Raw genomic sequence first — 57671 nt, forward strand, 5'->3', positions numbered from 1 at the left:
CTAGGCAAAATAGAACCGTAACTTCGGGAGAAGGTTCGCTCTTGATGGTGAAGTCCCTTGCGGATGGAGCTGTCGGGAGTCGCAGTGACCAGATGGCTGGGACTGTTTATCAAAAACACAGCACTCTGCAAACACGAAAGTGGACGTATAGGGTGTGACACCTGCCCGGTGCCGGAAGGTTAATTGATGGGGTTAGCGCAAGCGAAGCTCTTGATCGAAGCCCCGGTAAACGGCGGCCGTAACTATAACGGTCCTAAGGTAGCGAAATTCCTTGTCGGGTAAGTTCCGACCTGCACGAATGGTGTAACCATGGCCATGCTGTCTCCACCCGAGACTCAGTGAAATCGAATTCGCCGTGAAGATGCGGTGTACCCGCGGCTAGACGGAAAGACCCCGTGAACCTTTACTACAGCTTGGCACTGAACATTGAACCTACATGTGTAGGATAGGTGGGAGGCTTTGAAGCGATGACGCCAGTTGTCGTGGAGCCGTCCTTGAAATACCACCCTTGTATGTTTGATGTTCTAACGCAGGGCCCTGAATCGGGCTCGCGGACAGTGCCTGGTGGGTAGTTTGACTGGGGCGGTCTCCTCCCAAAGAGTAACGGAGGAGCACGAAGGTTGGCTAATCCTGGTCGGACATCAGGAGGTTAGTGCAATGGCATAAGCCAGCTTAACTGCGAGACGGACAGGTCGAGCAGGTACGAAAGTAGGTCATAGTGATCCGGTGGTTCTGAATGGAAGGGCCATCGCTCAACGGATAAAAGGTACTCCGGGGATAACAGGCTGATACCGCCCAAGAGTTCATATCGACGGCGGTGTTTGGCACCTCGATGTCGGCTCATCACATCCTGGGGCTGAAGTCGGTCCCAAGGGTATGGCTGTTCGCCATTTAAAGTGGTACGCGAGCTGGGTTCAGAACGTCGTGAGACAGTTCGGTCCCTATCTGCCGTGGGCGTTGGATGATTGAAGGGAGTTGCTCCTAGTACGAGAGGACCGGAGTGAACGAACCTCTGGTGTTCGGGTTGTCACGCCAGTGGCACTGCCCGGTAGCTAAGTTCGGAATCGATAACCGCTGAAAGCATCTAAGCGGGAAGCGAGCCCTGAGATGAGTCATCCCTGACCCCTTGAGGGTCCTAAAGGGCCGTTGGAGACCACAACGTTGATAGGTGGGGTGTGTAAGCGCGGCGACGTGTTGAGCTAACCCATACTAATTACCCGTGAGGCTTAACCATACAACACCCAAGAAGTGTTTCTGGCCTTGTAGCAAGTGCATGAACTACTCAAATTCAGTGATAGCGACGAGCCAAGAGCGACATCGTTATTCACGTCAGCTTTCTAGATTAAGAATTTGCCTGGCGGCCATAGCGCCGTGGAACCACCTGATCCCATGCCGAACTCAGAAGTGAAACGCGGTAGCGCCGATGGTAGTGTGGCATTCGCCATGCGAGAGTAGGACACTGCCAGGCACCCAATTTGAAGAAGCCCGCTCATCTGAGCGGGCTTTTTTATTGGCTGACATTTGGGGATTGGCAGATGTTTTGTCCAATCATGGCCTGTTTATCAGGCAACTACATCGTAAAACCATATCAGCTTAGTCAAACAAACTGCCTTCTACGCCTCCAATTACCTATCTCCTGCCTCTTTTCAGCGCCACACTACCGGGATACCGGGATACCGGGATACCGGGATACCGGACTACTGGACTACTGGACTACCGGGCTGTCGTATCTGCTCACATGCAGGACGGCCATACCCCCTATTGATCATCACAATTGTTCAAAATGGGCGCTGCCAATCAGGTCAGCAACGCTCTCTGACACAGACGTGGTGAGGAAGGCCATCACCATGGCCTGACGCGGGTACGTACAGATAGATACAAGCAAGTCCCTATGTATTGGTTCCCTCTCTTTACCGCAGCATTTCGCCGCTGGTCATCTCTTCGTTCCCCCTTGTTTTGCATATAAAAAGTACAGAATGTGATACCCCTACCTTTCTGGTCGAGCCAGCTCTGCTTTAATGCCTCTGCCCACATTCGATTGGGCCAAGGAATCACAATAATCTGAGGAATGGACACATGTTCAAGAGAACAGTAACGATGATGCTGGCGGCGGGAACCCTGGTATTAGGCGGTTGCGCATCTAACGGTGGCGCCGAGCAGGCTGGGGCGGGCAACAGCGATTTCGGCGGCAAGTCCATCTACCTGCGTGGGGAGATGAACGACTGGATGGCCAACGATGAGACCAAGGTGGTCAAGGTGGCCGACAAGCTCTACATGGCCAAGGGGACCCTCAAGAAGGAGTGGGCACCCTATAAATTCAAGTTCGGTGACTCTGGCTGGAGCTGCGGCACCAACTTCGGCTACAAGAGCCCGAGCGACGGCGTCGCCGTGCTGGGCGGGGAGCCGGTGCCGGTCAACCCCTGCTCCAAGTATGAGGACATGAAGTTCTCCCCCGAGGTGGACGGGGTGTATGAGTTCTACCTGAACCTGGCCGGCGAGACTCCGACGGTTTACGTCAAGAAACCCTGATCCCGCCATGAGAGGTAAATCTCTCGGGAAATGAGACAGTTAAATGCCCTGGCCCGGAAACCCGCTGGCCGGGGCGTTTTTTTAGGATTAGAATCGCGTCCTCATGATGTGATGACTACTATATATAGTGTTTATGTTTGAGTGGTTATCTATTGGTTGTGTTTTTGACATGCATCCTGACCTGAATGCATTCACATAAGGCGGCTTGAAAATGGCTAAATCCAACCCCGTGCTGGACAGTGAAACCGGCACCGGCCTCATCCCCCTGCAGGAAACCTCCCTCGAGATCTGGGACAGCAAGTATCGTCTCAAGCGCAAGGATGGGACCCCCATCGACGGCTCCATCGACGAGACCTACCAACGGGTGGCCCGCGCCCTGGCGGCACAGGAGCGTGAACCGGACACCTGGTATGCGCCCTTCCTGTGGGCGCTGCGCAACGGCGCCATCCCGGCGGGACGCATCACCTCCAACGCGGGGGCCTTCGAGCACAAGCCCGCGACGTCCACCATCAACTGTACCGTCTCCGGCACCATCGAAGACTCCATGGACGATATCCTCGGCAAGGTGCACGAGGCGGGGCTGACCCTGAAGGCGGGTTGTGGAATCGGCTACGACTTCTCGACCCTGCGCCCGCGCGGCGCCTTCGTCTCCGGCGCCGGGGCCTATACCTCCGGGCCCCTCTCCTTCATGGATATCTACGACAAGATGTGTTTCACCGTCTCGTCCGCCGGCGGTCGCCGCGGCGCCCAGATGGGCACCATGGATATCCGCCACCCCGACGTCGTCGAGTTCATCCAGGCCAAGCGCGAAGATGGTCGCCTGCGCCAGTTCAACCTCTCCCTGCTCATCACCGAGGAGTTCGTCGAGGCGGTGAAACAGGATGCCCCCTGGCAGCTCATCTTCCCTTACACGGCGAAAGAGGTGGAGGAGGACGGCATCGCGCTGGACGACCCCGAGCAGGTGCGCTGGGCCGACTGGCCGAACAAGGAGGGGGTGGTCATCAACGAGCAGGGGCTGGTCGCCTGCAAGGTCTACAAGACCCTGCCTGCCCGGAAACTGTGGAACGTCATCATGAGCTCCACCTACGACTATGCGGAGCCCGGCTTCATCCTGATCGACAAGGTGAACCAGATGAACAACAACTGGTTCTGCGAGGAGATCCGCGCCACCAACCCTTGCGGTGAGCAGCCGCTGCCGCCCTACGGTGCCTGCCTGCTGGGCTCGGTCAACCTGACCCGCTTCGTGAACAACCCCTTCACCGAACAGGCGAGCTTCGACTGGTCCGCGTTTCGCAAGGTGGTGGCCATCTTCACCCGTATGCTGGACAACGTGGTGGAGATCAACCAGTTGCCGCTCGCCAAACAGCGGGAAGAGATCATCAACAAGCGCCGCCACGGCATGGGCTTCCTCGGCCTCGGCTCGACCCTCACCATGCTGCGGATAAAATATGGCTCCGCCACCTCGGTCGCCTTCACCGAGCAGGTCTCCCAGGAGCTGGCCATGACCGGCTGGCGCGAGTCACTGGCCCTGGCGAAGGAGAAGGGCCCAGCCCCCATCATGGAGCAGGAGTTCGAGGTAACCGGCAAGATGCTGCGCCTGCGCCCGGAGATGGCCGCCGATGGCATCAAGATCGGTGACAAGGTGAAGGGTCGGGTGCTGCACGCCCGTTATAGCCGCTACATGCAGCAGGTGGCCGACGTGGATCCCGCCCTGGTGGCCGAGCTGACGGAGGTGGGGGGACGCTTCACTCACCACAGCAGCATAGCGCCGACCGGCACCATCTCGCTGTCGCTGGCCAACAACGCCAGCAACGGCATCGAGCCGAGCTTCGCCCATCACTACAGCCGCAACGTCATCAAGCCCGGCAAGAAGAGCAAGGAGAGCGTGGACGTCTACTCCTTCGAGCTGCTGGCCTACCGTGGGCTGGTCAACCCGGCCGCCATGCCTTACGGAGAGGATGAAGGCAGCCGGTTGCCGGACTACTTCATCACCGCCGACGACATCAGCCCGACCGAGCACGTGGACATCCAGGCCGCCGCCCAGCGCTGGATAGACTCCTCCATCTCCAAGACGGCGAACATCCCCACCGACTTCCCGTTCGAGCGGTTCAAGGATATCTACCTCTATGCCTCGGATTCCGGCCTCAAGGGGTGCACCACCTTCCGTTTCAACCCGGAGGCTTTCCAGGGGGTGCTGGTGAAGGAGAAGGATCTGGAGAATACCAGCTACGAATTCACCCTGGAGGATGGCTCCGTCATCACGGCGAAGGGGAATGAAGAGATCGAATACGATGGGGAGCTGCACACCGCCGCCAACCTCTACGACGCCTTGAAAGAAGGCTATTACGGCAAATTCTGAGAACGACACATATGGTCAAGAAGATCGACAGGAAAATCGTCGCCTACAAGGTAAGCACCAAGGATGAGCCGCAAGACGTCGCGGCGTCCCAGGAGGACGTGGTGCACATGCACGAGACGGTGCTGCGGCCGGAGCGGCTGATGGGCACCACCTACAAGCTGAAGACGCCGGAGCATGTCTCCGAGCACTCGCTGTTCATCACCATCAACGACATCATTCTCAACGAGGGCACGGTGCACGAGACCCGCCGCCCGTTCGAGATCTTCATCAACTCCAAGAGCCTGGAACACTACCAGTGGATAGTGGCGCTGACCCGCATCATCTCGGCGGTGTTTCGCAAGGGTGGGGATGTCACCTTCCTGGTGGAGGAGCTGCGCTCCGTGTTCGATCCCAAGGGGGGCTACTGGAACAAGGGCAAGTATGTGCCGTCCCTGATCGCCGAGATTGGCAACGTGATCGAGACCCATCTCACCGAGATCGGCATGCTCAAGGCCACCGGGCTGGATGAGCACCAGCAGGCCTTCCTGGCCGAGAAGAAGGCCGAGCTGCAGGCGGAAAAAACGGCTGCAGAGCCATCCGCTGGCAACGGCTTCCCCGCCAATGCGGCGCTCTGCTACAAGTGCCACACCAAGGCGCTGGTGCTGAAAGATGGCTGCATGACCTGCCTGAACTGCGGCGATTCCAAGTGCGGCTGACGTGGCCGAGCAGGGAATAACCCCGTGAAAAAGACCGGCCACTGGCCGGTCTTTTTTATTGATGGCTTTATATACAATCAGTTGCGGTGACCAAGGGAAATGTTGCGCGTCCGTAAAATCGGGCGTAGCGTTGGGAGGTAATAAAACTGTCACGGCCGTGTGGTTTCAATGACATCTGAGATTCACACACGTGGCACCCCCAGTGCCAAGGAGGATGCTTATGGACAATACGGACCGAAAGCTGTTTATCCTGGATACCAACGTTCTGCTTCACGAACCCCTCGCCATCTACTCCTTCAAAGAGCACGACGTGCTCATCCCCATGACGGTGCTGGAAGAGCTCGACAACATCAAGGATCGCCAGAAAGACGTCAGCCGGGATGCGCGTATCGCCATCCGGGCGCTGGAAGACGTGTTTCGTGACGCGACCCCCGAGCAGATCGTGCAGGGAGTCGCGCTGGCAGGCGAGGCGAGCGGTCATATCTCCATCTTCAGCGATCACCATCTGCCCCAGGATGCCGAGGTGTTCACCGACAAGGAGGCGGACAACCGCATCATCAACGCCGCCCTCTACCTGCAAAAGCACGAATTGAAACGCCAGGTGGTGCTGGTGACCAAGGACATCAACATGCGCCTCAAGGCCAAGGGGGCCGGTCTCGCGCACGTTGAGGACTACCGTAGCGACCAGCTGATCGACGACATCCGCCTCTTGGCCAAGGGCTTCCAGGTGGTGCCCGGCAGCTTCTGGGAGCGGGTCGGCGAGTGCGACAGCGAGACCCATGGCCGGGATACCGTCCATGTGATCGATGCCGAGCTGCTGGAAGGGGTCCACGTCAACCAGTACCTGCTGGACGAGGAGAACTTCTTCGCGGCCAGAGTGCTGAGCCACGATGGCCACAAGATCCGCCTCAAGGATCTGGGCCGTGAGCGGCTGATGTCCCGCAAGGCCTGGGGCGTGCATCCCAAGAACGTCTATCAGGGCATGGCGCTGGATGCCCTGCTGGATCCGCACATCGATCTGGTTATCCTGACCGGCCCGGCCGGTTGCGGCAAGACCCTGCTGGCCATGGCGGCGGCGCTGGAGCTGGTGATCGAGAAGGGGATCTACGAGAAGGTGATCGTCACCCGCAATACCCCGGAGATTGCCGAGAGCATCGGCTTCCTGCCCGGCACCGAAGAAGAGAAGATGATGCCCTGGCTGGCGGCGGTCACCGACACCCTGGAGGTGCTGCACAAGCAGGACGAGAACATGAGCGGGTCGCTGAGCTACATCATGGAGAAGGCCAACATCCAGTTCAAATCGGTCAACTTCATGCGCGGGCGCAGCATCCAGAACACCTTCGTGCTGCTGGACGAGTGCCAGAACCTGACCGCGTCCCAGATCAAGACCATCATCACCCGTTGCGGCGAGGGGACCAAGATCGTCTGCTCCGGCAACCTGGCCCAGATTGACTCCAACTACCTGAGCCCGGTCACCTCGGGCCTGACCTACATCGTCGAGCGCTTCAAGGATTTCGATGGCAGTGCCAACATCTTCCTGAACGGGGTGGTGCGCAGCAAGCTCGCCTCCTTCGCCGAGGAAAACCTCTGATTTCACTCACTATCTTCATATGAAAGAGGGAGGCCACTGGCCTCCCTCTTTTGATCCCGGGATCCCGTTTCAGGAGATGTGGGAGTGGCCCAGATAGCGCTGCAGGCCAGGATGATCGCTGTTTTGCAGAATGTCCGGCGTGCCCTGCAGGGCGATGCGCCCCTCGTCCACGAACAGCACCCGATCGGCGATGAGCTGGGCGTCTTCCGGGTTGTGGGACACCATCAGCACGGTAATGCCCTGCTCGCAGGCGAGCCGGGCGACTTCCGCCAGCATCTCCCGGCGCAGGGCGGGATCGAGCGCCGAGAAGGGCTCGTCCAGCAGCAGCAGCGGCTTGCCGCGCACCAGGGCGCGGGCCAGCCCGACCCGCTGCTGCTGACCGCCGGAGAGCTGCTCCGGCAGCCTCTCCTGCATGTCACCCAAGCCGACCCGGGTCGCCGCCTCCTTCACCTGGGCGCGCTGGGCCGGGGTCAGGCGCAGGCCCGGATGCAGGCCGATGGCGATGTTGTCGAACACCGACAGGTGCAGGAACAGATTGTGATCCTGGAACAGGGTGGTCACCGGGCGCTCGGCGGGGCCGAGCGGCAGCAGATCGATGCCATCGAAGCGCAAGGCGCCTGATTCTACCGGCACGAAGCCCGCTATCATGCCGAGCAGGGTGGATTTGCCGGCGCCGCTTGGACCGATCAGCGCCGTGATCTCCCCCTTGGGCAGGGAGGCGTTGAAGCTGACGCGCCAATCAGGGTAACTGGTTGCCAAATCATCAATTAACAGCATCTTTGACTCCTGTGATATGGCTGGTAGCGCAGACAGCATGTGCGGCCGCAGCCAGGCAGCGAACTCGACTGTCACGCATCCAGGTTTTTCCCCCCCAGACCCCGCTCCACCAGCCAGAACAGGGAGAAGCAGAGGGTCAGCAGCAGCAGGGCGGTGGCCGCCGCCTCGGTCAGCCGGTAGCTGCCGAGCTGCTGATAGAGCAGCCAGGGCAGGGTGGTGAGGGTCTGGCTGCCGAACATGGCGATGGCGCCGAGATCCCCCAAAGACAGGATCATGGAGAGCGCCATGGCCAGCGCCAGGGGGCGGCGCAGCAGGGGCCACTCCACCAGCCGCAGGCGCTGCAGGCCGCGCACCCCCAGGCTGTCCGCCAGCCGGTCGTACTGGCGCACCACCAGCTGCATGGGGGCGGAAAGGGTACGCAGCACATAGGGCAGCGCCATCAGGGCGTTGACCAGCACCACCAGCCAGGGGCCGAGGGCGAAGACGTCGGCGAAGGGCATGAACAGGATGAAGAGGCCGGTGGAGAGCACCACCGCCGGGATCATCAGGATCATGGAGCCGCTGGCCTCCCACAGGGCGGCGGCTCGCCGCTTGCGATCCCGCACTCTCAGGTGGCGGCTGGTGAGCAGCAGACCGGTGCCGAGCAGGGTGGCCAGGCTCCCCGCCGCCAGCGCGATGCCGAGGGATTGCCCCCCCGCCTGCCACAGCTGGGATGATCCCAATGCCGCCAGCAGGCCGGGGTTGAAACCGGCGATGACGATGGCCAGCAGGGGCGGCAGGAAGATGGCGAGACCGAGGCCGAGGGCGAGGCCGTCGACCAGCCGGGTGCCCGGCTGGTGCCTGTCCGGTCGCAGGCAGGGACGGCGGCCGCTGATCCGGTTGGGGGTTGAGCCTTGCAGCTTGTGTTGCAGCAGCAGGAGGCCTGCGGTCAGCAGCAGTTGCACCAGGGCCAGGCCACCGGCGGTGGCGAGATCGAAGTCAAAGCGCAGGGCCTGGTAGACCGCCACCTCCAGGGTGGTGGACTTGGGGCCGCCGCCGAGTGCCAGCACTGTGGTGAAGCTGGTGAAGCAGAGCATGAAGATGAGGATCGCCAATCCCGGCAGCAAGCCACGGATGATGGGCCACTCCAGCAGCCGGAAGATGTGGGAGGAGCGCATGCCGAGCTGGCTGGCGAGGCGCCAGGAGGACTCGGGGATGCTCTCTATGCCTTGCAGGATGAGGCGCGCCGCCAGCGGCATGTTGAAGAAGACGTGGGCCAGCAGGATGCCGAACAGGCCGTAGAGGTAGTTGCCGGGATCCAGTCCGGCACTGCGCAATGCCTGGGGCAGCCAGCCCTGGGTGCCGTGCACCGCGACGATGCCGAAGATGGCGATGATGACCGGCAGCACCAGGGAGAGGCCGAACAGCTTGAGCAGCCACTTCCGGCCGCGAAAACGGCGCCGCGCCAGGGCCCTGGCCACCGGAATGGCCAGCCCCAGGCTCAGCAGGGTGGAGAGCAGGGCCTGCCAGAGGCTGAAGCCCAGCACGTGGCGCAGATAAGGATCCGTGAGCAGGCTGCCCGGGAGGGAGCCCGCCTGCCACAGCAGGGCCGCGAGGGGCCCAAGGGAGAGCAGCAGGATGACGGCGGTGGCTGCACAGCCCGGCAGCCACCAGAGGGGACGAGACTGGGGTTTCACAAAGTGATGGCTCACTGGGTGACGGCTTGCAGCCATTCCCGGATCCAGCCCTTGCGGTTGGCGGCCACCTCGTCAGAGCTGAAGCTCAGCGGTTTGGCGACGGTGATCATCTGCTCGAAGCCCTTGGGCAGCGGGGTGTCGATCACCGGATACATCCAGTTGCCGCCCGGAATTTCTTGCTGGAAGGCGGGGCTGACCATGAACTGCAGGAACTGGTCGGCCAGCTTGTCTTGCTTGGCGCTCGCCAGCTTGGCGGCTACTTCCACCTGGCGATAGTGGCCCTCTTCGAAGGCGGCGGCCTGGTACTGGGCCTTGTTCTCGGCGATCAGGTGATAGGCCGGGGAGGTGGTGTAGGAGAGCACCATGTCCGCCTCGCCATCGAGGAACATGCCATAGGCCTCGGACCAGCCCTTGGTGACGGTGACCGTCTTCTTGGCAAGCTGGGCCCAGGCGGCGGGGGCCTGGTCGCCATAGACGGACTTCATCCACAGCATCAGCCCCTGACCCGGGGTGGAGGTGCGGGGATCCTGGTAGATCACCTTGAGATCGGGGCGCTCTACCAGCTCTTTCAGGCTCTTGGGCGGGGTCTTGAGTGTGTCCTTGTTGTAGACGAAGGCGAAGTAGCCGTAGTCATAGGGGACGAAGGTATCGTCCTGCCAGCCACCCGGCACCTTGAGGGCGGCCAGATCCGTGTGATGGGGGGCGAACAGACCGCTCTGCTTGGCCTCGCTCACCAGGGCATCGTCCAGCCCCAGCACCATGTCGGCCTTGCTGTGTTTCCCTTCCAGTCGCAGCCGGTTGAGGATGGCGACCCCGTCTTCCAGCGCCACCAGATTGAGGGTGCAGTTGCACTCCTTCTCGAAGGCCTGCTTGATCTTGGGGCCCGGACCCCATTCGCTGGCGAAGGAGCCGTAGGTGTAGACGGTGAGGGTGTCGGCGGCGAAGGCCTGGGCACTGAGCAGGCTGGTGGCGACCAGCAGAAGGGTTTTCATCGATGGCACTCCCTGTGGGTTGCGAGCTGCCAGCGGATGAGGGCGCAAAAAACGAGCGCCATGCCTCAAATTCCTCCGCCAGCATTATCTGGATCAGGTTCACGGGTATAATCTCAGCGGTAAACCGCACCCCGTTTGAGAAACGAATCGCATTGTATTGACGTTCTGGAAGGGAGGCCAGCACTATGTGTCGCGCATCCCGTCCTGCCTATCCAATCCATGGAGGAAGCCTCGAGTGATCACCAGCACCAAGGAAAGACGCGCCTTTCAACGCATGGTCATCAATGCCCCCGTCACCCTCTATCAACAGCCCAGGGTGCTGGAAGGGGTCTGCCGGGATCTCAGCGCCAACGGCATGGGGGTGGAGATAAACCAGCATGACTTCGACGTCACCCAGCCCCTCAGGGTCAGCCTGGCCACCAGCAGCAACCTGCTGCCCCCCTTCGAGGCCCAGGCCCGCATCGTGCGGGTGCTGGAGGAGGACAAGGGGCTCTTGCTGGCGCTGGAGTTCCTGCCCCAGACCTGATTTTTCGATATATTTCACGGCTTTTTATCGGCCCGCACTCGCGGGCCGATGTTTTTATATTACTGGCGGGATTAATCGCTGCCTTTTGTTCATCTTCACCCATGGCTCGCCCATGTCCGCATCGATTTACGGGCTGGCCCTGACCGCTTGCACACTGAGCTGCCTGCTGTCGACCAGGGTCTTGCTGGTGGGGGCCAGCTGGCCCATGGGGAGCTGGGCCGGGCCGGTCGGCTCCATCAGCAGATAGGTCTGCCCCTCCCAGCTGAGCACGGCTTCACCGGCCTTGGCGGGCAGGGCGACCCCCAGCAGGGCGTGACCGGGGACGAACACCATGATCTGGGGGAGCTCGGGGAAGAGCTGGGCCAGCATGGCCGCCATCAGGGTCACCTTGCTGTCGCAATCCCCCGCATTCTGCTCCAGCACCTGGCGCGGGGTCAGGAACCCTTTGCCGGCGCGGCCGGACTGGCTGTCCAGCAGGCGATAAGGGATGACCTGAATGAAGTCGAGCATGAAGGCCACCGTCTGCTGGCGGGCGGCCAGCTCGGTCTCGCCAGACTGTTTGAGTTGCTCGGCCAGCGGGGCCAGCTCGGCCCGGTTTTCCAGGGCAATGCGCACGTGATCCTGCTTGATGGCGGGGGCGCCATCGGGCGGCGTGAAAGGCTGGAAGTAGTGCTGCTTGAGCCACTCGGCCTCCAACTTGGCCTGTTGTGGCTTGACCCAGGCCTCGGCCTCCCTCGCCTGATCGGCGTTGCGGCTCCTGATGCTGAGGGCGAGGCTGGGACGAGCCAGGGAGAACTGCACCTCGGGGAAGTCGATGACGGCCTGCTGCAACAGGCGCTGCAACACCTCCTCCTGCATGCGGGCGGGGCGATAGGCGATGAGGGGGGGCAAGCTTCCCGCCTCCAGCCGGTAGTCAAGCTGCTGTGCCTTGCCCTCCCTGTCCTGCCAGCCGACCTTGATTTGGCCGCCGCCGTTGCGAAAAGAGGTCTGCTCGGCCGCCACCGGCAGGGCAAGCAGCAGGGCGCAGAGCAGGGGCAGGGGGCAGGCTTTGGCCATCATCGTCTCCTCAAGGTGGCAGGGACCGGACAATAAAACGGGGAGCCCAGGCTCCCCATTGAGGTTACTCAGTTTATTGGCACAGGGCCGTTAGAGCCAGCTGGGCTGCTTCGCCTCGAAGGCATCGATGGCGGCCTCGTGCTGCAGGGTCAGGCCGATGGCATCCAGCCCGTTGAGCAGGCAGTAACGGCGGAACTCGTCGATCTCGAAAGGGAAGGCGAGCTCACCGGCCCGTACCTGGTTGGCTTCCAGATCCACCTCGATCTCGATGCCCGGATTGGCGGCGACCAGCTGGAACAGGGCATCCACCTCCTCTTCCTTCAGGCGGACCGGCACCAGACCGTTGTTGATGGCGTTGCCGTAGAAGATGTCGGCGAAGCTCGGGGCGATCAGGGTCTTGAAGCCGTAATCCGCCAGCGCCCAGGGGGCGTGCTCACGGCTGGAACCACAACCGAAGTTCTCCCGCGCCAACAGGATGCTGGCTCCCGCGTAGCGGGGCTGGTTCAGTACGAACGCCGGGTTCGGCTGCTGGCCTGCATCGTCCAGGAAGCGCCAGTCGTGGAACAGGTGCTTGCCAAAGCCGATGCGGTTCACCTTCTGCAGAAACTGCTTGGGAATGATGGCGTCGGTGTCGACGTTGGCGCTGTCCAGCGGCACCACTATGCCTTTGTGTTGTTTGAATCCTGTCATGTTCATTCCCTCTTACAACCCACGAATGGAGGTGATGCCGGTGGCGACAAAGGCTCGTCTGTGTTGTTTGAATGCTTTCATCCTAACCCCCTTTACAGCGCGCGAATGTCGGCGAAACGACCGGTGACGGCGGCGGCGGCAGCCATGGCCGGGCTCACCAGGTGGGTACGACCGGCACGGCCCTGACGACCCTCGAAGTTGCGGTTGCTGGTGGAGGCGCAGCGCTCCCCCGGTTGCAGCCGATCGTTGTTCATGGCCAGACACATGGAACAGCCGGGCAGACGCCACTCGAAGCCCGCCTCGATGAAGATCTTGTCCAGCCCCTCGGCCTCGGCCTGGGCCTTCACCTGTTCGGAGCCCGGTACCACCAGGGCCTGGACCCCGGCGGCCACCTTGCGGCCACGGGCGATGGCGGCAGCGGCGCGCAAGTCTTCGATGCGGCTGTTGGTGCAAGAGCCGATGAACACCTTGTCGATGGTGACATCGGAGAGCTTCTGACCGGGTTGCAGATCCATGTAGGCCAGGGCCTTGCGAGCGGATTGCTGCTCCATCAGATCGGCGAAGGAGTCCGGATCCGGGATGGGCTCGCCCACGGCGATCACCTGGCCCGGGTTGGTGCCCCAGGTCACCTGAGGAGCGATGTCGGCGGCATCGAGCACCACCTCGGCGTCGAAGATGGCACCTTCGTCACTCTTGAGCGTTCGCCAGTAGGCGATGGCTTGCTTGAGTGCCTCACCCTCGGGGGCGAAGACCTTGCCGCGGATGTAGTCGATGGTGGTCTGATCCGGTGCGACCATGCCGGCCTTGGCGCCGAGTTCGATGGCCATGTTGCACACCGTCATGCGCCCTTCCATGGAGAGGCTCTCGATGGCATCCCCCGCAAACTCCACCACGTAACCGGTGCCGCCGGCATGACCGACCTTGCCGATGATGGCGAGCACCACGTCTTTGGCGCTGATGCCATCGCTCAGCTTGCCGTTGACGCTGATGCGCATGGTCTTGGCCCGGCCCTGTTTCAGGGTCTGGGTGGCCATCACGTGTTCCACTTCGGAGGTGCCGATGCCAAACGCCAGGGAGCCGAAGGCGCCGTGGGTCGCGGTGTGGGAGTCGCCGCAGACGATGGTGGTGCCGGGCAAGGTGATGCCAAGCTCGGGGCCCATCACGTGGACTATGCCCTGATACTGGTGGTTCAGGTCGTAGAGACGAACCCCGAACTCCTTGCAGTTGGCGGCGAGCGTCTCCATCTGGATGCGGGCCATCTCGCCGGAGGCGGCGATGTCCTTGGTGGTGGTGGAGACGTTGTGATCCATGGTGGCCCAGGTGAGATCCGGGCGACGCAACTGGCGGTTCATGGCACGCAGGCCGTCGAATGCCTGCGGGCTGGTCACTTCGTGCACCAGGTGGCGGTCGATGTAAATGAGGGGAGTCTCCCCTTCCACTTCCCGCACCACGTGGGCGTCGAACACTTTCTGATAGAGGGTTTTTGACATTGCTTTCTTCCTTGTTATCCGCGGCGGGATCAGATGCGCGCGGCTATCTGATCGCCCATGGCGGCGGTGCTCTGTACCGGGTGCTGGGCACTCGACTGATGCAGATCGGCGGTGAAGTAACCCTCGGCCAGGGCCTGGGCCACGGCCTGCTCGATGGCCCTGGCGGCCTCCTCCTGCCCCAGGCTGTAGCGCAGCATCAGGGCGGCGGAGAGGATCTGGGCGATGGGGTTGGCGATGCCCTTGCCGGCGATGTCCGGCGCCGAGCCACCGGCTGGCTCGAACAGGCCGAAACCGGATTCGTTCAGGCTGGCAGAAGGCAGCAGCCCCATGGAGCCGGTGATCATGGCGCACTCGTCGGAGAGGATGTCGCCAAACAGGTTGGAGCAGAGCAGCACGTCGAACTGGGACGGATCCTTGATGAGCTGCATGGTGGCGTTGTCGATGTACATGTGATTGAGGGTCACGTCCGGGTAGGACTTGGCGACCTCAGCCACCACCTCGCGCCACAGGATGGAGGAGGCGAGCACGTTGGCCTTGTCGATGGAGGTGACTTTGCTCTTGCGCACCCTGGCCGATTCGAACGCTATCTTGGCGATGCGCTCGATCTCATAGCGGTGATAGACCTCGGTGTCGAATGCCTTCTCGGTGGCGCCGCTGCCTTCGCGTCCCTTGGGCTGGCCGAAGTAGATGCCGCCGGTCAGCTCGCGCACGCAGGCGATGTCAAAGCCCCGATCCGAGATGTCGGCACGCAGAGGGGAGAACTGCTCCAGACCGGTGTAGATACGGGCCGGGCGCAGGTTGCAGAACAGTTTGAAGTGGGCGCGCAGGGGCAAGAGGGCACCGCGTTCCGGCTGATCGTTCGGGGGCAGGTGCTCCCACTTGGGGCCGCCGACCGAACCGAACAGCACGGCATCTGCGGCTTCGCAGCCGGCTATGGTGCTCTGGGGCAGGGGGGTGCCGTGGTTGTCGATGGCGATGCCACCCACGTCGTGGTGGTCATAGTCGAGGGAGAAACCAAACTTGGCCTGCACCTTTTCCAGCACCTTGACGGCCTCGGCCATCACTTCCGGGCCAATGCCGTCACCCGGCAATACTGCGATCCGATAACTGCTCATACTGTCTCCGTCCTGATGTTGTTCTTGGGATCCATCTGCTCAGCGGCACGATACGATGGGCCGATTGCTGTTCAGACTGTTTCTGTCTTGGTGTTGTCGTTGTTTCTCATCTGCCCAGTGGCCCTGCCACCGCTCAGACGGTTTCCGTCTTGATACTGTTCTTCTGGCCCATCTGCTCGGCGACCATGTCGGCGCGCCAGATGCTGTTGATCACGTGGACCAGGGCCTGGGCCGAGGATTCGATGATGTCGGTGGCCAGCCCCATGCCGTGGAACTTGCGCCCCTTGTATTCGGCGACGATGTCCACCTGGCCGAGGGCGTTCTTGCCTTCCCCCTTGCCCTTGAGTTCGTATTTGTCGATGCGGATCTCGTAGCCGGTGATGCGGTTGATGCACTGGTAGACCGCATCGACAGGCCCGTTGCCGGTGGCGGCTTCGCTGATGGTTTCCTGGCCGACGTTCAGCTTCACCGAGGCGGTGGCGAGCACCGAGCTGCCGCTCTGCACCCCGAGGTACTCCAGCTTGAAGTGCTCGGGCTCTTCGTGGATTTGGCTGAAGAAGGCGAGGGCTTCGAGGTCGTAGTCGAATACCTGTCCCTTCTTGTCCGCCAGGGTCAGGAATTTCTCGTAGAGGCTGTCCAGGTCATAGCTGCTCTCGGCGTAGCCCATGGATTCCATGCGGTGCTTGATGACGTGGCGGCCAGAGCGGGAGGTCATGTTCAGGTTGTTCTGGGGCAGCCCTATGCTCTCGGGGGTGATGATCTCGTAGGTATTCTTGGCCTTGAGCACGCCATCCTGATGGATGCCGGAGCTGTGGGAGAAGGCGTTGGCGCCGACGATGGCCTTGTTGGGCTGTACCGGCATGTTGCAGATCTGGCTGACCAGCGTGCTGGTACGGTGGATCTCGTTGTGGCGAATGTTGGTGTGGACCCCGAGCAGATCGGCGCGGGTTTTGAGGATCATCGCCACCTCTTCCAGGGAGCAGTTGCCCGCCCGCTCGCCGATGCCGTTGATGGTGCACTCGATCTGGCGGGCGCCCATCTGCACGGCGCCGATGGAGTTCGCCACCGAGAGGCCGAGATCGTCGTGGCAGTGTACCGAGATGATGGCCTGGTCGATGTTCGGCACCCGGTTGAACAGGGTCTGGATGATGCCGGAGAACTCGGTCGGTACCGTGTAACCCACGGTGTCGGGGATGTTGATGGTGCGGGCGCCTGCCTTGATGGCGGCTTCTACCATGCGGCAGAGGTTGTCGATGGGGGTGCGACCCGCATCCTCGCAGGAGAACTCCACGTCGTCGGTATAGCGGCGGGCATGTTTGACCGCGCTGACGCCCATCTCCAGCACGTCCTCGAAGCGCTTCTTCAGCTTGCTCTCGACGTGGATGGAGGAGGTGGAGATAAAGGTGTGGATGCGAAATGCCTCGGCCACTCTCAGTGCCTCGCCGGCGGCGTCTATGTCCTTGGGCAGGGCGCGAGCCAGGGCGCAGACCCGGCTGTTCTTGATGTGGCGGGCGATGGTCTGCACCGAGAGGAAGTCACCGGGGGAGGAGACGGGAAAGCCCACTTCCATGACGTCGACGCCGAGTCGCTCCAGCGCTTGGGCGATCTGCAGCTTCTCCTTGACCGTCAAACTGGCCGACAGTGCCTGCTCACCATCACGCAAGGTGGTATCGAATATGATGACGCGATCTGACATGTGACTTCCCTCTTCCTAAGTTCGCAACGTGCATCCCGCGTGGCATAAAAAAACCCGTGCGGGGTGCACGGGTTTTTGTAAATTCCGGCTATGCCTGAGCCCGGCTACAAGGATCCCGCGCGACGAGTCGCGATTAGGGAAAGCAGTAGTAGCGGAGCGGCAAAATGCATGATGACTCAATCCATCCAGTCGATAACGCTTCTACCAATATCGAGATTTTTATGCTGTGTCAACTCGAACTCACAGGTTCAATTCACTGGATTATTTAATCGGATTGTAAAGGAGTGCAAATTTCCTTGTCCCATATTCGGTCCATGCCTGATTATCTGGTCATTCCTGCTGTACTCGATCATCCACACGATTCAGATCGACTTATCAGCTCTTGCTGAATTATCTGAGGTATCCCATGGAAAAACGCAGACCTGGCCGTCCGGTTGGACGCTCCGACATTCGTGACAAGCTGCTTGCCGCTGCCCGTGAACGTTTTCTCAACACGCCCTACAGCAAGGTGACGACCCGTGAGATCGCCGAACTGGCCGGCTCCAATCTGGCGATGATCCACTACTACTTCGGCAGCAAGGAGGGTCTCTACAAGGCCGTGCTGGGGGATGTGGCAGAGCCGCTGGATCAGGCCTGGCACGACGAAACCAGCAGCCGCAGCCTCAACGATCTGCTCAATACCTACTATCAGGTGATGGCGCCGAACAGCGAGCTGACCTCTGCCATCTCCAGTGCGTTGTCCACCGAAAAGAGCCCGGGACGGGATTTTGTGCTGAGCCGCCTGCTGGAGCGTCAATTGCCCCAATTCGATGCCCTGCTGGAATCCATGAAGTCCAATGGTCAGCTCGGTGACAATCTGGATCCCGAGATGCTGAAGATCTCCTTCCTCAGCATGATGTGGCAGCCGTTCGTGATGAAGGATCTCTACGAGCAGGTGTTCGGCCTGACCGTGGACGAGCGCTTCATGAGTCGCCTGGCCGCCCACAACTGCCAGCTGATGGAAAACGGGCTGCGCGGCGCCCTGAACTGATCGCGTTGCATCTCACATGAATGACTAAAAAAGGGCCGCTCGGCCCTTTTTTGTCGTCTTGTTCACCAATCTGTTATCTGTCCTTCAACGAACTGTCATTGCGCCGCCCTAGCCTGTCTTGAAGATCCAAGGGAAAGGGGGCGTGATGAACAAGATCCAGCAATGGGACCTGCAGGTGTGCCGTGTCTGCCTGCTCCATCCCTACAACCACTCGCAAGCCCGGGTCAGCCGGTTCATCTCCCGCACCGGTGACGGCCCGCTCTACGCCGTGCTGGCGACCCTGCTCTGGTGGCAAGGGGGAGCACAACGAGAGACGGTGCTCATCGCCCTGCTGGCGTTTTCCCTCGAACTGCCGCTCTATCTGTTGCTCAAGAATGCCCTGAAGCGCCAGCGCCCGGCAGGGCTGCCGGTCTTCATCACGCCCTCCGACCGCTACAGTCTGCCTTCCGGCCATACCGCGGCCGCTTTCCTGATGGCGACCGTGCTGGCTGCAAGCTTCCCGCTCTGGGCCCCCTTGTTGTTCACCTGGGCCATTCTGGTAGGGGCCTCCCGCCTGCTGCTCGGGGTGCACTATCTCAGCGATCTGGTGGCCGGCGCCCTGCTCGGCAGTGGTTGCGCCCTCTGGGCCTTGGGTTGGAGTCAGGGATGAAAATACTGTTTGGCGTACAGGGGACCGGCAACGGTCACATCAGTCGCAGCCGCACTCTGGCCCGCGCCTTGAAAGCTCGCGGCATCGAGGTCGATTACCTGTTCAGCGGCCGGCCCGCCGATGGTTACTTCGAGATGGCCGAATTCGGGGAGTATCGGACCTTCCCCGGCATCACCTTCATCAGCCACGGGGGACGAGTCTCGGGCTGGCGTACCCTCAAGGGGCTCTCGCCCCTGCGCTTCTGGCAGGACATGCGGGCCCTCGACTGCCGGGATTACGATCTGGTGATCAGCGACTTCGAGCCCATCAGCGCCCATGCGGCCCGCCGCTGGGGTAAACCCAGCCTCACCATCAGCCATCAGGCCAGCTTTGACTGGGACATTCCGCGTTGGGGGGAGAGCGGCTTCAATCGCCAGTTGATGCACCACTTCGCCCCCGTCCGCCAGTCGGTGGGGCTGCACTGGTTTCACTTCGGCCAACCCTTGCTGCCCCCCATCATCGATCCCATCCCGCTGTCCCAAGACAATCAGCAGATACTGGTCTACCTCCCCTTCGAGTTGACGGAGCAGATAGCCGCCTTGCTGTCGCGCTTCAATCAGCAACGCTTCGTCTGCTTCCACCCGGCCATTCGCTCCCCCAGCCAGTGGCGCAACATCCACTTCGAGCCCCAGGCGCGGGAGGGCTTCAAACAGGCGCTGGCAGGTTGCCGCGGAGTCATCACCAACGCGGGTTTCGAGCTCGCGTCCGAGGCGCTCTCCCTTGGCAAGAAGCTCCTGGTCAAACCGCTGGTGGGCCAGTTCGAGCAACTGACCAATGGCAAGACCCTGGAACTTATGGGGCTGGCCCAGTTGATGGAGACGCTCGATGCCAATGAGGTGCGCAACTGGCTCGATAGCGCGGCCTGCGGGGCCATCCGCTATCCGGACGTGGCGGGGGAGCTGGCAGACTGGCTGGCGGCGGGGGCCGGGGAGGGGATAGAGTCGCTCTCTCGCAGGCTCTGGGCTCGTACCCTCTTCCCGGAGGAGGTGTGCGATCGGCTGAGCGAGTTGACCCTGAGCCCGGCATTGCCCCGCCCCTGGTTATCGCAACTCAGTGCCTTTGACTAGACTGAGACGATCCCAACAAGGAGAGGGTGGACAACATGCGTTTTACCAATGAGAACGGCGATACCATGAATCTGGCGGACAATCTCACACTGCACGAACTGCTCGACATGGGGGTCAGTATCTCGGTGTGCGAGGAGACGGATCCGGATCAGCAGATCTGGCTGGTGGAGCCCGAGCAAGACCAGTGAATCCCCGCCCGGTTGACAGGCCCACCCCCTGCGGTGGGCCATTTATTTCTGCATACTGCCTTGTTTTCAGCATGATCCACTGCCTATCCCTCTGTCATCCCCCCTTTCTTTCCGTCGCCATGGGCAAGTAACTGAATGTTAATAGCTGTTTGAAATTTATGACTGTTATGGCCAGACAAAGCCGTGGACAAGCGTTCACGGGCGGGTTAAGTTGTTTTTTCACCCTATTTTCGGGTGGATGATGGAAAAAACCGATTTTTCTACTATCGACGACTCCGTACTCGCCTGATCCGTACTCAGACAACCATAAACACACGGGTAGGCGTTGCCGGGAAGCAGCGGACTGTCGATAGCTTTCGCTTAACGGAGCAAAGCCTGGAGGGCTTTATCATGGAGATGTTATCAGGCGCCCAGATGGTGGTTAGAGCGCTGGAAGATCAGGGGGTTGAGCACGTATTTGGCTACCCTGGCGGCTCAGTGCTCGACATCTACGACGCTCTCTTTGAAAACGGCAAGATGGAGCATGTCCTAGTGCGGCACGAGCAAGCCGCCGTGCACATGGCTGACGGTTACGCCCGTTCCACCGGCAAGGTGGGGACTGTGCTGGTGACCTCGGGGCCCGGTGCCACCAACTGCATCACCGGTATCGCGACCGCCTACATGGACTCGATCCCCCTGGTGATCCTGTCCGGTCAGGTGCCGACCAGCATGATCGGGGAAGATGCCTTCCAGGAGACCGACATGATCGGTATCTCCCGCCCGGTGGTGAAGCACAGCTTCCTGTGCAAGAAGGCCAGCGAGATCCCGGAGGCCATCAAGAAGGCCTATTACATTGCCGCCAGTGGCCGCCCGGGGCCCGTGGTGGTGGACTTGCCCAAAGACGTGCAGAACCCGAAAGAGAAGTTCCCCTACCAGTATCCGGAGTCCGTCTCTCTGCGTTCCTACAATCCGACCAAGGCCGGACACAAGGGCCAGATCAAGCGGGCTGCCAAGCTGCTGGTGGAAGCCAAACGTCCCGTCATGTACGTGGGGGGCGGCGCCATCAATGCCAACGCGGATCACCTGGTGACCAAGCTGGCGGAGCTGTTGAACCTGCCGGTAACCACCACGCTCATGGGACTGGGGGCCTTCTCCGGCATCCATCCGCAGTTTATCGGCATGCTCGGCATGCACGGCACCTTCGAAGCGAACAAGACCATGCACAACGCGGATCTCATCTTCGCCGTGGGTGCCCGCTTCGACGATCGCGTCACCAACAACGTGGCCAAGTTCTGCCCCAACGCGACCGTGGTACACATCGACATCGATCCCACCTCCATCTCCAAGACGGTCCAGGCCCATGTGCCCATCGTCGGCTCGGTGGAAACCGTGCTGGAGCAGATACTGGAGGTGATCCGCGAGTGTGGTTTTGACAACGACAAGCAGGAGCTGGCCGAATGGTGGGAGCAGATCGGTCAGTGGCGCTCGCGCAACTGCCTGGCCTACGAGACTTCTCCCAACCTGATCAAGCCCCAGCAGGTCATCGAGGCACTCTACAAGGTGACCAAGGGGGAGGCCTTCGTCGCCTCGGACGTGGGTCAGCACCAGATGTTTGCCGCCCTCTACTACCCCTTTGCCAAGCCGCGCCAGTGGATCAACTCGGGGGGCCTTGGCACCATGGGCTTCGGCATTCCGGCCGCCATGGGCGCCCAGTTCGCCAACCCGGAGGCGGTGGTCTGCTGCGTGACCGGTGACGGCTCGGTGCAGATGAACATCCAGGAGCTTTCCACCTGCATGCAGTACGGCGTGCCCATCAAGATCATCTCCATCAACAACCGTGCCCTCGGCATGGTCAAGCAGTGGCAGAAGATGTTCTACGGCGGCCGTCACAGCCACTCCTACATGGAATCCTTGCCGGACTTCGTCAAACTGGCGGAAGCCTATGGCCACGTCGGCATCGCGGTGAGTGATCCCGCCGAGCTGGAGAGCGCCATGGAGAAGGCCTTCGCCATGAAGGACAGGCTGGTGTTCATGGATATCTCGGTCGACCCGGATGAGCACGTCTATCCCATGCAGATAAAGTTCGGTGCCATGGACGAGATGTGGCTGAGCAAGACGGAGAGGACCTGACGATGAGACACATCATTTCAGTACTGCTGGAGAACGAATCCGGCGCCCTGAGCCGTGTGGTGGGTCTCTTCTCCCAGCGCGGCTACAACATCGAGACCCTGACGGTGGCCCCCACCGAGGATCCCACCCTGTCCCGCATGACCATCGTCACCATGGGGGACGAGCGGGTGCTGGAGCAGATCCAGAAGCAGTTGCACAAGCTGGTGGATGTGCTCAAGGTGTGCGATCTCAGCGAAGGGGAGCACATCGAGCGGGAGATCGCCCTGGTCAAGGCCCGCGCCGCCGGCGGTGGTCGGGACGAGCTGAAACGGCTGGCGGACATCTTCCGTGGCCAGATCGTCGACGTCACCCCCGAGCTCTACACGGTGCAGCTCGTCGGCACCAGCGAGAAGCTGGACGCCTTCATCAAGACGGCGGCCCAGACCAACGAGATCGTCGAAGTGGTGCGCTCCGGCGTCTGCGGCATCTCCCGGGCGGACAAGTCCCTGCGTCCCTGATGATGCTGTGATGTCGATATCGAACCAAAAGGGCTCTTCGGAGCCCTTTTTTCATGGTCGGCCGGCAAGGGTGGGGTTTGGTTGGAACTGTCATTTTCTTTCAAATGATCGGTAAACTATCCACAAAAGCTGTGGAAAACTCTGTAGATTAGCGGTGTGTCTGGCGTTAGTTCGCTGATCTTAAAGAGATATTTCAATCTGATCCCGGCTGGATCGCATTTGCACAATCCCCCCGGGAGAGTGTGAGCGTTTGCTTATCGCCAGCCCCTTGTCCGCTGAGCCCTGCGGGGAAATGGCAGGATCCCGGCGGGATCCTGATTTGATCTTGCGGATCAACATGGCTCTCGTTGCCCATGAGGAATGGTGCCGACCATCCATAAAAAAACCCGCCAACTGGCGGGTTTTTGAGATCTCAGGGCTGAGGTCGATTACTCGGCCTGGGCAGCCTGGATACCGGTCAGGGCGATGGTGTAGACGATGTCGTCCACCAGGGCGCCACGGGACAGGTCGTTGACCGGCTTGCGCATGCCTTGCAGCATGGGGCCGATGGAGACCAGGTCTGCGGAACGCTGTACCGCCTTGTAGGTGGTGTTGCCGGTGTTCAGGTCCGGGAACACGAACACGGTGGCCTTGCCGGCTACCGGCGAGTTCGGAGCCTTGGACTTGGCCACGTTCTCCATGATGGCCGCATCGTACTGCAGCGGGCCGTCGATGATGAGGTCGGGACGCTTGGCCTTGGCCAGCTCGGTCGCCTCGCGCACCTTCTCCACGTCCGCACCGGCGCCAGAGGTCCCGGTGGAGTAGGAGATCATGGCCACGCGCGGCTCGATGCCGAAGGCGGCAGCGGAGTCGGCGGACTGGATGGCGATCTCGGCCAGCTGTTCGGCGCTCGGGTCCGGGTTGATGGCGCAGTCGCCATACACCAGTACCTGATCCGGCAGCAGCATGAAGAAGATGGAGGAGATGAGGGACGAACCCGGGGCAGTCTTGATGATCTGCATCGGCGGACGAATGGTGTTGGCGGTGGTGTGCACGGCACCGGACACCAGACCGTCGACCTCGTTGCGCTCCAGCATCATGGTGCCCAGCACCACGTTGTCTTCCAGCTGCTCGCGGGCGACCACTTCGGTCATGCCCTTGTTCTTGCGCAGCTCGACCAGACGGGCAACGTAACGCTCGCGTACTTCAACCGGATCGATGATCTCGACGCGATCAGTCAGCACCACGCCCTGTTGTTCGGCGACGCGACGGATCTCTTCCGGGTTGCCCAGCAGCACCGGACGGGCGATGCCACGCTCGGCACAGATGGCGGCAGCCTTGATGGTCCGCGGCTCTTCCCCTTCCGGTAGCACGACGCGCTTGTTGGCCTGACGGGCCAGCTCGGTCAGCTGATAACGGAAGGCGGGCGGGCTCAGACGACGGGAACGGGTGGACTTGGCAGTCAGGGACTCGATCCAGTGCTTGTCGATGTGGCCGGCCACGTAATCCTGCACCAGCTCGATACGCTCGCGGTCATCTTCCGGAATATCGACGTTGAAGTTCTGCAGGCTGACGGCAGTCTGCCAGGTGTTGGTGCCGGTGATCATGATCGGCAGGCCGGTGGCCATGGCCTGTTGGCACAGGGCGATGACCTGCGGCTCCGGGTGGTAGTTGCCGGTCAGCAGCAAGGCACCCAGCTTGACGCCGTTCATGGCGGACAGGCAGGCGGAGACGATGACGTCGGAGCGATCGCCGGAGGTGACCAGCAGGCTGCCCGGACGGAAGTGCTCGATCATGTTGTGGATGGAGCGGGCACAGAAGGTCACGGTCTGCAGGCGGCGGCTGTCCAGCTCACCCTTGTGCAGGATCTTGGCGGCCAGGTGCTTGGCGAGATCCTTGGCACGGGGGGCGATCAGCTGGGTGTTCCAGGGGATGCAGCCCAGGATGCGCAGGGGGCTTTTGCCAAAGACTTGCAGCACTTCCAGGTTGTGGCCGGTATCGGCGCCGTGGTGATGGGCTTCGAACATCTCGGTCAGGTCGGGGCGGGTCACGCCATGTTCGTCAACCGGTGCACCCACCTTGTTGATGACACAGCCCACGATACGGGGGTTGCTGACGCCACCGAAGTTGGAGCAGGCCAGCTCAATGCGCTCTTTGAGCTTCTGGCTGGAATCGTTGCCCGGGTGGGTCACGAACACCATGTCCGCGTCCAGCGCCTTGGCGACGTCGTAGTTCAGCTTGTTGGCGAACGGCTGCTTGTCGGTCGGCACCAGGCCTTCGATCACCACCACTTCGGCACCGCTACTCTTCACGTGCTCTTCGAAGCGCGCGACGATCTCTTCCAGCAGGATGTCGGTGTTGCTGGAGGTGATCATGTTCTCGGCGTAGGAGAGGGTGAACGGCTCGGGCGGGTTGATGTTGGCAGCGGCGCGGATCACGGCTGTGGAGCGCTCGGCACCGGTTTCACCCGGACGAGGCTGGGCCACCGGTTTGAAGAAGCTGACATTGACACCGTGACGTTCCATGGCGCGAACGACGCCAAGGCTCACGGAAGTTACGCCGACACCAGTGCCGACCGGGATGAGCATAATAGTGCGTGCCACTTATTACCCCTTGTTCATTTTTGGGATCAGGAAAAGGCCGCCCTGGGGCGGCCTTGCTCTACAGCTAAATTATGCGCCGACCAGTTCCAGCGCATCGTGGGCGATGACCCACTCTTCGTTGGTCGGGATGACCAGGGCCTTGGTGGAACCAGCCTTGGTGATCTCGCCACCCTTGCCGAAACGAGCCTTCAGGTTGGCGTCGTGGTCGACGTCAAAGCCCAGCAGGCCCAGCTTGTTCAGGGTGATCTCACGGATCGGGGCGGAGTTCTCGCCGATGCCGCCGGTGAAGACGACGGCGTCCAGACGACCGTCCATGGCAGCGGCGTAAGCGCCGATGTACTTGGCCAGGCGGTAGCAGTAAACGTCCATGGCGCGCTTGGCTTCTTCCTTGCTGTCGTAGTTGTCTTCAACGAAGCGGCAGTCGGAAGTGACTTCGGTCAGACCCTGCAGGCCGGATTCCTTGGTCAGCATGGTGTTGATCTCGGCCACGCTCATGCCCAGCTTGTCGTGCAGGAAGAAGATGATGGCCGGATCCAGATCACCGGAACGGGTACCCATCACCAGGCCTTCCAGCGGGGTCAGACCCATGGAGGTGTCGACGGACTGGCCGTTCTTGATGGCGCAGACGGAACCGCCGTTGCCCAGGTGGCAGTTGATGATGTTCAGCTCGGAGACCGGCTTGTTCAGCTGCTTGGCGGCTTCCAGGCTGATGTAGTAGTGGCTGGTGCCGTGGGCGCCGTAGCGACGGATGCCGTTCTCTTTGTAGAGCTTGTACGGCAGGGCATACAGGAAGGCTTCTTCCGGCATGGTCTGGTGGAAGGCGGTGTCGAATACGGCAACGTTCTTCTCGGCCAGTTCCGGGAACACCTTCAGCGCGGCGCGGATGCCAATCAGGTGAGCCGGGTTGTGCAGCGGCGCGTAGGGAATGGCGGCTTCGATGCCGGCGATCACGTCGTCGGTGATGCGAACGGAAGAGGTGAATTGCTCACCGCCGTGAACCACGCGGTGGCCGATGGCGATCAGGTTCTTGGACAGTTCCGGATTGAGCGGCAGGATCTTGTGAACGATGTAGTCCAGCGCTTCCTGGTGAGCGGCACCGGCACCCAGATCGGCATTGCCTTTCTCGCCGTTCAGCTTCCATTTGATGCGGGCGTCGTCGAGGTTGAAGCACTCGGCCAGGCCGGACAGCAGGTCATCACCGGTGGTTGCGTCAATGACAGCAAACTTCAGGGACGAGCTGCCACAGTTAAGAACAAGAACCAGCTTACTCATGAATAAATCCTATCGCAGATTGGGTTGGGTTGGAGGATGCGCCGGACGCGGTGCGTCCAAAAACTTTCAACTTATCCTTATGAGGGTTGGCAATCTGTTGCTTGCCCCTTGTATAGTGATACAAGACCCGAGATCCAGACGTCCCTGACAGGCCAGTAAATCGTATACTGGCGTAAAAATTGGGCGTACAAAGGATAACCTGATTGTTGAAAAATAACAAAGTATCCTCAACCTTTGTTATTGGCCCTCAAAAAATGTCGAGGTTTTGCCGTTAATGCGTTCAAAAAGAGCTCGGAGGTAGCATGAGCATGAACATTTTTGGAACTAAATTACAGCAAGGCCGTCATTATATGACTCTTTGGCCGCGCCGTCCCGAGCTTAATTCCCTATTTCCGGAGAACAGGGTGATCAAGGCGACCGAGTTCGCCCTCAAGATCATTCCGGCTCTCGCCGTGCTCAGCGTCATGGTGCAATTCCAGTTCGGCGAGCAGCACTACTGGCCCTCTGTCATGGCGTCCGTGTTCTTCCTGCTGAGTTTGCCCCTGCAGGGGTATTACTGGCTTGGCCAGCGTGCCGACACCCGGCTGCCTCCTTCCCTCGCCAGCTGGTATCGGGAAATCAACGGCAAGATGAACGAACAGGGTGGGCGGCGTCAGCTGGTGGCGCAGCCGCGCTACGAGGAGCTGGCCGACACATTGAGCGCCGCCTTCAAGCAGTTGGACAAGTCTTTCCTCTATGAGTGAGGAAACCAGCCTGCTTCATTAACATCGATGCACAGTCAAAAGGCGCTATGGGCGCCTTTTTCATGGCCGTTTTCAGGCCGCCAGCACCTTGCTGATCTCCTGAATGGAGAGCTTGTACTGACGGGGACATTGGCGCCAGGCCGCCAGCATGCGTTGATATTTGTTGCGCATGGCGATGTTGCTGGAGAGCTCGTCGCAGGGGCAGGGCAGTTCGGGGAAGCGTTTGTCCACTTCCAGCAGGAAGCAGACATAGTCCGCCAGCTCCCGCTCCTGGCTGCGGCTATAACCGTTGAAGGTCAACCGACTGACCTTGATCTCGCTCTGGGTCACCGGATCCAGATTGCCCCAGGAGATGGCCAGGGCGTGATGCATCTCCAGGGTGTCGAGTACCTCCTGGCAGGTGGCCAGATCCAGATGGCTGAAGTCTTTCTCCAGTTCGAGGATCTGCAGGCAGTAACCCCGCTCAATGATGGTGCTGGCCCGCAGATAAAACGCGGCCTTTTCCGGATTGAGTTTGGCCAGGATCTCGTACTGATTGCTCAGGATCAGGCGTTCGGTATGGCTCATGTTCATGGGCTGTCTCGCTGGAAAATGAATCTGACACCACGTTAACCCATATTCAGGATGAATTTTTTGATCTGGCAGGGGAGGTCGGCGAGAAAAACGGGGTTGAAGGAGGCGGCGACCTGACGGGGTTGGTTAATTAATTGTCGCCACCACGGCTTGCATTTTGGACCGGCTCGGCAAGAATGGAAGCGTCATTTGGCCCATGCCAGATGATCCACCACCAAGGCACCTCACTTGGGTGCAGACTCTCAAAAAGATCCCTCCGCGGCCCTGGGCTTGCAGGCGGGACGGGGCAGCCAGCTGCTCGCCCTCGTCTCTCAGACAGACGAGCCTTGAAAGATAAAGTGCATCGATAAAAGAGGGCCTGCATATGCAGGCCCTCTTTCTATCATTTTGTCCGATATGGGGTCACGCTTTCGACTAGCTTTTCACCCGTTCGAGCACCACCTGATGGTGATCGCTGGTCTTGAACTTGTCGAAGCGATGGCTGACCTTGCCCTCTTCATCGATGAGGAAGCTCAGGCGGTGGATGCCGTCATACTCCCTGCCCATGAATTTCTTCGGGCCCCAGACGCCAAAGGCGTCGGCGACGGCGTGATCCTCATCCGCCAGCAGGCGGAAGTTCAGGTTGTCGCGCTCCTCGAACTTCTTGAGACGCTTGGCCGGATCCGGGCTGATGCCGAGCACGACCACATTGAGGGCGGCCAGCTCGGCGTTGACGTCTCGCAGGCCGCAGGCCTGGGTGGTGCAACCCGGGGTCATCGCCTTGGGGTAGAAATAGATGAGGACTTTCTTGCCGCGCAGGGAAGAGAGGGTAACCGGGTTGCCGTCCTGATCGGGCAGGGAAAAATCGGGGGCCAGGGTGCCAGCTTGCAAGGGTTGCATGGGATCTCCTAAGTGCCGTCAGGCGTATTTGTGGTTGACGAGAAATTCGAAGGACTCGGCGCCCAGCTCACGACAGAAGTCGGCGAAGGCCGTCTTGGAGCCGGCCTCTTCTCCCAGCTTGGCCAGATTCAGCTGAAAGCTCGCCTTGAGCAGGTTGAACGGCTGCTGTTCCAGGGTAACAGTCTGCATGGCCTGGATGTCCCAGCCGTGGTCGCTGAAGAACTGGGTGCACTGGCTGACGATGCCGGGCTGATCCCGGATCAGGACATCGGCGCTGGCGCTGATGTCGTATTGCAGTGAGTGGTGGCGCTCGGTGCGCTTCATCATGGTGATGAGATCCCACTCCTGGCTGCGCAGTGGCAGGCTGATTTCGAGTTGCATCAGGCTGTTCCAGTCACCGGACAGCAGCATGATGAAGGTAAATTCGTTACCGAAAATGCCAAGACGGCTGTCGACAATGTTGCAACCGCAGCCACTGACGTGGCGGGTCACTTCATTGACGATGCCAGGCCTGTCCGTGCCGATGGCCGTTACGACCAGGTAATGAGTCATAAATCGTCTCTCGTCCATTATTGCGAATGCGATGACAGGGAGCCCTGTGAATGGGTATGGTCGTCAAATCCCTCGCCATGCCCGACTCTTCTGCATCATTTTTAGGCCGGATGGTAACACGGCTTGTCCCTTGCCTCCCTTGTTTTTAAAAAGGGGCAGCTTTACCATAACGCCCCTGAAAATCGGGAGAAAAATCCATGTTACGCGGTAGTATTGTTGCGCTCGTTACCCCCATGCAGGCCTCGGGTGAGATCGACTGGTCCAGTCTGGCGGCGCTGGTCGATTATCATGTGAGCGCCGGTACCACGGCCATTGTCGCGGTGGGCACCACGGGGGAGTCGGTTACCCTGAGCGAAGCGGAACATATCGCAGTGGTGGAGAGAACCGTCGAGTTCGCGGCGGGCCGCATCCCCGTCATCGCTGGTTGCGGCTCCAACAACACGGCCCACGCCATCGCCCTCTCCCGACGCTTCGCCAACAGTGGCGTGGTAGCGGGTCTCTCGGTAACCCCCTATTACAACAAACCCACCCAGGAAGGTCTCTATCGTCACTATTGTGCGATCGCGGAGGCTAGTGGTCTGCCCCAAATTCTCTATAATGTGCCCGGTCGCACCTGCTGCGACCTCAAACCGGAGACGGTGGCCAGGCTGGCCAAGGTACCCGGGATCATCGGTCTGAAAGAGGCCACGGGTGATCTGACGCGGACCCCGCTGCTGCGTGAACTGTGCGGGCCGGATTTTGCGCTTTATAGTGGCGATGATGCCAGTGGATGTGATTTTATGCTGCAAGGGGGCGATGGAGTCATCTCCGTCACTACCAATATTGCAGCGGCCCAGATGGCCGACATGTGTCGTGCTGCGCTGACCGGTGATGCCGGACGGGCGCATGACATCAACAATCGATTGATGCCGTTGCATCAGACTCTGTTCTGCGAACCGAGTCCCATCCCGGTGAAGTGGGCCTGTGTCCAGCTGGGATTGATGGCGACGGCCACCTTGCGCCTGCCGCTGACCGACCTCACCCCCGAGGGCGAACAGGCGATGGCGCGAGCACTGACGACTGCGGAGTTGATGGCGAGTGTTTAAAGCAAATGGAAAGGGAAATGCAGCGCGTCTGGTGCTGAGTGTGGCGACCGTTGCCGTGTTGGCAGCCTGTAGCTCACCCCAGGATCGCAAGATGGCCAACCGTGGCTTCGAGTATGAAGAGAGCCGCCTCGAAGGGCGTGCCTTCCTCGTGCCGGCCGGATTGAGTGCCCCCGCTTTTAACAGCAATTTCGACATCCCGGCCCTGCCCGAGAGCAGCCGTGAGGGTGCCATCGGTGCCAAGGTCGATGTGCGCCCACCCGCCCAGCTGCTGACCGTGGTGCCCGGCAGCCAGGTCGTGACCACCGCCAACCCCGGCGAGCCCACCCTGGCCTTCTATGCCCTCAGCACCAGCCAGAGCGTGGAGCGCGATACCTGGGCCTTCCTGATGAACTTCCTGGCCCAGCACAAGGTGACCACGGAGAAACTGGATCAGCAGGACGGCGTGCTGCAGACCGGCTGGTTTGACAACACCGCCGCCCTCGATGGCTGGGGCGAGGATGATGACGACTTCAACATCCGCCAGCGTTACCAGTTCACCCTGCGCAACGACAACCAGCGCCATGCCGTCAACATGTCGGTACGGGTGCTGGATCATGAAGAGACCATCGACGGCGAGACCAGCACCACGCTGACCCCGGCCGATGCCCAGCGTTACGCGACCCGGGTCCTGAACCAGTTCTCCCTCTATTACGACAAGCAGCTCAAGGCCCGCGAACAGCACAAGAGCAACGATGGCATGGGCATGGAGCTGGGTCTGGACAACAACGATCTCAGTGCCTGGATCGTGGATGCCTCCTTCGAGCAGGTATGGCGTCGCCTGAATCAGGTGCTGCCGGGCTACGGTTTCACCATCAAGGATACCCAGCAGTCACTTGGCTGGATCGACGTCGAGTACGACGAGCCGGGCAGCGAGTTCTGGCAGGCCAAGGGCGCCGAACCCTTCAAGCTGGATGAGGACAAGTACCGCTTCCAGCTCGGCGAGATGGCGGGGGGCAAGACCTCCATCACCCTGTTCGACAAGGACAAGAAACCGGTGGCATCCGGGGTCATCTCCCAGATGTACATCAGCCTGTCCGAGGCGTTCGCCAAGGGCCAGGCCGATCAGGCTGCCGCAACAGCAGAATGAAAACAGGGGCCTCGTGCCCCTGTTTTGTTATATGGATCCCGCGAGTTGAAGAGGGGGCTGACGCCCCCGTGTTATTAGGACCACAACAGGAAGTGTTAGCAACCATGAGTCTTGCAGATCAAGTATTGGCAGTGAACGACGATTTGCCGATCCGTACCGATAAACCCGTCCATTCCGGCAAAGTGCGCAGCGTCTACTGGTTGACCCAGGCAGACAGCGCCCGCCTCATCCGGGAGAAAGGCTATGATGTGCCGGCCGATGCCCCCCTCGCCATCATGGTGATCAGCGACCGCATCTCCGCCTTCGACTGCATCTGGCAGGGAGTGAACGGATTGAACGGTGTGCCGGGCAAGGGCGCGGCCCTCAATGCCATCTCCAGCCACTGGTTCAAGTTGTTCAAGGAAAAGGGACTGGCGGACAGCCACATCCTGGATATCCCCCATCCCTTCGTCTGGATAGTGCAAAAAGCCCGCCCCGTGATGATCGAGGCCATCGCCCGCCAATACATCACCGGCTCCATGTGGCGTGCCTACCAGGAGGGTGAGCGGGACTTCTGCGGCATCCGTCTGCCAGAAGGGCTGAAGAAGGATCAGAAGCTGCCACAGATCCTCATCACTCCCTCCACCAAGGGCATTCTCAAGGGACTGGACGGGGTGCCGGAAGCCGATGACGTCAACGTCTCCCGCGCCGATCTCGAACGCCACTCCCAGGCCTTCGGTTTCCGTTCACCGGCGGATATCGACCGCTACGAGGCGCTGCTCAAGGAAGGCTTTGGTGTGATCAGCGAAGCGCTGGCCGAGCGGGATCAGGTCTTCGTCGATACCAAGTTCGAGTTTGGCTACGTCCAGGATGCCGCGGGCAACGAGAAGCTCATCTACATGGATGAAGTGGGTACGCCCGACAGCTCCCGCATCTGGGATGGCGCCGCCCTGCGCGAAGGTCAGATCATCGAGAAGTCCAAGGAAGGGTTCCGCCAGTGGCTGCTCAACCACTTCCCGGATCCGGATATCTTGCTCAACAAGAACCGCATGCCGGAACGCTTCGCCCTGGCCCGGGACAACAAGTTGCCCACCGAGGTGATGATGGACATCTCCCATACCTATGTGGGGATCGCCGAGAAGGTCATCGGTCATAAGCTTGCACGCAGCGCCAATCCGAAGCAGGAGATTGTCGAGGTTCTGCGTGAGCAATACGGTCTGATCGACTAAGGTCGGTTTTCTTTAGCGCCGAAAAACAAACGTTTTCCAGCGTCAGGCAGTAGATCTCACCTTTGACACCTTGCACGGACGGGCCCCATCGCGGGGCCCGTTTTCATTGACTGGCAGCGAGGAGGTGTCAACCGTTGACCCTGAACACCTGACCGCTCTGCACTCCCAGCACCGACTTCTTGTAGGCCTGGGCCACCCGGGCGGCGGGCACGGGCACGAAGCCCGGGAAGAAGTCGGCGTACTTGTCCATGGACTCTTCCAGCACGGTGGGGCTGACCACGTTGATACGCAGCCCCCGCGGCAGCTCGCAGGCCGCCGCCTTCACGAAGTGCTCGATGGCGCCGTTGATGGTGCTGGCGCTGGCCCCCCAGTTGATGGGCTCCTCGCTCAGTATGCCGCTGATGAGGGTGATGGAGCCGCCGTCGTTGAGATGCGGGATGGCGGCGCGGGTCAGCCGGATCTGGCCCATCAGCTTGCTCTCGAGCCCTGTCTGCCACTGTTCGTCCGTCATCTCGGGGAAGGGGGCGAAGGCGACATTGCCATTCGCCACCACCAGGGCATCGAAGCGGCCGATGTCCTCAGCGATGCCCGCAAACAGGGCGGCGATGGAGGCGCTGTCCGTCATGTCGACACGGGCATCCCCCTGGTTGTGGCCGACCCGGATCACTTGATGATCCCGGGCGAGCAGTTCGCTGACGGCGGATCCGACGGTGCCGGAGGCACCCACGATTACGATTTTCATCTTGGTCACTCCTGTTTGGGATATTGATGATTCTAGTCGTCACAAACAGAAGAAAAAGCGCTTAATATCAACCCATTGTTGCCATATTGGAGCTAATGAATGGATGTCAGTCACCTGGCCAGCTTCTATGAGGTGGTCAAGCAGGGCAGCTTCTCCGCCGCCGCCGAATCGCTCGAGGTGAGCAAGGGCATGTTGAGCCGCCATGTCAGCGCATTGGAAGCCTCGCTCAATGCCCAGCTGTTGCAGCGCACCACCCGCCGGCTCAGCCTGACGGAGGCGGGCAAGAGCCTCTATCTGCAGGCAGGGCAGATCTTTGCCCTGGCCCGCCAGGCGGAGCAGGAGATCCAGGCCCTGACCGAGGAGGACAGCGGCCGGCTGCGTTTCACCTGCCCGGTGAGCACCGGGGATCGCATGGTGAGCGAGCTGCTCGCCCGCTTCGCCGAGCTCTGCCCCGGGGTGGAGGTGGAGCTCAACTTCACCAATGCCATGATCGACATGAGCGAGGGGGAGAACGACATCGCCCTGCGGGCCATGAGCCAGGTGCCTGACAACCTGGTGGCCCTGCCGCTCGGTCGCCTGCGGGATGTGGTGGTGGCGAGTCCGGCTTTGCTGGCGCGGGAAGGGGCACCGGCCAGCCCCTACGAGCTGGTGGGGCGCACCTGTCTGCGGCAGGGGGGCAACCCGGCCTGGGAGCAATGGTCGTTTCGCCGGGGCGGGGAGGAGGCCCAGATCCCGGTGCAGGGCAAGGTGCGAGCCAATCACTACAGCACCCTGTTGCAACTCGCCCGTTCAGGCATGGGGTTCGCCAAGTGCCCGCTGATGCTGGTGGAGGCCAGCCTGATCAGCGGAGAGCTGGTAGCGGTGCTGGACGAGTGGCAAACCGGGCTGCACCCGCTGCATGTGCTCCATGCCCAGCAGCGGCGGGTGCCGCGCAAGATCCGCCTGTTCAAGCAGGTGCTGGCCCAGTGGTTCGCCGAGCGGCCCCACTACCTGATCCGGTGAGGGGGGCGGATCGCCGTTATTTTTCTGTCATATCCGGCTGCTACCCTGCGCCATCATCGCGATCAAGAGAGACAGGGAATGAAGCGTCATCAGATTTGGGTTGGGATCATGCTGTTGTGCGGCGGGGCGGCGCAGGCCGAGGTCAGGGTCGAGGTGCCGGAGGATTTCCAGATCCTGGCGGTGAGCGCCGGCAAGGTGCTGGACGAGCAGCATGCGGTGCTGGCGGATGGCGCGCAGCAGGTGCTGTTGCGCTATGAGGGGGTGATCCCGAGTCGTACCAGCAGCGACAACGACAAGGTGATCCGCTCCGAGCCCCAGATAATCCGTTATGAGGCCAGCGGCCAGCGTCTGCAACTGCAGGCCAGGGTACCCAAGGACGAGGCGGGGATGGAGCACTACGCCAAGGCGCCCCTGGTCGCCCTGCAAGGGGGCGGCCAGCCCGTTGCACTGGTGCAGGACGCGCTGGTGGTCAACGGGGTGCAGATAGGCATGGACTGGAATGCCCGATTGGCGGAGTACAACCGGGGCGGGGGCAAGGCGGCACTGGTTGGCGCCGTTGCAACCACGGCCGCCATCGCGCCCACCCAGACCTCGGCGCAGGTATTGCCCGCCAGCGAGCTGGAGGGGCAGTTGCAGCAGCTCTTCCTGCAGGCGGATCCCGAACTTCGCAAGCGTTTCATCGGCTGGGCCGTTCCCCGCCTTTAAGTTTGCCCCCGGTTGCAGTAACGTGGGCGGCTCATCCGATCTGCCCGCTTTCGAGGTTTTTCATGTTCGAACTGCATCCCCGCCTGCTGGCGGATACCCAGTCCCTCGGGGATCTGCCCCTGTGCCGTGTCCTGCTCGCCAGGGACAGCCAGTACCCCTGGCTCATCCTGGTACCACGCATCGCCGACCTGCGGGAGATCCATCATCTGCCCGCGCCCCAGCAGCAACAGCTGATGCAGGAGTCCTGCGCCGTGGCCGCCCTGATGGAACAAGCGCTCCATCCGGACAAGATCAACGTGGCGGCGCTCGGCAACCTGGTGCCCCAGCTGCACCTGCACCATGTGGCCCGTTTCGGGACCGATCCCGCCTGGCCCGGCCCCATCTGGGGGGCCAGACCTGCTGTGCCATATAGTGCGCAAGATTTGCAGCGGGAGGCCGATAACTGGCGAGCCCGTCTGGCCACCCTGAGTGGTTTCGTCCCGCAGCTTGCCTGACAAACCGCTCAACTGAGAGGCGGCTCGCGATTTTGATATCGGGATCATCTGATGTACTAGGGCGATGGGTCGCCCTGTGCTGACATGAGCGATGAGACCGACGACCCATTTTTCGATTCAGCAGGAAGGTTCCATGATAGTGACAAGATCCGAGGATGACGCCGTATTGACCACAGAGGATGTGCTGCTGAGTCTGTGCAACTCGGTGACGAGCGTATTGAGTGCGGCGAGCCAGAGCCAGGTGCGCTTCTCCGGCATGGTGCAGCGGATCAGCAAGACCTGCCTCAAGCCGGACATCGGCTGCTTCGTGTTGTTCGACGGGGGCTTCTCCGGGCTGGTGGTGATCAACTTCTCGGCGGCGGCGGCCATGGAGCTCTATCAGAGTTACATGCTAAGCATGGGGCTATCGAAAGAAGATCTCGCTATTTCCCACACGGCTGACGAAGTCAGCAACGTCATGGGGGAGCTGATGAACCAGATCGTCGGCAGTTTCACCGGCAAGGTGGGCCGCGAGCTGCAGACCCACATCACCCAGAACCAGCCCAAGATGCTGGCCCTGAACAAGCAGGTGATGCTGAGTGTGGATACCAACCTCGACAACCCCGAGACCCGCCGCGTCACCTTCTTCACCGCCAGTAACAACATCTTCTATCTGGAGTTGGCGATGGACAAGACGGAGTTTATCCGGATCCACGATGGCGGGGTGCAGGAGGAAGTCGATCCAGATGAGCTGATCGCCCAGGCCAAGCTGGCGGCGGCCAAGCCTGCGCCTGCGCCGGCTGCGACCAGCAACGATCACGACGATCTGCTGAACTCCCTCGGTCTGTGAGGCGAGATGCCAACAAAAAGGCCACCCTGAGGTGGCCTTTTTCGTGGGCGCGGCATGCTCAGAAGTTGTAGAGCAGGCCCGTGCTGAAGCTGGTGGTCTTGTTGTCGTAGAAGTCGATATTGGAGTCGGCCTGGCTGTAGGAGGCGGTGATGACACCGCTGAGATCCTTCACCCCCAGCAGGCTGTGCCAGAAGAAGGTGCCGCTCAGTGCCATCTCATCCGCATCTGCCGTCTGGCCGAAGATGGGGTTGGCCTCGTCGTAGTCACGTTTGCCCAGATAGCCGTTGGTGACGAAAGACCACTGGGGACCACGCTTGGCGTAGGTCAGCTGCAGGCCGGTGTTCTTGAAGCTCTCGGCGCTGCCATCGAGCTTGGCCTGCTTGTAGAGGATGGCGGGTTCCAGCACGTGACCATCGCCGAGATGCCACTGGTAGGAGAGCTCCATGTCGTGGACCTTGCCGTTACGATTGAGCACGGGGGCATAACTGGTGCCGTTGCGCTGATCGTACTGCCGGCCGCTGTGTTCCTCGTCCAGCTCCACTTCACGGGTGGTGATGTTGCCATTGAAGTTGCTGCCCCAGATCTTGTCCCAGGCAAAACGCACCCCCTTTGACTTGGCATCGGTGGAGCTGCGATCCACCCCGATGGCGTAAGGATCGCTCCACAGCTCGACGGGCATGACGTTGAACACCACCGAACCTGCGACTATGCCCTTGTCCCCCATCTCCTGACGGATCCCGAGCTGCTGGGTGAAGTCGAAGCGTATGGCGTCCTGAATGAGGTTGCCGAGGAAGACCTGGGTGCGGGTGTCGGCGAAGGTGTAGCGGATGTCGGCGTTGATAAGGGGCGAGAACTCGCTCTCGCTGCCGGGAGTACCCAGGTTGTCGATGCGACTGTTGCTGTCTCCGCCTGCATAGAAATTGGATTCATGGCTGCTGACGGTGACGCCCCCCAGCAGGAAACCGGACCAGCCGGACTCCTTGGGGATGGCGCCCAGATCGGCGTGAGCGGCGTTGGCGACCAGCAGACTGAGGCTCAAAAGAGAGAGATTGCGCATCGATGAGGCTCCTGGATTAGGGTGATGACGGTGATAGCCAGATTTGGCCCGGTTTTCTGAACTGGAGCTGACTGGCATGAATCGGGCATGCTACCCCAATGAGAGTGTGACGTTAATCAATAATTTAAACTACGGCCGACAAGAGTTCGGTGCGCCGTGCTGGTATCCTGTTTGCGCAATAGCGGGGAGCAAATAACGCGATGAAGCAAATCAAATCCTGGGCGCAATATTATGTCGATCTGATGACCAAGCTGGGACTGGTCCGTTTCAGCATGTTGCTGGCGGCCTGCATCATAGTGCTGGCGGTATCCATCCAGATGGGGGTGACCCTGTTTCTGCGCGGGGCCGTGGATGTGGTCGACCTGGTGCGTTCGGTCTTCTTCGGCCTGCTGGTGACGCCCTGGGCCGTCTATTTTCTCTCCATCGTGGTGGATCAGCTGGAGGACTCCCGTCAGCGGCTGAGCCGCATGGTGGCGAAGTTGCAGGACATGCGCGAGCGGGATCTCGAGCTCAACAACCAGTTGCAGGAGAACATTCGCCGTCTCAACACCCAGATAGCCGAGACCCAGCGCGCCGAAACCTTGCGCCAGCAGGCGATCGAGGATCTGGAGAACGAGGTATTCCAGCGGGAGAAGGCCCAGCTGCATCTGGGGGAGCGTACCGCCCTGCTGCGTTCCTTCATCGACTGCTCACCGGACCTGGTCTATTACCGCAACGAGGAGGAGCAGTTCTCCGGTTGCAACCGCGCCATGGAGGAGCTGACCGGCCGGGTGGAGGCGGATCTCATCGGATTGACCCCGTTCGACGTCTACAAGCAGGACATCGCCAGCAAGGTGGTGGAGACCGACAAGCAGGTCTTCGCCCAGAATGAACCGCTCACCTATGAGCAGTGGCTGGAGTACCCGGATGGCCGCAAGGCTTACTTCGAGCTGCGCAAGGTGCCCTTCTTCGACAGGTTCGGTAAGCGGCTCGGCCTGCTCGGTTTCGGCCGGGACATCACCGAGCGCAAGCAGTATCAGGACAAGCTGGAGAAGGCGAGTCGGGACAAGACCACCTTCATCTCCACCATCAGCCACGAGCTGCGCACCCCCCTCAACGGCATAGTGGGCCTGAGTCGCATGCTGATGGACACGCCGCTGGACGCAAAACAGCACCAGCAGCTCAAGACCATCCACCTGAGCGCCGTGACGCTCGGCAACATCTTCAACGACATCATCGACTTGGATAAACTGGACCGTCGCCGGCTGGAAATTGCCCCCACCCGCATCGATCTGCCCGCCTTCCTCGACGAGCTGGAGACGCTGTCGCGCATCCAGGCGGAGCAGAAGGGGCTCTACCTGCATTTCGACCGGGATGGCGACATGCCGCAGTTCGTGATGGCCGACGGCACCCGCTTGCGCCAGGTGCTGTGGAACCTGGTGGGCAATGCGGTGAAGTTCACCGATGAGGGCGGCGTGACGGTGCGTTGCCTATCCCATGAGTCCGATACGCCCGGCAAGCTGGCGCTGCATTTCGAGGTGGAAGACACCGGGGTCGGCATCCCCCGCGCCCAGCAGGAGAAGATCTTCGCCATGTACTATCAGGTGCAGGGCAAGAAACACGCCACCGGCACCGGCATCGGCCTCGCGGTCTCCCGCCAGCTGGTGCAGGCCATGGGCGGCCAGCTCTATGTGGACAGCGATCCCGGCGAGGGGGCCTGCTTCACCGCCGAGCTGGAAGTGGAGTGCGTGGCGCCCCAGGCCATCGAACCGGAGCTGGAGCTGCCTTCCCTCGACATCCTGCTGGTGGAGGATGTGGAGCTGAACGTGACCGTGGCCTGCGCCCTGCTCAGCAAGCTGGGCCACGAGGTCAAGGTGGCGCGCGACGGCACCCAGGCCTTGGCCATGGCGAATCCGGATGATTTCGATCTGATCCTGCTTGATATCCAGTTGCCGGACATGACCGGTTTCGACGTGGCGGCCAAGCTGCTTGAGCGTTACGGCGACAGCCTGCCTCCCATGGTGGCGCTCACCGCCAATGCGACCGGCGATCGCGAGTACTATCGGGAGCGCGGCATGCAGGATGTGATCAACAAGCCGCTCGGATCCAAGGCGGTGCGGGAGGTCATCGGCCACCTGTTCGCCGATCTGGCCGACGATGAGGCGCACGAGCAGGAGGCGGCGGGCAATCAGGATGCCCTGCTGGATCTTGCCTTCCTCACCGATTACGCCAGTACGGTGGGCAAGCCGGTGCTGCTCTCCAGCGTGGATCTGTTCGAGAAGATGATGCCCGACTACATGGCGGTGCTCGACTCGAACATGACGGCCCGGGATCAGGCCGGTGTGGTGGAGGAGGCGCACAAGATCAAGGGGGCGGCCGGTTCCATCGGCCTGCGCCGCCTGCAACAGACCGCCCAGCTCATCCAGAGCCCGGATCATCCCGCCTGGTGGGAGAACGTGGAGGACTGGATTGAGACGTTAAGGCGGGAATACCCGGGGGATATCTCCCGGCTGCGCCATTGGCTGCTCTCCTGACCCCTGCATCACAGTTTGAGGAACCTTCCATGTATCAGCGCCTGATCCCCTCACTGCGTATCCACAACTGGGGGGAGGAGCCCCTGCTGGAGGCGACCGAACAGGATCGCGCCCGCATCGTGCAGGCTGCCCCCGTGCGCCGTTTGCAGCAGAAGACCCAGGTCTTCCCGCTGGACGTGAAGGCCTCGGTGCGCAGCCGCCTGACCCATTCGCTGGAAGTGCAGGAGACCGGTCGCCAGATCAGCCGCCGCATCCTGGCCAGGCTGCCCGCCGATGCGGTGTGCGAGGGTGCCTTCATCAACCTGGTGGAGATGTCCTGCCTGCTGCACGATGTGGGCAACCCCCCCTTCGGCCACTTTGGCGAGCAGGTGATGAGCCAGTGGCTGGCCCAGGAGCTGGACGCGCTGTTTGCCTGTGCCCACGACCAACTGCCGAGTCCCCAGTGGGCCGAGTTGCGCCAGGACTTGCTGGTGTTCGACGGCAACGCCCAGAGTCTGCGGCTGGTGCACAGCCTGCACGAGCTGAACCTGACCCTGGGCCAGCTGGCGGCCCTGTGCAAATACCCGCAGCAGCCCGCGCCCGGGCAGCACCTTGGCCAGCATCATGGCTGGACCAGCAAGCGCGGCATTTTCTTCAGCGAGCAGCCTCTCTACCAGTCCCTGAGCCAGCAGCTCGGGTTGGCACCGGGTTGCCGTCATCCGCTGGTCTACATCATGGAGGCGGCGGACGACATCTCCTACTGCATCGCGGATCTCGAGGATGCGGTGGACAGGCGGATCCTCGGCCTCGGGGAGCTGCAGCAGGCCCTGCGCCTGGCCGACGGGGGAGAGTACATGACCAGCCTGCTGGCCGAGGCCATGGCATCGACCAGGGGCTTCTTCCCCCATTTCCGTCAGCAGCTGACCCGGGATCTGGTGGATCTGGCGGCCAAGACCTATGTCACCGAGCACGAGGCCATGCTGAAGGGGGCTTATCCCCAGGCGTTGCTGCATGGTCAGGCGCCGGCGGCACGGGTGCTGGACGTGCTCAAGCAAGTCGCGAGGGAGCAGGTCTTCATGCGCCCGGAAGTGGAGGCCCTCGAGCTGGAAGGTTACGCCGCCCTGCGCGGGGTGCTCTCCACCTACGCCTGCCTGCTGGCATTGCCGGCCGCCCAGTTCGAGCGGTTGCTGGCGGGCAAGGGGGGCAGCGAGCTGTTCTTCGCCCGCAGGCTGTTCCATCGTCTGTCGGCCCGCCACCTCAAGGCGTACCGGCTGGCGGTCGCCGCGGCGGATCCCCGCTTCGTGTCGAGGGCAGAACAGGAGTGGTACTACAGGGTGCGGCTGCTGCTCGACTACGTCAGCGGCATGACGGATACCTATGCCCTCGAGGAGTTCCGGCTGCTGTCCGGGATCTGATGTTCGGTGCCATGCCCCCCATATGGGTGGGGCGGATATTGCACGAAATTCGGTGTTTTTCTAGACTGTGGCAACTTGTTCAACTTTCACACGGTAAGGAGACGACTATGCAACATTCAATGCTAAACGTTGCGTTCGACCGCTGCATCGGCAGCGCGATGACTCGTGCTCTTTATTTACCGCGTGGAGTGAACAGGTAACACCTGTCTTTTCATCACCCGCGGTTATCCCGCAGGGTGATGTCCTCTCTCCGGGAGAACCGCATGTTCAACTGGAGAATGTTATGTCTATCGAACTCGTACTGCTGCGCACCGTCGAATCCCTGGTCCAGAAGCGGATCACCCGGCTGGAACGTCGCGTCAGTTATCTGCACCTCTCACCCGCCCTGCTCAAAGATATCGGCCTGGAAGGGATGGATGTACAGGTTGCCCATGTGCGTGAGCGGGAGTTTCAAACCGGCTTCCGTCTCGGGAACCGAATAACCTGATGGCAGGGGGCCTGGCCCCCTTCATGCAGAAAAATGGCAGGCCTTGGCCTGCCTTTTTTCATGTCATCTGACAATGTTACAAATTTATTAGTCACACATTGCGCTAAAGCCTTTATTATCTCCACCCGGTTTGTAAGGGGTTCAGTCATGCCATCTCGTTGTTATCGCTTCATTTTGCTGTGCTGGCTCATCTGCTGGAGCTGGGCGGCATCGGCCGTTCCCGCTTCTAACCAGGCGGAGTCTGCCCATGCCGAACAGCGCTGGCTGAAGAAGCATGACGAACTGGTGATCGGCATGGTCTCGGTGGACTGGCCCCCCTACGTCTATGCGGATGGTCGTGGCAGCTTTCACGGCCCCCTCGATGATTTCGCCGAACTGGTGGCCGGGCACATGGGCCTGCCCCTGCAATATCGGGGATACCCTGATTACGTTCGTGCCCAGCAGGGGCTGCAGGATGGGGAGGTCGATCTGCTGTTGGGAGTCACGCCCGTGCAGTCGTCCGAGGAGAGGGCCCTGATCTCTCTGGATATCATGGGGGTGCCGAGGGGCATATTGCTGATGCGCTCCCAGACAGGCTCCTCCCTGTCGGTGGCGAAGGCATGGCGCTGGGTGTGCATTCGTGGCTTCGGGGCGTGCGACGAACTGGCCAGGCTGGGGATGACCAGGGTCGAGCATGCCGACAACGCCGACGAGGCGGCCGTACTGGTGAAACGCGGGCTGGTGGATGCCTATCTGGCGGATCTGCCGACCCTGCTGCGGTTGCAGCATCAGCGTCAATACAACGAGTTGCTGGTGGTCACCCCGGCCTGGGTACCATCGACCCGGTTGACCATGACGCTCTCCGCACGGGAGAGCGGATTGCGGGTGCTGGCCCAACGGGTGCTGGGGAGCATCCCGGACAGTGAACGCTGGCGCCTGCTCGAGACCGGGGGAGGCATCGATTACAGCAAGCTGGGCGGACCGCATCAGACCCTGTTCAGTCAAGAAGAGCTGGACTGGCTGGCCCAGCACCCGACCCTGAAATATGGGGTTGCTCCCCATTGGCCGGCGGTGAGCGAAATCGATCCACATGGGAAACTCACCGGCTTTGTGGCCGATCTGCTGGCGCTGGTCGGGGAGCGTTCCGGCCTCCATTTTACCCTGGTGCCGACCCAGAACTGGGTGGAGACCATCGACCAGTTCAACAATCAACAACTGGATCTGATCCCCGCCATCACCCCCACCGATGAGCGTCGTGAGCTGATGCTGTTCACGCCGGAATACGCCTTCATTCATCGAGTAATAGCCGCCAGGCAGGGAACACCTGAAATCGAGGGACCGGATGCCCTGCGGGGCCACCGGGTGGGGATGGTGGCCGGTTCGGTGGAGAAGTTGCTGCTGGACAAGGTGGGGGCGAAGATTGTGACCACTTCCAGCGACAGCCTGCTGTTGTCCCTGCTGGACAGCGGTCAGGTGGATTATGTGCTGATGAATGTGACCACCCTGGAGCAGGCCCTGAAGCGGGGCTTCAACGATCGTTACCAGGTCGTCCTCTCCGGCAGCGACCTGCGGGTACCGGTTGCCATGGCGGTGCACAAGCAAGATCCCATGTTGCAGCAGATCCTGACCAAGGCGCTGCTGTCGGTCCGGCCGGACGAGCTGGCCAGGCTGGAACACAAGTGGATGTCCCTGACCATACAGACGGGGATAGATCCGGCGACCGTGCTGCTCTGGTCCTCCCTCGGCGCCGGCATCTTCCTGCTCTGCGTGCTGCTCTTCATCGGCTGGAATCGCACCCTGCGCCGCCAGATCTCCCAGCGCCAGCAAGCCGAGCGTCAGCTCAGCGAGCAGCTGACCTTCGTGCAGACCCTGCTCGATTCCCTGCCCAACATGGTGGTGCTCCGGGACAAGGAGCTGCGCATCACCCTGTGCAATCACGCCTATCGGGATACCTTCATCGGTGAGGGAGACGAGGAGCGTTTCCACCCGGCCAATCTGCCCCCCTCCGAACGGGAGCGGGTGTTGCGCGAAGAACGGGAGGTCTGGCGCAGCGGCGAGATGCTGGAGGGGGCGGGTTACAGCCGACGCCAGGATGGGTCCTCCTTCCATGTCATCTATGCAAAGCAGCCATATCGTTCAAGAAATGGCGACATGCTGGGTGTGCTGACTGTACTCACCGATGTCAGCAGCATAAAAGAGGCCGAGGAGCGCGCCCGTCAGGCAGAAGTGCGGCTCACCCAGATCACCGACAGCATGCCGGGCATCGTCTATCAGTACCTCTGGATCGGGCCAGGCAAGGGACGTTTCCTCTATGTCTCGCAAGGGGCGGGGGAAATTCTCGGCGTGAGCGACGAGCAGATGGTCGCGGTGGATTCGGGTGGCGAGCTGTTCGGCTTCACCGAAGCGGCGCTGCAGGAGTTTGTCGGCAAGGTCGCCTACCATGCGGAGCTGCTGGCTCCCCTCGACCTCGAGGTCAAGGTGGATCGGGAGGAAGGGGCACGCTACCTGCAGGTGCGTGGCAGCTTCCTGCGCCAGGAAGAGGGGATCATCCTCAACGGCGTCATCCATGACATCACGGCCCTCAAGCAGCAGGAGCTGGAGCTCAGGGAGGCCAGGGCCGTGGCGGAGCAGGCGATGCAGGCCCGTAGCCGCTTCCTCGCCACCATGAGCCACGAGCTGCGCACCCCCATCTCCGGCATGCACGGCATGCTGGAGCTGCTGCAGATGAGCCAGCTCGACGACGATCAGCGCTATCTGCTGCGCAACATTTCGACCTCGGCCAACAGTCTGCTCTATCTGGTCAACGACATCCTGGATTTCTCCAAGATGGAGGCGGGCCAGTTGCAGTTGCACTATCACGCCTGCCGCCTCACCTCGGTAGTCTGCGATGTCATCCGGGGTCACGCCACCCTGGCCTATGGCAAGGGGCTCAAGGTCACGCTGGCCTGGGGACCCGAGGTTCCGGATCAGGCCTGCATGGACGAGATCCGGGTCGGTCAGGTGCTCTCCAACCTGCTCAACAATGCGGTGAAGTTCACCGAGGCGGGGGCCATCGCCATCCGGGTGGGCTATCAGGACAACCGGTTGCAGTTCGTGGTTCAGGACTCCGGGATCGGCATCGCCGCCGACAAGCAGGAGCATCTCTTCACGCCCTTCAAACAGGTGGAGTCCGATATCACCCGCCGTTTCGGTGGCACCGGGCTCGGCCTTGCCATCTGTCATCAGCTGAGCCAGAAGATGGGCGGTGCGCTGGTGCTGGAAAGCGAGCTGGGGGTCGGTACCCGGGTCACCTTCAGCGTGCCCCTGCGTGAGTGCCAGTGGAACACGCCGCCTCTGGCCGATCAGGACTGGTGGTGGCTGGGAGAGGACAGGGGGGCACAGGAGGCGATGGCCCAGCTTGGCGCCAAGCTGCGGCCTTTGCCGGCGCAGGGGTGGCAGCACCTCTCGGGAGGACGCCTCATCGCGGAAGAACGTGCGCTGGAGCAGCGGCTCGGAAGCGACTGGCAGCAGCAGTTGCAGCTAAGCCCCCTCAAGGGGCTGGTACTCTCCACCAAGGAGGCCTTGCGCAGCCGGATGGAGAGCGATGACTGGTGGCGTCTGGGCCTCTCTCCCCTCTACCCGGATCTGCTGCTGGAAACCTGTCATCAACTCGCGGGCCAGGGCATTCCCCGGCCGGCCCAGTTGCAGCTGGACAAGCTGCAGGGGCGAGTACTGGTGGCCGATGACCATCCCGTCAACCGGGCCCTGCTGGCACGACAACTTGCCATACTGGGCATAGAGGCGGTCATGGTCGAGGACGGGGAGAAGGCGCTGCGGACCTGGCAGGGGCAGGGGTTCTCCCTGTTGCTGACCGATTGCCACATGCCGGTGATGGATGGCTACAGCCTGACCTGGGCCTTGCGCGCGGCGGGGGAGTCGTCCCCCATCATAGGGGTCACGGCCGATGCCTCGGAGACGGCCAGCGAGCAGATGCTGGCAGCGGGCATGGACGACATGTTGTTCAAACCCTATAACCTGGAGGCCCTGCGCCAGATGTTGCTGCGCTGGCTGCCGGCCGCGATGGCGACAAGCGACGAGGCTGAGGGTTCAGACCCGGCAGTGCAGGATGAGGAAGCACCGCTGTCCGCCTCACACTGGATAGCGCTGTTTGGTGATCTGGCGGTTGCCCGTGAGATGGCCCTGGAATATCTGGCCTCCAATCGCCAGGATGGGGAGGAGATGGCGCGAGCCTTGGCCCGTCAGGATACCCAGGGGCTGGTGGAGATTGCCCACCGGATCAAGGGGGCCGCCCGCATGGTCGGACTGTCGACCCTGGCGACGGAGGCGGCGCAGTTGGAGACGGTGGCTCGCTTGAAGCAGTTGGATAGGCTGGCACAATTGTGCCAGCGAGTAGAAACATTGATGAACGGGATCACAGGCGACATTGGATTATGGCTCGATGAACAATACCCAGCATGAGTTGACCATCCTGGTGGTGGAGGATCACAGCTTCCAGCGCAAGGCGCTGATGCATCAGGTGAGCACGCTCTGCCAGGGCAAGGTGCTGGAGGCCGGAGATGGGGAGGCGGCACTGGCGCTCTGTCAGCATCATCAGGTCGATATTTTGTTTTGCGATCTGCGCATGCCCGGCATGGATGGCATGGCGCTGCTGCGGCGGCTCTCCCTCGGGGGCTTTCGAGGGGGCATCATACTGTGCAGCGCCCTCGAGGATGATGTGGTCGATGCCGTGTTGCGCATGAGCGCCGCCTATGGCCTGCAGGTGCTTGGGCGTATCGGCAAACCCGCCACCCAGCAGCAGATCCGGCAGCTGATCGACAGCTGGCAACCCCGTCAGGAGCGCAACCGGGAAGAGGATCGCCACAGCCTGACCCTGGATGAGCTCAGCCAGGCGCTGGAGCAGGATCAACTGCTGCCCTGGTATCAGCCCAAGGTGAGTTTCGGCAGTGGCCAGTGGATCGGCATGGAGGCGCTGGCGCGCTGGCAGCATCCGGAATATGGTCTCATCTCGCCGGCTCACTTCATCCCGCTGGCGGAGCGGCACGGGCTCATCGATGCGCTGACCGAGGTCATCATCGGCAAGTCACTGCGGGATGGTCACCTGTGGGAGCGCACCGGACTCTCGCTGAACCTGTCGATGAACCTCTCCACCACCTCCCTCATCGAGGGGGATCTGTGCAATACCCTGCTCAATCACTGCCAGCGCTGGAGCATCAACCCCGAGCTCATCACCCTGGAGGTGACCGAGAGCGCCTTCGTCAAGGAGCTGGGCAAGTCCCTCGAGGTGCTGACCCGTCTGCGCATGCACGGCTTTGGCCTCTCCATCGATGACTTCGGAACGGGCTACTCCTCCATGCAGCAGTTGGCATTGCTGCCCTTCACCGAACTGAAGCTGGACCGATCTTTCGTCGATCGCTGCTATGAGGATCCCTCCCGGCTCGCTATCATCGAATCCAGTATCGAACTCGCCCGCAAGCTGGGACTCAAGTCGGTGGCGGAAGGGGTCGAGGATGAACCCACCTGGCAACTGCTCAGCCGGCTGGGATGCGATGTGTGTCAGGGCTTCTTCTCCGCCCGCCCCATGCCACGGGAAGAGCTGCTGGCGTGGCACCGCACCTGGCAGGAGCGCCTGCCGGCACTGATCACCATGTGAAGTCCGGGCTGGATGCCCGCCGTAGAACAAGGATGTTCATGAAAATATCAAGCAAGCTGCTACTGAGCTTTTGTTTCATCAATCTGCTCATCATTCTCTCCTCCGCCCTGGTCTACCATCAGCTCGGCCGCATAGAGCAGTCCCAGGATGCCCTGCTGTCACAAACCCTGCCTGCCCTGCAGCGGGATGAAGCGAGCCAGAAGGCGCTCATTGCAACCGTTTCCTCCCTGCGCGCCTATCTCATCCTGGGCAAGGATCCGGCGCAGGGGGAGCGCCTCAAAGGAGAATGGGAGTCGGCCTGGCGACTCATCGAGGGGCAGTCGTTCAAGCCGGAGCTGGCGCAATCCCTCAAGGGGTTCAAGGCCAGTCAGGAGAAGGTGTGGGCGCTGGCCCATACGGAAGAGAACCTGCCGGCCCACAGCCTGATGCTGCTGGAGGCGGGCCCCCTCGCCGAAGCGGCGCTCGATCAGCTGCAATCCTTCGCCAACGAAGAGGTGGCAACCCCGCAGACCGAATTGCCAGGGGATCGCCGCCTGCTGCTCAAGCAGGTGGGGGATGCCTACAACGGCCTTGCCAACGCGCTCTCCGCCCTGCGGGACTTCCTCATCTCAGGGGAGAAGGAGTATCAGGAAAAGTACCAGGACTACTACCAGTTCCACCTGCAGCGGGTGGCGGAACTCAAGCAACAGGAGGCCAACTTCAGCGAGGCGCAGAAGGGGATCTGGGCCTTGTTCGAGCAGATGTCCGCCCCCTTTGCCGAGTTGGTGGGCCAGGTGATCGCCCAGCGCCAGGCGCCGGACTGGGACAGGGCCAACCACCTGATGGCCACCGTGATCGAGCCCGCTCTGACGAGCCTTGCCGATCAGCTGGCCTCCCAGGTGACCCACACCCAGGGCGAGGTGGATGCCATGGCCGGCAAGATGGCCAGTGCCGGCCAGACCATACACAAAACCCTGTTGTTGGCGACGACCAGCGTCATCTTGCTCGGTACCCTGGTGGCGTTGCTGTTCAGCCGGCGTCTCACGCGGGATATCGCGAGCCTGGTGGCCCGTGCCGGGCTGGTGGCGGATGGCCGTCTGCCGGCCGACCCCTTGCCGGTACTGCGTCAGGATGAGCTGGGCGGGCTGACCGGCTCCATCAACCGGATGTCGAGCCAGCTGCGCCAGCTGGTCGGCGAAATCCAGGGGGCGGTCGGTCAGGTGCAGGGGGCCTGCGGTGAGGTGGGCCGCACCAGCAATACCATAGTGGATGAACTGGCGAGCCAGAATCAGCGGGTGGATACGGTCGCCGCCGCCATCGAGCAGATGTCGGTCAGCACCCGGGATGTGGCGGGCAACATCGCCGAGGCCGCCGAGGCGGCGCGCCAGACCGAACGACAGGCCAGACAGGGGGGCGATGCGCTGGTGCGCATGGAGTCCACCATGGCGCAGATTGCCCTGATGATCACCGAAGCCAACCAGGCGATGGGACAGCTTCGCAGCCAGAGCGAGCAGGTGGGGCGCGTCACCGAGGTGATCGCCACCATCGCCGAGCAGACCAACCTGCTGGCTCTCAATGCCGCCATCGAGGCGGCCCGTGCCGGCGAGCAGGGGCGGGGCTTTGCGGTGGTAGCCGACGAAGTGCGTCAACTGGCGAGCCGCACCAGCCAGTCGACGGCGGAGATCAATCAGACCATCGACAGTATCCAGCAGCAGACCCGCCAGACCGCCGAGACCATAGGCAGCGGTACCCGTCTGGTGGCACAGGGGCAGGAGGTGGTGACCTCGGTGACCGGTGCGCTGGAGACCATGATGCAACTGGTACAAGATCTCTCCAGCCAGCTCGGGACCATCGCCACCGCAACGGATCAGCAGTCCAGGGTCGCGCAGGAAGTGGCGGAGACCGTGGAGGAGATCGCCACCCTCAGTCGTCACTCCAGCGAACACAGCCAGCAGGGGGAGGCGATCGTCGAGCGCCTGGCGCAGGAGACAGGTCGCCTGACTTCGGCCATCAGTCGCTTCGAACTCAGATAAGACAAAGGCAGGCCAAGGCCTGCCTTTGTTGCTCATGTGGTCGAGACATGCCTGACCCGCTCTCAATCCAGTCGACGGAAACTCTGGTTGTCGAAGCTGCTGCTGGTCTCCTGATTGAGCAGGGTGACCAGCAGGATAGCCCGCTTCTCGCCGTCCGGCTCCAGATAGATGGCCTCGAAACCGGCAAGGGGGCCCGATTCGATGACGACCTTGTCACCCTGACTCGGCAGACGGGCATAGCAAGCCCTCGCCTCGTCGCTGTCATCCCGGCTCATCAGGCGATAGATGAGCTGACTGCTGACCGAGCTCCACTCCTTGCCGAAATGGATGATGCGGCTGATGCCACGGGTCGACTTCAGGGTGATGGGCGGGATCACGTCGAGATCCACGAGAATGAACAGGTAGTTGGGGAACATGGGTTCGCGCACCGGTACCCGTTTGCCGCGGCGCAGCTTCTCGATTTCCACCATGGGGTAGTAGGATTCAACCCCCTGGGCTGCCAGATGGGCGCGAGCGCGAGCCTCTTCCTTGGGCTTGCAGTAGGCCAGATACCATTTCTTCATTGTTCTGATTTTGTCGTGTTGCCGTGCTTTGGGCCTATGATAACGAGGGTAAAAAAAAAGGCCACGCTTGGCGCAGCCTTTTTTGCAGAGTGAGTGATTACCAACCTTTTACCAGGCCGCCCTTGAACAGCTCGGTGCCTTTCTTGTAGACCTCGTCGGTCTGGAAGGACTGGACGAACTCCTTGACCTTCTCGTCATCCTTGTTGTTCTCGCGAGCAACGATCAGGTTGACGTAGGGGGACTCCTTGTCTTCAACAAACAGGCCGTTCTCGGTCGGGGTCAGACCAATCTGACCGGCGAAGGTGTTGTTGATGATGGAGAGATCCACGTCTTCCAGGGAGCGGGGCAGTTGCGCGGCTTCCAGCTCGACGATCTTGAAGTTGCGCGGGTTGCTGGCGATGTCCAGCACGGTGGCTTCCAGGCCAGCGCCTTCTTTCAGCTTCAGCAGACCTTGCTTCTCCAGCAGGATCAGGGAGCGACCCAGGTTGGTCGGATCGTTCGGTACTGCGATCTGGGCACCGTCTTTGAGCTCGGAGAGCGCCTTGATCTTCTTGGAGTAACCGGCGATCGGGTAGACGAAGGTGTTGCCAACCGGTACCAGTTTGAAGCCGCGATCACGGATCTGGGCATCCAGATAGGGCTTGTGCTGGAAGGCGTTGACGTCGACGCTACCGTCGTTCAGCGCCACGTTCGGAGTGACGTAGTCGGAGAAGGTGACGATTTCGACGTTCAGGCCGAACTTCTCTTTCGCAACCTTGGCCGCAGTCTCGACCAGCTCGGTCTCGGGACCGGCGATGGCGCCGACCTTCAGGGTCTTGTTCTCTTCCTTCTGGCCGCAGCCAACCAGAACCAGGGTAGCCAGCAGGGCTGCCGCAGCGGATTTAATGCCCAATTTCATAAAAACCTCCTGTCAGAAATCGACGATTAACGATGATCACATTGTTGAACCAGGCGCTCACCCGCGCTCTGGATGAGTTGAACCAGCACCACCAGAATGACCACGGTGACCAGCATGACGGTAGGGTCGAAGCGCTGGTAGCCGTAGCGAATACCCACATCGCCGAGGCCGCCCCCCCCGATGGCACCGGCCATGGCGGAGTAGTTGACCAGAGTGACGAGGGTGATGATGACGCTGTTGAGGATGCCGGGCAGGGCCTCGGGCAGCAGCACCTTGGTGATGATTTGCAGGGGCTTGGCCCCCATGGCCTTGGCGGCTTCCAGCAGACCGTCCGGCACTTCCATCAGGGCCCCTTCCACCAGGCGGGCGATGAAGGGCACGGCGCCTATGGTCAGCGGGACTATGGCGGCGATGGTGCCGATACTGGTTCCGACGATGAAGCGGGTCAGCGGAATGATGGCAACCAGCAAGATGATGAAGGGCACGGAGCGACCGACGTTGACGATGATGCCGAGGGTCCGGTTCAACACCGGGTTGGCCAGGATCTGGCCGGCCTTGGTCACGTGCAGCGCAACACCCAGCGGCAGGCCGAGCAGGCAGCCAAACAGGGCGGAGGCAAACACCATGATCAGGGTGTCGCCGAGTGCTGAGATCAGCAGATTAATCATGGCTTCGGACATAACCCATTACCTCCAGCTGAATGTGGTTGTCGATGAAAAACTGTTGGGTCGCCTCGCACTGGGCTTCGTCCCCGAACAGTTCGGCCAGCAGGAAGCCGAACTTGACCCCGCCGGCGTATTCGATGTCCGCACTCAGAATGCTGATATCGATGTTGAAGCGACGACTCACCTCGGAGATAAGCGGTGAATCGACGGTGGTACCGGTGAAGCCGAGCTTGACCAGGGGGTAGCTGCCGGGGACACGCTCCGGGCTCATCCGCTCCTGATACTCCTGCGGCACCTCCAGATGGATGGTGGAGTGGATGAAGTCACGGGCCAGCTGGGTCTTGGCATTGCTGAAGAACCAGGCGACTTCCCCCTGCTCGATGAGGCGGCCGTCGCTGATGATGGCAACCTCGTCACAGATCCCTTTCACCACGTCCATTTCGTGGGTGATGAGCAGGATGGTGAGCCCCAGCTTGACGTTGATCTCCTTGAGCAGGCTCAGGATGGAACGGGTGGTCTGGGGATCCAGGGCCGAGGTGGCCTCGTCGCACAGCAATACCTTGGGGGCGGGTGCCAGGGCGCGGGCAATGGCGACGCGCTGCTTCTGGCCGCCGGACAGCTCGGACGGATAGGCTTGGGCGCGCGCTTCCAGCCCCACCAGGGCCAGCAACTCTTCGACCCGTGTCTGGATCTGGGCTTTGCTCCAGCCTGCCAGCTCCAGCGGGAAGGCGATGTTCGCGAACACGGTGCGGGAGGAGAGCAGGTTGAAGTGCTGGAAGATCATGCCGATCTGGCGGCGAGCCTGGGTCAGATCCCGCTCGGGCAGGGCGACCAAGTCCTGGCCATCGACGATGACCTGGCCCTCGGTGGGGCGCTCCAGCAGGTTGACGCAGCGAATGAGGGTACTCTTGCCGGCACCGGAGGCACCGATCACCCCGAAGATCTTGCCTTGGGGGACATGCAGGCTGACATCACGCAGGGCGTGCACGGCATCACTGCCTTTACCGTAGACTTTGTTGAGACCGATCAACTTAATCATGGATTCTTCCGTGCTAACAGCCTTAAAGCACAGGGCGCTACAGGCGGGTGAATTGGGCAGAGGTTACACTGGGTTGCTCTGCCATTATGGTGGATGATGCTAAGATGTCCGGACGGCCATGTCAACGCATGTTTTGACGTCTAGACGTCTAAAAAATGGATAAGGATTGCCGCTATCTGGCTATGGCTAAGTGGGTCATCAAAAGCATGAATATATAATTCGAAACCAAAACAACACTTCCGTTCATATGACGGCTTTTATCTCGCAAGTTGTTGTTTCACTGGTTTTAGTCGGATGGCTGGCGCACGGCGCCTGCCGATAGCCCCCAAGATGACATGAATATTAATACCTTGTCTCGTTCTCTTTTTTTCTCATCCCCATGAATTCAGAACAATAAACAGCCAGATTATGGCGAGCCTGCTTTTTATTCAGGGGAAATGCGATGACAGAAGAGGGCAGATTGAGGCCCATTGATAAAGAGATAAAGGAGCAAGGGCGTTCTGGATTATTGCCCCCCTTCGTTTGCCGACAGAGAAGGCGCCATCTTTGTTGACAGACAATCCTGGGCGGATTGCCCGTTGTTGCGACACACGGGCGCGGCCGCTTTGCATAATGAAAGGCCCGGCGATGGCCGGGCCTTTCATTTTCTCCTTGCCGGGATCACTGCCCTTGCTGGGCTTCTGCATAGAGGGCGGCACCAATGATGCCTGCCTGATTGAGGCTGGCCGCCGCCACCAGAGGGGCCCGGGTCTCTATCTTGTCGATGAACTTGTCGAGCTTGGCGGCGCTGCCACCCCCCAGGATGAAGAGATCCGGGGAGAACAGAAACTCCAGCCGGGCCAGATACTTGTTGAAGCGCTTGCCCCAACGGCTCCAGGAGAGATCCTCGCGCTTGCGGGCCGCATCGGAGCAGTAGTGCTCGGCAATCATGCCTTCCAGTATCAGGTGGCCCAGCTCGGTGTTGGGCAGCAACTGGCCGTTGACGAAGACGGCGGTGCCGATGCCGGTGCCGACCGTGATGAGGATGACGACTCCCTTGCGGTGCTGGCCTGTGCCAAAGCGCATCTCGGCGATGCCGGCGGCGTCGGCATCGTTGAGTACGTGACAGGGCAGGCCGGTCACGTCGGAGAAGAGGTGGGCGGCATCGGTCTCGACCCAGCTCTTGTCGATGTTGGCGGCACTCTTGGCGATGCCGTTGTGGATGATGGCGGGGAAGCCGCAGCCCACCGGGCCCTTCCATTCGAAGTGTTCGACCAGAGCCTTGAGGGTATGGGCGATGGCGGCGGGGGTGGCCGGCTGCGGGGTGGCCAGACGGTAGCGCTCCCCGATGAGCTCGCCGGTCTTCGTATCGACCAGGCAGCCCTTGATCCCGGATCCGCCTATATCTACTCCCAACATCTGCATCAGAATGTTCCTTGTTGTGTGCCGACGATCAAATTCGGCAGAGCATGAAAAAATGGCTGTCATCAGGCAAGGATTTGATCGCTCAGGCGTGATCTGGCAATCCTTTTTCGATGCAGCGGATCAACAATGTCTTCTTCCTGTTCTCATCCTGCTGGCGCCGAGCCAACGTTGCCAGCGCCCATTCGATGTGCTCCGCCACCATGGGGTCGGCGCTCTCCAGTGCCTGTTGCAACGCTGCCATGACCTCGCTGCTGGCAAGACCATTGCCCAGCGCCACCGCCAGGTTGCGGCGCCAGCGCTGATAGCCGATGCGGCGGATGGGGCTGCCTTCGGTGTGCTTGAGAAATTCAGGCTCTGACCAGCCCCACAGCGTGAGCAGGGGGGGGCGATGCAGGTTGGGGCGCGCCTTGAAATCCTCCTCCGGGCTCGCATCAGCATAGCGATTCCAGGGGCAGATGAGCTGGCAGTCATCGCAGCCGTAGATGCGGTTGCCCATGAGCGGCCGAAACTCTTCGGGAATGGGGCCGTCGTTCTCGATGGTGAGATAGGAGATGCAGCGTCGTCCGTCCACCACATAGGGGGCGACGATGGCGCCAGTCGGGCAGATGTTGATGCAGGCCACACACTTGCCGCACTGTTCTTTCTCGACCGGTGTGTCCAGGGGCAGGGGCAGATTGATGAGCAGCTCCCCGAGGAAGAAGAAGGAGCCCGCCGCTTCATTGATCAGCAATGAGTGCTTGCCCACCCAGCCGAGCCCCGCCTTGGCCGCCAGCGGCCGCTCGAGCACCGGGGCCGAATCGACGAAGGGGCGCCAGTTTGGCTCCTCATCCAGTGGCAGACCCGAGGCCTGGACGAGTGCCTGGCAGCGTTGTTCGATGCGCTCACCCAACTGCTTGAGGCGGTTACGCAGCACTTTGTGATAGTCGCGCCCGAGGGCGTAGCGGCTGATGTAGCCGAGGGTGGGATCCCGCAGGGTGCTGGCGAAGCCGGCTTCGAAGGGGAGGTAGTTCATGCGCACCGACAGCACCCGTTTGGTACTGGGCAGCAGCTCATGGGGGCGTGCCCGCATCATGCCGTGACGTGCCATGTAATCCATGGTGCCGTGATAGCCCGCATCCAGCCAGGCTTGCAGTCTGGGCTCTTCGACTCGCAGGTCGGTGTCGGTGATCCCGACCTGGTCAAATCCTAGCTCGCGTGCCCAGAGCTTGATATCTTGGGCCAGCTGATGGAGTTCGGCTGTCGTCATGCTGCGCCGCTTGTCCTCTGCCAGGCAGACGGGCACCGGGGGGATTCGCAGGGCAGTGAGCGGAGCCGCGTCATGGGCCCGGTACAGGTCCGGATCACAGGATGATGGGGATGAGGAGCCGTCATGGTGCAGGTTATCGAAGGTGCTATCAGCAAAAATGAAGGCCTCAGTCTAGCACAGCCCCTGTGGCGCACCGAGCAGATCCGTCTGCTGGAGCGGCGCTGGGCCCAGGTGGAGGAGAGCGATACCTACGCGCTGATGGAGCGTGCCGGTGGCGCCTTGTGCCACTATGCCCGTCATCATTGGCCCCATGGTCACCATTGGTGGATCTTCGTCGGCCCCGGCAACAACGGTGGCGATGGCTATGTGCTGGCCCGCCTCGCCAAGAAGATGGGACTCGATCCCCGAGTGATAGCCAGCCGGGCTCCCCACCTGTTGAAAGGGGATGCAAAGCGGGCCGCCTATGCCTGGCTGGGGGAGGGGGGCGTCGTGGTGCTGGCCGACGAGGCCGACTTCAGTCTGCTACCGACGCCGGATCTGGTGGTGGATGCACTGCTTGGCACCGGTGTCCATATCCCGCTGACCCCTTCCATGACAAAGATCGTCGCAACCATCAACGCTTTGGCTGCCCCCGTATTGGCCGTGGATCTCCCTTCAGGGCTCAACGGCGATACCGGCCGTGCCATGGGGGCGCTGGTGCGGGCGACCCGCACACTCACCTTCATCGGCATCAAGCAGGGCATGCTGACCGCTGATGGGGTGGATGGGGTGGGTCAGCTCGATTGCGACGCTCTGGGGGTGACGATGCAAGATGACATGGCCCCTGCCGCCTGGCGCATCGACTATCCCAGGCTCCTCTCCTGCCTGCCAGCGCGCCCTCGCTCGGCCCACAAGGGGGAGAACGGCCGGGTACTGCTGGTGGGAGGAAACCTTGGCATGCAGGGGGCCATTTTGCTGGCGGGACAGGCCTGTTTGCGGGCGGGGGCCGGGTTGGTGCGCCTGTGTCAGCACCCGGGTTTGCCTCCCGCAAGCCTGGTGCAACCCGAACTGATGGGGTCAAACGGCGATGATCCTGGCTGGGCCAAGGTGCGGGTGCTGGGCCCCGGGCTTGGCCGAAATGAGTGGGCCCGTACCCAGTTTGAGCGCGAGATGAAGATCCCGGGCCCCCTGGTATTGGATGCCGACGGACTGAATTGGCTGGCGCAGGAGCCCCGTCATCAGGATAATTGGGTGCTCACGCCCCACCCGGGGGAGGCGGCCCGCTTGCTGGGTTGCACCATCGCCGAGGTGGAGGCCGACCGCTTTGCCGCCGTCACCCTGCTACAACGACGCTATGGCGGCGTGGTGCTGCTCAAGGGGGCGGGCACCCTCATCAGTGATGGGGGGCCGACTGTGCTTTGCAGCGAGGGCAACCCCGGCATGGCCAGTGGCGGCATGGGGGATCTGTTATCTGGTATAATCGCCGCCCTCCTGGCCCAGGGCTGGTCTGCCACCATGGCGACCTGGCTCGGTGTCGCCATCCATGGCGAGGCGGCTGACCTGGCCGCGGCCGATGGGGAGCGTGGCATGCTGGCATCGGATCTGCTGCCCTGGATCCGCCGTCTGGTCAATCTGACACAGTAACAAGTTATAAGAAGAGCATGGCAAAACAGTTGATGATGACACTGCCGGACGAGGCAGCAACAGTGGCACTGGGTGGACGCCTGGCACAGGCGTGCCAGCAGGCGACCACGGTATTCCTGCACGGCGCCCTCGGGGCCGGCAAGACCACATTGACCCGTGGCTGGGTGCAAGGGCTCGGCCATCAAGGCAAGGTTAAGAGTCCGACCTATACCCTGGTGGAACCCTATGAGCTGGCCAGCTGGCAGGTCTATCACTTCGATCTCTATCGATTGGCGGATCCGGAAGAGCTGGAGTTCATGGGCATCCGGGACTATTTCGGCGCAGATACTCTCTGTCTGGTGGAGTGGCCGGAAAAGGGAGAGGGCTGGCTGCCCGCACCCGATCTCGAGATTACCCTGACGTATGTAAACGAGCAGCGTGAGGCCCGGATAGTGGCCCGCACTGCTATTGGCGAAGCCATTCTGGAACGGTTGTCATCTCAGTGCGCTTGATCCTTGTTGTAATGCTTTCCCTGCTGGCCCTGCCCTCTTATGCGAATCAGCTCAAGAGTGTGCGGGTATGGCCATCGCCGGATAACA

The 57671-nt window shown here is 61.4% G+C and carries 48 protein-coding genes, 2 rRNA genes, 1 pseudogene and 1 riboswitch (2 of these 52 cut by a window edge); of the genes and pseudogenes, 30 read left to right on the forward strand and 21 right to left on the reverse strand.

Annotation, left to right across the window (positions count from 1 at the left end; translation table 11 throughout):
* From VZC39_RS03785 to VZC39_RS03810, 6 genes are all read left to right on the forward strand, one after another.
* A 23S ribosomal RNA gene (locus VZC39_RS03785) occupies positions 1-1234 on the forward strand; it begins 1655 nt to the left of the window's first position.
* A gap of 119 nt (positions 1235-1353) precedes the next feature.
* A 5S ribosomal RNA gene (gene rrf / locus VZC39_RS03790) occupies positions 1354-1468 on the forward strand.
* Positions 1469-2076: 608 nt separating this feature from the next.
* Positions 2077-2529: a pullulanase gene (locus tag VZC39_RS03795; protein ID WP_349921121.1), complete on the forward strand. Its 453-nt coding sequence runs from the start codon at positions 2077-2079 to the stop codon at positions 2527-2529.
* A 211-nt stretch (positions 2530-2740) separates the two neighbouring features.
* On the forward strand, positions 2741-4888 hold the full coding sequence (locus VZC39_RS03800) for an adenosylcobalamin-dependent ribonucleoside-diphosphate reductase (RefSeq protein WP_434665820.1): 2148 nt from the start codon (positions 2741-2743) through the stop codon (positions 4886-4888).
* 11 nt (positions 4889-4899) lie between these two features.
* Entirely contained in the window at positions 4900-5583 is a 684-nt protein-coding gene (locus VZC39_RS03805; protein ID WP_434665823.1) for an NrdJb, read from the forward strand.
* 220 nt (positions 5584-5803) lie between these two features.
* Positions 5804-7174 (forward strand): PhoH family protein, encoded by a 1371-nt coding sequence (locus VZC39_RS03810; RefSeq protein ID WP_434665825.1) that lies wholly within the window; start codon positions 5804-5806, stop codon positions 7172-7174.
* Between the two features lie 69 nt (positions 7175-7243).
* On the opposite strand, the gene thiQ is transcribed toward VZC39_RS03810, so the two are convergent.
* The 3 genes from thiQ to thiB form a co-directional block, all read right to left on the reverse strand.
* The gene (gene thiQ / locus VZC39_RS03815; RefSeq protein ID WP_434665827.1) at positions 7244-7951 is read right to left on the reverse strand and encodes a thiamine ABC transporter ATP-binding protein; all 708 of its coding nucleotides are present in this window, start codon (positions 7949-7951) and stop codon (positions 7244-7246) included.
* 71 nt (positions 7952-8022) lie between these two features.
* Positions 8023-9663: a thiamine/thiamine pyrophosphate ABC transporter permease gene (thiP, locus tag VZC39_RS03820; RefSeq protein ID WP_434665830.1), complete on the reverse strand. Its 1641-nt coding sequence runs from the start codon at positions 9661-9663 to the stop codon at positions 8023-8025.
* Entirely contained in the window at positions 9639-10619 is a 981-nt protein-coding gene (thiB, locus tag VZC39_RS03825) for a thiamine ABC transporter substrate binding subunit (protein WP_349921126.1), read from the reverse strand. Before thiB ends, thiP begins: the two co-directional genes overlap by 25 nt.
* Before the next feature lie 53 nt (positions 10620-10672).
* Positions 10673-10763, reverse strand: a riboswitch (TPP riboswitch).
* Between the two features lie 91 nt (positions 10764-10854).
* On the opposite strand from thiB, the gene VZC39_RS03830 reads away from it, so the two are divergent.
* Positions 10855-11145 carry a PilZ domain-containing protein gene (locus tag VZC39_RS03830; RefSeq protein ID WP_349921127.1) on the forward strand — a complete coding sequence of 97 codons (291 nt, stop codon included), beginning with the start codon at positions 10855-10857 and terminating at the stop codon, positions 11143-11145.
* A 126-nt stretch (positions 11146-11271) separates the two neighbouring features.
* Here VZC39_RS03830 and VZC39_RS03835 read toward each other — a convergent pair whose 3' ends face one another.
* The 5 genes from VZC39_RS03835 to leuA form a co-directional block, all read right to left on the reverse strand.
* On the reverse strand, positions 11272-12201 hold the full coding sequence (locus VZC39_RS03835; RefSeq protein ID WP_434665833.1) for a transglutaminase domain-containing protein: 930 nt from the start codon (positions 12199-12201) through the stop codon (positions 11272-11274).
* A gap of 90 nt (positions 12202-12291) precedes the next feature.
* Positions 12292-12891: a 3-isopropylmalate dehydratase small subunit gene (leuD, locus tag VZC39_RS03840; protein WP_434665835.1), complete on the reverse strand. Its 600-nt coding sequence runs from the start codon at positions 12889-12891 to the stop codon at positions 12292-12294.
* Positions 12892-12983: 92 nt separating this feature from the next.
* Positions 12984-14381, reverse strand: a complete 1398-nt coding sequence (gene leuC, locus VZC39_RS03845) for a 3-isopropylmalate dehydratase large subunit (protein ID WP_349921130.1) — start codon at positions 14379-14381, stop codon at positions 12984-12986.
* A gap of 29 nt (positions 14382-14410) precedes the next feature.
* Positions 14411-15496 carry a 3-isopropylmalate dehydrogenase gene (leuB, locus tag VZC39_RS03850; RefSeq protein ID WP_434665838.1) on the reverse strand — a complete coding sequence of 362 codons (1086 nt, stop codon included), beginning with the start codon at positions 15494-15496 and terminating at the stop codon, positions 14411-14413.
* Between the two features lie 133 nt (positions 15497-15629).
* Positions 15630-17192 carry a 2-isopropylmalate synthase gene (leuA, locus tag VZC39_RS03855; RefSeq protein ID WP_434665841.1) on the reverse strand — a complete coding sequence of 521 codons (1563 nt, stop codon included), beginning with the start codon at positions 17190-17192 and terminating at the stop codon, positions 15630-15632.
* Between the two features lie 406 nt (positions 17193-17598).
* Between leuA and VZC39_RS03860 the strand changes: the two genes are divergently transcribed.
* The 6 genes from VZC39_RS03860 (at position 17599) to ilvN (ending at position 22771) form a co-directional block, all read left to right on the forward strand.
* Positions 17599-18222 carry a TetR/AcrR family transcriptional regulator gene (locus VZC39_RS03860; RefSeq protein ID WP_434665844.1) on the forward strand — a complete coding sequence of 208 codons (624 nt, stop codon included), beginning with the start codon at positions 17599-17601 and terminating at the stop codon, positions 18220-18222.
* Positions 18223-18367: 145 nt separating this feature from the next.
* Complete coding sequence (locus VZC39_RS03865) at positions 18368-18871, forward strand: phosphatase PAP2 family protein (RefSeq protein ID WP_434668337.1); 504 nt, start codon at positions 18368-18370, stop codon at positions 18869-18871.
* The gene (locus VZC39_RS03870) at positions 18868-19977 is read left to right on the forward strand and encodes an MJ1255/VC2487 family glycosyltransferase (RefSeq protein ID WP_434665847.1); all 1110 of its coding nucleotides are present in this window, start codon (positions 18868-18870) and stop codon (positions 19975-19977) included. Before VZC39_RS03865 ends, VZC39_RS03870 begins: the two co-directional genes overlap by 4 nt.
* Positions 19978-20012: 35 nt before the next feature.
* Complete coding sequence (locus tag VZC39_RS03875; RefSeq protein ID WP_100858117.1) at positions 20013-20165, forward strand: hypothetical protein; 153 nt, start codon at positions 20013-20015, stop codon at positions 20163-20165.
* A gap of 390 nt (positions 20166-20555) precedes the next feature.
* Positions 20556-22274: an acetolactate synthase 3 large subunit gene (locus VZC39_RS03880; protein ID WP_434665849.1), complete on the forward strand. Its 1719-nt coding sequence runs from the start codon at positions 20556-20558 to the stop codon at positions 22272-22274.
* 2 nt (positions 22275-22276) lie between these two features.
* The gene (gene ilvN / locus VZC39_RS03885) at positions 22277-22771 is read left to right on the forward strand and encodes an acetolactate synthase small subunit (RefSeq protein ID WP_349921137.1); all 495 of its coding nucleotides are present in this window, start codon (positions 22277-22279) and stop codon (positions 22769-22771) included.
* A 428-nt stretch (positions 22772-23199) separates the two neighbouring features.
* On the opposite strand, the gene pta is transcribed toward ilvN, so the two are convergent.
* Positions 23200-25353, reverse strand: a complete 2154-nt coding sequence (pta, locus tag VZC39_RS03890) for a phosphate acetyltransferase (protein WP_349921138.1) — start codon at positions 25351-25353, stop codon at positions 23200-23202.
* A 69-nt stretch (positions 25354-25422) separates the two neighbouring features.
* Positions 25423-26625 carry an acetate kinase gene (locus tag VZC39_RS03895; protein WP_349921139.1) on the reverse strand — a complete coding sequence of 401 codons (1203 nt, stop codon included), beginning with the start codon at positions 26623-26625 and terminating at the stop codon, positions 25423-25425.
* Between the two features lie 302 nt (positions 26626-26927).
* Between VZC39_RS03895 and yfbV the strand changes: the two genes are divergently transcribed.
* Positions 26928-27368, forward strand: a complete 441-nt coding sequence (gene yfbV / locus VZC39_RS03900; protein WP_349921140.1) for a terminus macrodomain insulation protein YfbV — start codon at positions 26928-26930, stop codon at positions 27366-27368.
* A 72-nt stretch (positions 27369-27440) separates the two neighbouring features.
* On the opposite strand, the gene VZC39_RS03905 is transcribed toward yfbV, so the two are convergent.
* From VZC39_RS03905 to VZC39_RS03915, 3 genes are all read right to left on the reverse strand, one after another.
* Complete coding sequence (locus tag VZC39_RS03905) at positions 27441-27941, reverse strand: YfbU family protein (protein ID WP_434665854.1); 501 nt, start codon at positions 27939-27941, stop codon at positions 27441-27443.
* 414 nt (positions 27942-28355) lie between these two features.
* Entirely contained in the window at positions 28356-28820 is a 465-nt protein-coding gene (gene bcp / locus VZC39_RS03910; RefSeq protein ID WP_349921142.1) for a thioredoxin-dependent thiol peroxidase, read from the reverse strand.
* Positions 28821-28838: 18 nt separating this feature from the next.
* Positions 28839-29372, reverse strand: a complete 534-nt coding sequence (locus VZC39_RS03915) for a glycine cleavage system protein R (RefSeq protein ID WP_434665856.1) — start codon at positions 29370-29372, stop codon at positions 28839-28841.
* 197 nt (positions 29373-29569) lie between these two features.
* Here VZC39_RS03915 and dapA point away from each other — a divergent pair, with 197 nt between their 5' ends.
* From dapA to VZC39_RS03930, 3 genes are all read left to right on the forward strand, one after another.
* Positions 29570-30457, forward strand: a complete 888-nt coding sequence (gene dapA, locus VZC39_RS03920; protein ID WP_434665858.1) for a 4-hydroxy-tetrahydrodipicolinate synthase — start codon at positions 29570-29572, stop codon at positions 30455-30457.
* Positions 30450-31583 carry an outer membrane protein assembly factor BamC gene (bamC, locus tag VZC39_RS03925; protein WP_434665861.1) on the forward strand — a complete coding sequence of 378 codons (1134 nt, stop codon included), beginning with the start codon at positions 30450-30452 and terminating at the stop codon, positions 31581-31583. Before dapA ends, bamC begins: the two co-directional genes overlap by 8 nt.
* Positions 31584-31687: 104 nt before the next feature.
* A complete protein-coding gene (locus VZC39_RS03930) occupies positions 31688-32791 on the forward strand; it encodes a phosphoribosylaminoimidazolesuccinocarboxamide synthase (RefSeq protein WP_434665864.1) in 1104 nt (367 codons plus the stop codon).
* 127 nt (positions 32792-32918) lie between these two features.
* On the opposite strand, the gene VZC39_RS03935 is transcribed toward VZC39_RS03930, so the two are convergent.
* A complete protein-coding gene (locus VZC39_RS03935; protein ID WP_434665867.1) occupies positions 32919-33533 on the reverse strand; it encodes a short chain dehydrogenase in 615 nt (204 codons plus the stop codon).
* A 99-nt stretch (positions 33534-33632) separates the two neighbouring features.
* Here VZC39_RS03935 and VZC39_RS03940 point away from each other — a divergent pair, with 99 nt between their 5' ends.
* The 4 genes from VZC39_RS03940 to VZC39_RS03955 all read left to right on the forward strand — a co-directional run bounded on the left by VZC39_RS03940 (position 33633) and on the right by VZC39_RS03955 (position 36563).
* Positions 33633-34535, forward strand: coding sequence for a LysR family transcriptional regulator (locus VZC39_RS03940; RefSeq protein ID WP_434665870.1), 903 nt, complete (start codon positions 33633-33635; stop codon positions 34533-34535).
* A gap of 78 nt (positions 34536-34613) precedes the next feature.
* Positions 34614-35240, forward strand: coding sequence for a DUF2057 domain-containing protein (locus VZC39_RS03945; RefSeq protein WP_434665873.1), 627 nt, complete (start codon positions 34614-34616; stop codon positions 35238-35240).
* Positions 35241-35302: 62 nt separating this feature from the next.
* On the forward strand, positions 35303-35734 hold the full coding sequence (locus VZC39_RS03950) for an HIT domain-containing protein (RefSeq protein WP_349921150.1): 432 nt from the start codon (positions 35303-35305) through the stop codon (positions 35732-35734).
* Positions 35735-35867: 133 nt separating this feature from the next.
* Entirely contained in the window at positions 35868-36563 is a 696-nt protein-coding gene (locus tag VZC39_RS03955) for a DUF3334 family protein (RefSeq protein ID WP_349921151.1), read from the forward strand.
* A gap of 58 nt (positions 36564-36621) precedes the next feature.
* On the opposite strand, the gene VZC39_RS03960 is transcribed toward VZC39_RS03955, so the two are convergent.
* On the reverse strand, positions 36622-37620 hold the full coding sequence (locus tag VZC39_RS03960; protein WP_434665878.1) for a DUF2860 family protein: 999 nt from the start codon (positions 37618-37620) through the stop codon (positions 36622-36624).
* Between the two features lie 200 nt (positions 37621-37820).
* Here VZC39_RS03960 and arcB point away from each other — a divergent pair, with 200 nt between their 5' ends.
* The 6 genes from arcB to VZC39_RS03990 all read left to right on the forward strand — a co-directional run bounded on the left by arcB (position 37821) and on the right by VZC39_RS03990 (position 49655).
* The gene (arcB, locus tag VZC39_RS03965; protein WP_434665881.1) at positions 37821-40133 is read left to right on the forward strand and encodes an aerobic respiration two-component sensor histidine kinase ArcB; all 2313 of its coding nucleotides are present in this window, start codon (positions 37821-37823) and stop codon (positions 40131-40133) included.
* Between the two features lie 29 nt (positions 40134-40162).
* On the forward strand, positions 40163-41527 hold the full coding sequence (gene dgt / locus VZC39_RS03970) for a dGTPase (protein ID WP_434665884.1): 1365 nt from the start codon (positions 40163-40165) through the stop codon (positions 41525-41527).
* A gap of 283 nt (positions 41528-41810) precedes the next feature.
* Positions 41811-42014 (forward strand): hypothetical protein, encoded by a 204-nt coding sequence (locus VZC39_RS03975; protein ID WP_349921155.1) that lies wholly within the window; start codon positions 41811-41813, stop codon positions 42012-42014.
* A gap of 147 nt (positions 42015-42161) precedes the next feature.
* Positions 42162-46451, forward strand: a complete 4290-nt coding sequence (locus VZC39_RS03980; RefSeq protein ID WP_434665888.1) for an ATP-binding protein — start codon at positions 42162-42164, stop codon at positions 46449-46451.
* A complete protein-coding gene (locus tag VZC39_RS03985; RefSeq protein WP_349921157.1) occupies positions 46432-47643 on the forward strand; it encodes an EAL domain-containing response regulator in 1212 nt (403 codons plus the stop codon). The genes VZC39_RS03980 and VZC39_RS03985 overlap by 20 nt, the downstream gene beginning before the upstream one ends.
* A gap of 38 nt (positions 47644-47681) precedes the next feature.
* Entirely contained in the window at positions 47682-49655 is a 1974-nt protein-coding gene (locus VZC39_RS03990) for a HAMP domain-containing methyl-accepting chemotaxis protein (protein ID WP_434665892.1), read from the forward strand.
* 62 nt (positions 49656-49717) lie between these two features.
* On the opposite strand, the gene rfaH is transcribed toward VZC39_RS03990, so the two are convergent.
* The 6 genes from rfaH to queG form a co-directional block, all read right to left on the reverse strand.
* Positions 49718-50218, reverse strand: a complete 501-nt coding sequence (rfaH, locus tag VZC39_RS03995) for a transcription/translation regulatory transformer protein RfaH (protein WP_349921159.1) — start codon at positions 50216-50218, stop codon at positions 49718-49720.
* 97 nt (positions 50219-50315) lie between these two features.
* On the reverse strand, positions 50316-51116 hold the full coding sequence (gene metQ, locus VZC39_RS04000) for a methionine ABC transporter substrate-binding lipoprotein MetQ (protein WP_349921160.1): 801 nt from the start codon (positions 51114-51116) through the stop codon (positions 50316-50318).
* A gap of 26 nt (positions 51117-51142) precedes the next feature.
* The gene (locus VZC39_RS04005; RefSeq protein ID WP_349921161.1) at positions 51143-51796 is read right to left on the reverse strand and encodes a methionine ABC transporter permease; all 654 of its coding nucleotides are present in this window, start codon (positions 51794-51796) and stop codon (positions 51143-51145) included.
* Positions 51777-52820: a methionine ABC transporter ATP-binding protein MetN gene (gene metN, locus VZC39_RS04010; protein WP_349921162.1), complete on the reverse strand. Its 1044-nt coding sequence runs from the start codon at positions 52818-52820 to the stop codon at positions 51777-51779. Before metN ends, VZC39_RS04005 begins: the two co-directional genes overlap by 20 nt.
* Positions 52821-53480: 660 nt before the next feature.
* Positions 53481-54224, reverse strand: a complete 744-nt coding sequence (ppgK, locus tag VZC39_RS04015; RefSeq protein WP_434665897.1) for a polyphosphate--glucose phosphotransferase — start codon at positions 54222-54224, stop codon at positions 53481-53483.
* Between the two features lie 82 nt (positions 54225-54306).
* Entirely contained in the window at positions 54307-55470 is a 1164-nt protein-coding gene (gene queG, locus VZC39_RS04020; RefSeq protein ID WP_434665900.1) for a tRNA epoxyqueuosine(34) reductase QueG, read from the reverse strand.
* A 123-nt stretch (positions 55471-55593) separates the two neighbouring features.
* Here queG and VZC39_RS04025 point away from each other — a divergent pair.
* The 3 genes and pseudogenes from VZC39_RS04025 to VZC39_RS04035 all read left to right on the forward strand — a co-directional run.
* Positions 55594-57098 (forward strand): annotated as a pseudogene (locus VZC39_RS04025) (NAD(P)H-hydrate dehydratase); the annotation flags it as partial.
* A gap of 12 nt (positions 57099-57110) precedes the next feature.
* Positions 57111-57584: a tRNA (adenosine(37)-N6)-threonylcarbamoyltransferase complex ATPase subunit type 1 TsaE gene (tsaE, locus tag VZC39_RS04030; protein ID WP_349921166.1), complete on the forward strand. Its 474-nt coding sequence runs from the start codon at positions 57111-57113 to the stop codon at positions 57582-57584.
* A protein-coding gene (locus tag VZC39_RS04035; RefSeq protein WP_434665902.1) for an N-acetylmuramoyl-L-alanine amidase crosses the window boundary here: on the forward strand, positions 57575-57671 show its 5' end (the start). 1427 nt of this gene lie beyond the right edge of the window; the window shows 97 of its 1524 coding nt (coding positions 1-97); its start codon is at positions 57575-57577; its stop codon lies off the right edge, out of view. Before tsaE ends, VZC39_RS04035 begins: the two co-directional genes overlap by 10 nt.

Origin of the sequence: Aeromonas sp. NJAU223, assembly GCF_051125555.1 — a bacterium.
In the GTDB taxonomy this organism is placed as follows: Bacteria; Pseudomonadota; Gammaproteobacteria; order Enterobacterales; family Aeromonadaceae; genus Aeromonas; species Aeromonas veronii_G.

Coding starts and splice junctions, on each gene's coding strand:
- VZC39_RS03795 (WP_349921121.1), top strand. CDS start 2,077: ATGTTCAAGAGAACAGTAACGATGATGCTGGCGGCGGGAACCCTGGTA.
- VZC39_RS03800 (WP_434665820.1), top strand. CDS start 2,741: ATGGCTAAATCCAACCCCGTGCTGGACAGTGAAACCGGCACCGGCCTC.
- VZC39_RS03805 (WP_434665823.1), top strand. CDS start 4,900: ATGGTCAAGAAGATCGACAGGAAAATCGTCGCCTACAAGGTAAGCACC.
- VZC39_RS03810 (WP_434665825.1), top strand. CDS start 5,804: ATGGACAATACGGACCGAAAGCTGTTTATCCTGGATACCAACGTTCTG.
- thiQ (WP_434665827.1), bottom strand. CDS start 7,951: ATGCTGTTAATTGATGATTTGGCAACCAGTTACCCTGATTGGCGCGTC.
- thiP (WP_434665830.1), bottom strand. CDS start 9,663: ATGGCTGCAAGCCGTCACCCAGTGAGCCATCACTTTGTGAAACCCCAG.
- thiB (WP_349921126.1), bottom strand. CDS start 10,619: ATGAAAACCCTTCTGCTGGTCGCCACCAGCCTGCTCAGTGCCCAGGCC.
- VZC39_RS03835 (WP_434665833.1), bottom strand. CDS start 12,201: ATGGCCAAAGCCTGCCCCCTGCCCCTGCTCTGCGCCCTGCTGCTTGCC.
- leuD (WP_434665835.1), bottom strand. CDS start 12,891: ATGACAGGATTCAAACAACACAAAGGCATAGTGGTGCCGCTGGACAGC.
- leuC (WP_349921130.1), bottom strand. CDS start 14,381: ATGTCAAAAACCCTCTATCAGAAAGTGTTCGACGCCCACGTGGTGCGG.
- leuB (WP_434665838.1), bottom strand. CDS start 15,496: ATGAGCAGTTATCGGATCGCAGTATTGCCGGGTGACGGCATTGGCCCG.
- leuA (WP_434665841.1), bottom strand. CDS start 17,192: ATGTCAGATCGCGTCATCATATTCGATACCACCTTGCGTGATGGTGAG.
- VZC39_RS03860 (WP_434665844.1), top strand. CDS start 17,599: ATGGAAAAACGCAGACCTGGCCGTCCGGTTGGACGCTCCGACATTCGT.
- VZC39_RS03865 (WP_434668337.1), top strand. CDS start 18,368: ATGAACAAGATCCAGCAATGGGACCTGCAGGTGTGCCGTGTCTGCCTG.
- VZC39_RS03870 (WP_434665847.1), top strand. CDS start 18,868: ATGAAAATACTGTTTGGCGTACAGGGGACCGGCAACGGTCACATCAGT.
- VZC39_RS03875 (WP_100858117.1), top strand. CDS start 20,013: ATGCGTTTTACCAATGAGAACGGCGATACCATGAATCTGGCGGACAAT.
- VZC39_RS03880 (WP_434665849.1), top strand. CDS start 20,556: ATGGAGATGTTATCAGGCGCCCAGATGGTGGTTAGAGCGCTGGAAGAT.
- ilvN (WP_349921137.1), top strand. CDS start 22,277: ATGAGACACATCATTTCAGTACTGCTGGAGAACGAATCCGGCGCCCTG.
- VZC39_RS03895 (WP_349921139.1), bottom strand. CDS start 26,625: ATGAGTAAGCTGGTTCTTGTTCTTAACTGTGGCAGCTCGTCCCTGAAG.
- yfbV (WP_349921140.1), top strand. CDS start 26,928: ATGAGCATGAACATTTTTGGAACTAAATTACAGCAAGGCCGTCATTAT.
- VZC39_RS03905 (WP_434665854.1), bottom strand. CDS start 27,941: ATGAACATGAGCCATACCGAACGCCTGATCCTGAGCAATCAGTACGAG.
- bcp (WP_349921142.1), bottom strand. CDS start 28,820: ATGCAACCCTTGCAAGCTGGCACCCTGGCCCCCGATTTTTCCCTGCCC.
- VZC39_RS03915 (WP_434665856.1), bottom strand. CDS start 29,372: ATGACTCATTACCTGGTCGTAACGGCCATCGGCACGGACAGGCCTGGC.
- dapA (WP_434665858.1), top strand. CDS start 29,570: ATGTTACGCGGTAGTATTGTTGCGCTCGTTACCCCCATGCAGGCCTCG.
- VZC39_RS03930 (WP_434665864.1), top strand. CDS start 31,688: ATGAGTCTTGCAGATCAAGTATTGGCAGTGAACGACGATTTGCCGATC.
- VZC39_RS03935 (WP_434665867.1), bottom strand. CDS start 33,533: ATGAAAATCGTAATCGTGGGTGCCTCCGGCACCGTCGGATCCGCCGTC.
- VZC39_RS03940 (WP_434665870.1), top strand. CDS start 33,633: ATGGATGTCAGTCACCTGGCCAGCTTCTATGAGGTGGTCAAGCAGGGC.
- VZC39_RS03945 (WP_434665873.1), top strand. CDS start 34,614: ATGAAGCGTCATCAGATTTGGGTTGGGATCATGCTGTTGTGCGGCGGG.
- VZC39_RS03950 (WP_349921150.1), top strand. CDS start 35,303: ATGTTCGAACTGCATCCCCGCCTGCTGGCGGATACCCAGTCCCTCGGG.
- VZC39_RS03955 (WP_349921151.1), top strand. CDS start 35,868: ATGATAGTGACAAGATCCGAGGATGACGCCGTATTGACCACAGAGGAT.
- VZC39_RS03960 (WP_434665878.1), bottom strand. CDS start 37,620: ATGCGCAATCTCTCTCTTTTGAGCCTCAGTCTGCTGGTCGCCAACGCC.
- arcB (WP_434665881.1), top strand. CDS start 37,821: ATGAAGCAAATCAAATCCTGGGCGCAATATTATGTCGATCTGATGACC.
- dgt (WP_434665884.1), top strand. CDS start 40,163: ATGTATCAGCGCCTGATCCCCTCACTGCGTATCCACAACTGGGGGGAG.
- VZC39_RS03975 (WP_349921155.1), top strand. CDS start 41,811: ATGTCTATCGAACTCGTACTGCTGCGCACCGTCGAATCCCTGGTCCAG.
- VZC39_RS03980 (WP_434665888.1), top strand. CDS start 42,162: ATGCCATCTCGTTGTTATCGCTTCATTTTGCTGTGCTGGCTCATCTGC.
- VZC39_RS03985 (WP_349921157.1), top strand. CDS start 46,432: ATGAACAATACCCAGCATGAGTTGACCATCCTGGTGGTGGAGGATCAC.
- VZC39_RS03990 (WP_434665892.1), top strand. CDS start 47,682: ATGAAAATATCAAGCAAGCTGCTACTGAGCTTTTGTTTCATCAATCTG.
- rfaH (WP_349921159.1), bottom strand. CDS start 50,218: ATGAAGAAATGGTATCTGGCCTACTGCAAGCCCAAGGAAGAGGCTCGC.
- metQ (WP_349921160.1), bottom strand. CDS start 51,116: ATGAAATTGGGCATTAAATCCGCTGCGGCAGCCCTGCTGGCTACCCTG.
- VZC39_RS04005 (WP_349921161.1), bottom strand. CDS start 51,796: ATGTCCGAAGCCATGATTAATCTGCTGATCTCAGCACTCGGCGACACC.
- metN (WP_349921162.1), bottom strand. CDS start 52,820: ATGATTAAGTTGATCGGTCTCAACAAAGTCTACGGTAAAGGCAGTGAT.
- ppgK (WP_434665897.1), bottom strand. CDS start 54,224: ATGCAGATGTTGGGAGTAGATATAGGCGGATCCGGGATCAAGGGCTGC.
- queG (WP_434665900.1), bottom strand. CDS start 55,470: ATGACGACAGCCGAACTCCATCAGCTGGCCCAAGATATCAAGCTCTGG.
- tsaE (WP_349921166.1), top strand. CDS start 57,111: ATGGCAAAACAGTTGATGATGACACTGCCGGACGAGGCAGCAACAGTG.